This window comes from Microbacterium sp. CFBP 8794 (genome assembly GCF_014841235.1).
Classification (GTDB): Bacteria; Actinomycetota; Actinomycetes; order Actinomycetales; family Microbacteriaceae; genus Microbacterium.
The window spans coordinates 401,259-457,806 of record NZ_JACYTT010000001.1 but is presented as its reverse complement, the minus strand read 5'-3'; the positions used below and the strand labels follow the sequence as shown (position 1 = coordinate 457,806).

Genomic DNA, 56,548 nt, shown 5'->3' with positions numbered 1-56,548 from the left:
AGCGAGCGTCGCCAGGGCCTCGGCGGAACGACCCTGTGCGACGAGCATGTCGGAGCGCATGCAGACGAGGAAATGCCGCGTCATCGTGTGGCTGTGCCGGGCGCCCTGCTCTGTCAGCAGGGTCTGGATCGCCGCCAGGCCGCCGTCCGTGTCGCTGCGCAGCATCCGGGCCATCGCTTCGACGGATCGTGCCGAATGAGCCCAGTACGGGTCATCGGGCTGAGCGGCCGTCATCGCGGCCGACACGGCATGCAGGCGGTCGACCTGGAGATGGGCGGAGGCGATGAGCGTCTCCGCCAGAAACTCGACGTACGCGGTGTCCGCCCGTGCCCAGCCCTGCGCGGCGAACACCTCTCGCGCGCTCGCGAGAGACACCCGGGCGGATTCGTACTCGCCGTTGAGCGCCTGGCCGAGTGCGACGACGGTGAGCGCACGGTAGCGCAGCGCCTCGGTATCGGCGAAGAGCAGGGCTTCGGCCCCGAAACGCGCGCCCATCTGCGGCCACCCGACGGCGTTGCAGTACTCGCCGACGCTCGCGTGGAGCTGGGAGCGTATGCCGTCGGCCAACTCGGCGGGGCGGGTGAGTCTCACCCCCTCGAAGTAGCGGCGGACCAAGGCGGCACCGTCGGTGAGGTTGTCGCGGCGTGCGCGCGCGGCGAAGAGGGCGATCACCGCTCGGGCGGCCGGGTCGGTCCACGTCGGGGGGACGGGGGGAGCGGCGCTGGCGGCGAGGAGCGACAGATGCCGCTGGTGCGGGGGCCCGTGCCCGGGGGCGAGGCGAACGACGGTGGAGACGGCGGCCGCGCGCAGGGCGGCTCGCGCATCGATCGAGGTGCGGCTACGGGGCATGGACCCTCCACATTCGGGCCGATCGAACGGGGGCGGTTCGTCGGACACGAACCGGAGCCCGTTCTCGTAGGCACATCATAGGGGTACGAAATTCAGTATTTTCCAGGTGAATTCGAGCGTCGCATCATCCGCGGGGTGAAGCCCCCGGACTTCGCCCGCCTGCGCCTCGCGATTCACCCGCCCGGAGACCCGAGCCCTGCCGCGGGCTCGAAGGACGAGGTCGTCCAAGGGCCGACCCGTGCGCCATCATCGGCCCGCGAAAGCCCCGAGCCCGCGACACACCCCCGGCGAAAGGGACGAAATCCGTCAAAATCCGCGTATTTCCGCGGTTCGGTTGATACTGTCGAGGCGGTCTCCCGACCACCGAGGAGGATTCCTCCTCGTCCGAGTAACGAGAGACGGCGCTCGTCGCCGCCTGGAGGACACACCACATGGCCGACAAGTCCATCACCAAGACCGAGCTCGTCGCGAGCATCGCCAGCGCGACCGGCCAGAGCCAGTCCGCCGTGTCGGGCGTGCTCGACTCCCTCTTCTCCACCGTTTCCGAGGCGGTCGCCAAGGGCAGCAAGGTCTCGATCCCCGGCTGGATCGCCTTCGAGCAGGTCGCCACGTCGGCTCGCACGGGCCGCAACCCTCAGACGGGCGAAGAGATCGCCATCCCCGCCGGCAAGCGCGTCAAGGTCACCGCGGGCTCGAAGCTGAAGGCCGCCGTCAAGTAAGACGACCTCGAACCTTCACAGGGGGGATGCCATCGGCATCCCCCCTGTGCTGTGTGTACGCGACGTAGTCTGGAGGGGTGAATCCCCGCCTTCTCCGCGTCGCGGGACCCGTCATCCTGATCGCGGTCTCGCTGATCGCCGTCGTGGCGGGACTGGCGTACGGCGGCGGGGCCGCCGAGGTGCAGCTCGCCGACCCCGGTCCGGTCGTGCGGTGGGGGCTCCCGATCGCGACCGTGCTGGTCAACCTCTCGGCGGCCACCCTGGTCGGCTCCCTCGTGCTGGCGCTGTTCGCCCTGCCCGCGGGGGAGCGGCCGTTCGAGATCGCCCTCGACACCGCGTCGATCGGCGCGGCGGTCTTCACCATCGCCGCCGCCACCACCGGGTACCTGACGTTCCTGAACGTCCTGAACGCCAAGCCCACCCTCGACGCCGTCTTCGGTCAGCAGCTCGGCCGTTTCCTGGTCGAGAGTCCGCTGGGTCAGGCGTGGCTCATCACGACCATCGCCGGTGCCGTGCTGACCGTGCTGACCTTCGCCGTGCGGTCGTGGATCCCCACCCTGCTCGTCGCGATCCTGGCTCTGGCATCTCTCATCCCGATGGGGACTCAGGGGCACGCGGGCACCGAGGCCAGTCACAACGCCGCGGTGATCTCGCTCGTGCTGCACATCATCGCCGCGGCCGTGTGGCTGGGCGGTCTCGTCCTGCTCGTGGTCGTGCGCCCGGCGATGTCGCGCCGGCAGCTGCAGGCGGTGCTGCTGCGCTATTCGTCGATCGCGCTGGTGGCCTTCGTCGTCGTGGCCGTCTCGGGCACCGTCCGCGCCTCGATCACGCTCCTCGACGTGTCGAACCTCTTCTCGACCTACGGCTTCCTGGTGCTGGTCAAGGTCGCCGCACTTCTCGCGATGGGCGTCCTCGGCGCGTGGTACCGCCGCCGCCTCATCTCACGCATGGCCGACGAGCCCGGTTCGCGGCGGTTCTGGGGCATCCTCACGCTCGAACTGGTCTTCATGGGTGTCGCCAGCGGTGCGGCCGCCGCGCTGGCGCGCACCGCCCCGCCCGTCGAGGCGCCGCTGGTCGGTCAGACCCCGGCCGAGGTGCTCACCGGTTCGCCGCTGCCGCCCGAGCTCACCCTCGAGCGCTGGTTCACCGCGTGGGACGTCGACCTGCTGTGGGCGTTCGTCGTCGCCTTCGCCCTGTTCTTCTACCTGGCCGGCGTCTGGCGCCTGCACCGCCGCGGCGACGCCTGGCCCATCCACCGCACCGTGATGTGGACCCTGGGCATGCTGGGGGTGTTCTGGGTCACCTCGGGACCGATCAACGTGTACCAGGACTACCTGTTCAGCATGCACATGATCGGCCACATGCTGCTGTCGATGGCGATCCCCCTGCTGCTCGTGACGGGGGCGCCGGTGACGCTGGCCGCGCGGGCCATCCGCAAACGCGACGACGGCACCCGCGGTGGTCGCGAGTGGATCCTCTGGGCGGTGCACAACCCGGTCGCGAAGGTGCTCACCAACCCGTACGTCGCGGCGGGGCTGTTCATCGGCTCGCTGTGGGCGTTCTACTACACCGACCTCTTCCGGTGGTCGCTGTACGACCACGTCGGCCACATCTGGATGGTCGCGCACTTCCTCGTCACGGGGTACCTCTTCGTGCTGAGCCTCGTCGGCATCGATCCGGTGCCCTACCGCCTGCCCTATCCGATGCGTCTGCTCGTGCTCATCGCGATCATGGCGATGCACGCGTTCTTCGGCATCGCGATCATGATGAACTCCGGCCTCATGGTCGCCGAGTGGTTCGGTGCGATGGGACGCACCTGGGGGGCGACACCCCTGCAGGACCAGTACGTCGGCGGTGGCGTGGCCTGGTCGGTGGGCGAGATCCCGACGCTCATCCTGGCGATCACCGTCGCGATCCAGTGGAGCCGCAGCGACGAACGGCAGCAGAAGAGCCGCGATCGGCACGTCGACCGGGTCGGAGACCTCGAACTCGACGCGTACAACGAAGAGCTGGCGCGCATGGCCGAGCGCGACGCCCGCGTCGCGGCACGCCAGCGCGGCTGATCCCGCTCAGTCGGACTTCCCGCCCACGAGGATCGAGGCGGTGCCGTCGGGCAGCACCGTGATCGCGCCGTCGACGCGGAAGGGCACGTCCTCTTCGACCGAGCGCACGCTGCCGTCGAAGATCGAGCGGATGTCGACGCGGATGTGCGCCACCGCCTTGGCCGACGGAATGCGCCAGCCGGCGCCGTCGGGCACCACGGTGACGACGGGCTGCTCGACGATCGACCAGTCGGGGGCTCCGTCGATGCGGTTGCGCACGGTGAACCCGAACGGGCACCCGGTGGGCTGCAGCACCTTCTGCTCGGCGCAGGACGAGAGGAAGTCCTCGACGCGCTGCTGCACGACCGCGATGAACTCCTCGGTCGGTTCGGCCTGCACGTCGATCGGGATGCCGGCCAGGGGCGCATCGGCGAGCACAGCCACCCCGGGGGTCGCCGAGATCGCCGTGTCGACGGCGATCGAGTACAGCCCGGGAGAGAAGACCAGCAATGGCACGTCGGCCGTGGGATCGGTGTCGGCCCGGTCGATCGACACCTGGCGCTTGTCGACCTCGAAGCCGTTGACCGAGAAGCGCATCGACCCCTGCACCGACAGGTCCATCACGGCGAGCGGGCTGCGCGCGAAGCGCCAGCGGGGCAGCAGGCTCGACCCGCCGTCGCGCTGCACCGACAGCGTGGTGGTGCCGGCGTACCCGCCCGCCGTGTACGACACGGTCAGGCGGGTGACGTCGCCCTCGACGGATTCGTCGACGATCGCGGCATCCATCAGCGGGGTGAGTGCCTCGGGCCGCAGCAGCGCTTCGGACGCGGTCGCGGGAAGGCCCGCGGCCTCGAGATCGGTGGAGTCGACGGCGACACCCGGAACGGCGAGCGCCTCGGCCGCGCGGCGGTCGTGCAGTAGCTCGAGGTAGTGCATGACGAAGGCCCGGGGACTGTAGAACTCCCGGTACAGCGACGCGGCTCCCCCGCCCAGCGCGGCGAGCAGCAGGATGCCGATGACGATGATCGCCGGGATCTCGAACCGCCCGCGCGGGCGCGCGCCGGTGACGCCCCTGGGCGTCGCGGGGCCCCCGCCGGCGTTGTCCACGCCCCCAGTCTAGGAAGCCCACCTGCGCAGATGCCGCGCGCCGCCCCGCGGCGTCACGCGGGCCCACCGGGAGGGGCGGAGTCGCGCCCGCGTCGGGCGTCTCAGTCGGCGACGAGCGAGTGCACGACGGCGACCGCGGCCAGCTGCCCGGCGGCGATGGCCGCGGCGAGCGAGAACATCGGCCCGGGCAGGTGCTCGGCCTGCGCGTGGTCTCCGACCGCGTACACACCGGGCATGCTGGTGCGCCCGAAGGCGTCGGTGCGCACGGCCCCCGCCTCGGTCACGGCGAGATCGAGCTGGGCGGCGAAGGGGGCGTTCGGGCGCCAGGTGGGAGCGATGAACGCGCCGGCCACGTCGAGGTGCCCGCCCTCGACGAGCAGCAGGCGGAGCCCGTCGGCCGTGCCGTCGACCCGCTCGACGCGTGCCGGGTCGACCAAGTGCACCTCGGATGCCACGGGCTCGAGCATGCGGGCCAGCACCGCCGCGTGCGGCGAGGCGTTGACGACCGCGACGGGACGACCGGCGAACTCGTGTCCGTGGCAGAAGGGGCAGTTGGCGATGCGGTCGCCCCACTGCTCGGCGAGGCCGGGGATCGCGGGGAGATCGTCGGTCACGCCGGTGGCGAGGATCACCGCGTGCGCGCGCAGGGGCTCGTCGTCGACGGTGACCGTCAGCTCGTCGCCCTGTTGCGCCACGGTGGAGGCGACGGCATCCCGGATCTCGACCGTCGCGTACGCGCCGATCTCGGCACGACCGAGTCGACGCAGCTCCGACGGGTCGCGGCCGTCGTTGGTGAGCAGGTTGTGGGTGTGGCTCACGGTGGCGTTGCGGTACGTGCCGGAGTCGAGCAGCAGGGTGCGTCGGTGCATTCGACCCAGGGTGAGGGCGGCCTGCAGCCCGGCGGGGCCGCCGCCGATGATGATCGCGTCGTACATGAGGGTTCCTTCCGCTTGCGTTCTCGTCCATCGTGTGACTTCATGTCGACATGAAGTCAAGCGGGGAGTCGATCGGCGAGGCAGCGGCGCGATTCGGGCTCGAGACGCACGTGCTGCGCTACTGGGAAGACGAGGGGCTGCTGCGCCCGGGTCGGGATGCCGCGGGGCGCCGGCGCTTCGACGAGGGCGACAGCGTGCGCATCGCCGTGATCCTGCGCAACAAGGCCGCGGGGCTCTCGCTCGAGCAGATCCAGGTGCTGCTCGACGAGGACGCGCCCGACCGCCACCGGGTGCTCGAGGAGCACGTGGCCGAGCTCGATCGGCGCGCGGCCGACATCGCCCAGGCCCGCGCGATGACCGAGCACGCCCTGCGCTGCCGCGCGCACGACATCACCGAGTGCCCGCGGTTCCGCAGCCACGTCGCCGACGTGCTCTCGGGCGAGGCGCGCTGGCTGCTGGTGCGCACCGAGCCGTCGTGCGAGACGCCTGCCCGCTCCCGGTCCGACGACGCGTCCACACCCCGCCGCCCGGCGACGGCGGTGCGAACTAGCATGAACCGGTGACCACGCCGCCCCTCTCCGCCGAACAGCAGGCGCTGTTCCGGCTGATCGAGGACACCCGTGAGCACGTCTTCGTCACGGGCCGGGCGGGTACGGGCAAGTCGACGCTGCTGCAGCACCTGGCGTGGAACACGAAGAAGCAGATCGCCGTGTGCGCACCGACGGGGGTCGCGGCCCTGAACGTCGAGGGCCAGACGATCCACTCGCTGTTCCGCCTGCCCATCGGTCTCATCGCGAACGGCGACATCGACCAGAACGACGCCACCCGCAAGATCCTCAACGCGATCGACACCCTGGTGATCGACGAGATCTCGATGGTCAACGCCGACCTGATGGATGCCATCGACCGCTCCCTGCGTCAGGCCCGGGGTCGTCGCGCCGAGCCGTTCGGCGGCACGCAGGTCGTGATGTTCGGAGACCCGTACCAGCTCGCCCCGGTGCCGCCGCGCGGCGACGAGGCGCGCTACATCGACGACCACTACCGCTCGTTCTGGTTCTTCGACGCCAAGGTGTGGTCGGGGGAGTCGGTCAGCGACGGTCTCATCGACATCGGCCGGCACGGCGCCGAACTGCACGTCAACGAGCTCGTCGAGATCCACCGGCAGTCCGACCCCGGGTTCAAGACCCTGCTCAACGCGGTGCGCTACGGACGGGTGACGGCCGAGATGGCCGAGGTGCTCAACACCGCCGGGGCGCGCACCCCTCCTCACCCCGCCGACGGCGAGCACCCGATCATCACGCTCGCCACCCGTAACGACCGGGTGAACACGATCAACCGGCGCCACCTCGACGAGCTCATCGGGCGCACGCAGACGGCGGCCGCCGAGATCTCGGGCGACTTCGGCCGCGGCGAGGCGAACTACCCCGCCGAGATGGAGCTGACGCTCAAGGTCGGCGCGCAGGTGATGTTCCTGCGCAACGACGGAGCGCAGTTCGGCGAGGCGCCCCGCTGGGTCAACGGCACGATCGGCACCGTCACGCGCATCGCGGGCGACAGCGTGCGCGTCGAGGTCGACGGCACCGAGCACGACGTGGAGCCCGCGGTCTGGGAGAGGTACCGCTACGCCTACGACCCGGGCACGAAGAACCTCTCGCGCGAGATCGTCGCGGAGTTCACGCAGTTCCCGCTGCGGTTGGCGTGGGCCGTGACGATCCACAAGTCGCAGGGCAAGACCTACGACCGCGCCGTCGTCGACCTCGGCGCCGGCGCCTTCGCCCCCGGGCAGACCTACGTCGCGCTCAGCCGTCTCACCTCGATCGACGGCCTGTACCTGACGCGCCCGCTCCGGCCCAGCGACATCCGGGTCGACGAAGACGTGCGCCGCTTCATGAAGCAGGCGTGGCTCGGCCGCCAACAGGCGGCGGCTCAGGCGACCTGAGCCGCCTTTGCGCGAGCGAGGTCGGCGAACAGCTCGGTGTTGAAGCGGTAGGCGACGAGCACCTCGGCGATGACGCGCTCCTTCTCGTCGTCGTCCCAGGGGGCGGCGTCGAGCTGCTCGCGATAGACGTTCTTGAACGCCTTCGGGTCGGCGATGTCGCCGAAGAGGAAGAAGCCGATGCCGTTGGTGTCGAAGCCGAAGCGGCGCTGCATGAGCCGGCCGATGAAGAGCCCGCCCGACAGGTCGCCCAGGTACCGCGTGTAGTGGTGCGCGACGAAGCCGCCGGGCCAGGTGGCCGCCACGCGCCGGGTGCGCGACACGTACGCCTGCGTGGTGGGCAGCGGCGAGACGAGGTCGCGCCAGTCGGCGCCGAGCAGGAACGCGAGGTCGGCCTCGAGGGCGGGGAGGCGCGTGAGCTTGTCGCTGAGGAACACCGATGCCACGGGGTCGCGCCGCAGAGCGCCCGCCGACTCTTCGAGGGCCGAGTAGATGAACCAGTGCTGGGCGACGAGGGCGACGTAGTCGTCGCGGGTGCCGCTGCCGGTGAGCAGCTCGGTCATGAACCCGTCGCACTCGCTCGTGGAGTGCGCACTGCTGGAACGTTCGCGCAGCGCGGTGGAGAACGGGATGACGGCGTTCATGACGTCATCATACGCAAAGAGTTAGGCTGGCCTAACCCCTGTTTTCGACGGAGTTCGCGGCATCCGCCACGCAGCCGCCCCCAGATGTGATGCAGACGTGACGAGTCCAGGATGCAAGGGGCGGTGACGTTCAGGCGGCGTGTGTTTGAATCTTTCGAGCGGGCCCTTCGCCGCGCTCGGATTCCTGGGGGTAACACATGCGGGGATGGCGTCGTTCCGCGGCCATCGCGATCGCGGGCGCCAGCGCGCTCGCCGTGGTTCTGAGTGGCTGCACGCCTCAGGCGTCGGTGGCCCTCGACGTTCCCGCGCAGGTCGACGCCCCCCTTCCCGAGGCCACCGTCTCGGAGCTGCAGGACGCCGTCACCACCGCGATGGCCGCCACGGGTTCGACGGGCGCCATCGTGGGCGTCTGGGCGCCCTGGAGCGGCACCTGGGTGTCGGGCTTGGGAACGCAGGGCCCCGGCGGCGCAGAGGTCACCACCGACCTGACCTTCCGCGCGGCCGACGTGACCGGCGCCATGACCTGCGACGCCGTGTACCGACTGGCCGCCGACGGGACGCTGAGCCTCAGCGACCCGATCACGCAGTGGGTCAGCAACCTGCCCGGGTACGAGGACATCACGCTGCGTCAGCTGTGCGACGGCACCTCGGGACTCGCGTCGTACACCTCGGTGCTCGAGGGCATGGTGCTCAACAACCCCGACCGCGCGTGGAACCCGCGCGAGCTCATGGCCTACGGCATCGCCAGCCCCCGCGTGAACGCCCCGGGCGCCTCGTTCGCCGACTCCGCCACGAACTACCTGCTGGCGGGCCTCGCGGTCGAGCGGGCCACGGGAGAGTCGCTCTCGCAGGTCATCTCGGAGCGGGTCGCCGAGCCGCTCGGTCTCGACGCGACCGCGCTGCCGTCCTCGGCCCCCGCGAACCCCGCCGCGTCGTCGCTGCAGGGCTACTGGTCGCAGCCCAGCCCCGAGGGCGTGTGGAACTGCACCGACCCGCGCGAGTTCACCGAGATGTCGGCGAGCTACGGGGGTGCCGCCGCGGGTGCCGTGACCGACATCACCGACCTGGGGCACTACGCCCAGGCCCTCGCCTCGGGTGCCCTGCTCCCCGACGGCGACGACCGTTTCGCCTCGCCCGTCCCCGTCGGGGGCGACCAGCCGACGTGGTTCACGGCGTCGGGGGGAGCCTTCCAGGCCGGCTCGCTCATCGGACAGTACGGATGGATGCCGGGCTACATGGTCGGCGCGTTCGCCGACCCCCGCACGGGCATGTCGATCGCCGTGGTGCTGAACAACTCCGGCGGCAACAAGATGACGTCGGCGTGGTTGGCGTGGGAGCTGGCGGCCATCGCGTCGAAGGCGCCCGCGGCGCAGGGGCAGACCGCCCCCGAGGCGGGCCTGCCGTGGACCTCGCAGCAGATGCGCGACGGCATCCTGGCCAACGCCATCTGCCCGCAGCCCGCCGCGTGATCCCGCGATGATCGCTCGCGGCGGCCAAGGGTCGGCCGCGTCGCTCGTGCTGGTGGGCCTGGCCTGCCAAGAGGTGGGCGCCTCGTTCGCGGTCATGCTCTTCCCGCAGACCGGACCGCTCGGCATCGTCATGCTGCGCCTGCTGTTCTCGGCCGTCCTGCTACTGCTCATCGCGCGGCCCCGCCTGCGGGGGCACGACGCGGCGGCGTGGCGCTCGGTCGTCGGCTTCGGCGTCGTGCTCGCGAGCATGAACGGGCTGTTCTATCTGGCGCTGGAGCGGCTGCCGCTCGGCGTCACCGTCACGATCGAGGTGCTCGGTCCGCTGACCCTGTCGATCCTCACCTCGGCGGGCCTGGCCCGGTGGCTGTGGGCCGGGCTCGCCCTGGCCGGGGTGGTGGCGCTCGGCGCGGGCGGGTGGGACCGCCTCGACGCACTCGGAGTCGTCTTCGCCCTGGGGGCGGCGGTGAGCTGGGCGCTGTACATCCTCGCGTCGGCGCGCGTCGGCCGGGAGTTCCCCCGCCTCGACGGCCTCGCCCTCGCCATGACCGTCGGCGCCGTGATCGCCCTGCCGTTCGGGGTGTGGCAGGCGGGGTCCGCGCTTCTGCGCATCGATCTGCTCGCGGTGGGAGCGGCGGTGGCGCTGCTGTCGTCGACCATCCCCTACGCGCTGGAGCTCATCGCGCTCAGGCGGCTCCCCGCCTCGGCGTTCGCGATCCTGATGAGCCTGGGGCCGGCGACGGCATCGATCGCCGGGTTCCTCCTGCTCGGGCAGCACCTCTCGTGGCTCGAGCTCGTCGGCATCGGGCTCGTCATCGCGGCCAGCATCGGCGCCGTGCGGGCGGCGACACGACGCGCGGCCGGGGCACGGCATCCGGGACCCGGTGCCGCCGCAGCGCTCGGCGAGCCCCTCGGCTGAGGGATGCCACGCCCGGCCCGGTCGTGAGCACGGCGCCTGCGCGCCGTCGGGCGGATCTCGCTCGCGAACCGTAGCGGAAGGACCCGGAGAAAGAGCGACCGGGGTCGTTCTTTTCACGCTATGGTTCACCCGTGGATCGCCTCAAACTCCTCTCCTTCGTCGGTTGGCTCATGATCGTCGCGGGGGTGGTCAACCTCGTGCTGGCCATCGTCGACATCTCGTCGGGTGCGAGCGTCGCCAATAACGGCCTCGCCGCGGCCATGGGCATCGTGCTGACGATCGCCGGGTCGATGCAGGTGGCGAACAAGGGGCGCGCGCGGCGCTGAACCCGCTCGGCCCGCGCAGGGCTCGCTGTCACCCCACGGACACCTGGCGGGGGTAGAACGGAACCATGCCCATCATCGACAGCGCCGTGTACGTCGGCGGTCACCGCATCGAGAATCCCTCGAGTCTCGACCAGACCTTCGAGTACATGGAAGCCCACGGCGGGATGGCCTGGATCGGCCTGCTGCGGCCCTCGCCCGAAGAGCTCGAGCGGGTCGCCGCCGAGTTCTCGCTGCACCCCCTCGCCGTCGAAGACGCCCTGACCGGCCACCAGCGCGCGAAGCTCGAGCGGTACGGCGGCAATCTCTTCGCCGTGCTGCGCCCGGCGCGCTACATCGACGCGACCGAGACGATCGAATTCGGCGAGCTGCACGTGTTCATCGGGCCCGACTACGTCGTGACGGTGCGTCACGCCGAGGTCCCCGACCTCGCGCACGTGCGCCACCGCCTCGAGAAGCAGCCCGACCTGCTGGCGCGGGGCCCCGAAGCGGTGCTCTACGCGATCCTCGACGAGGTGGTCGACCAGTACGACCCCGTGGCGCGGGGCCTGCAGAACGACGTCGACGAGATCGAGGACCAGCTGTTCGGGGCGGGCGGCGCCGAACTGACCCAGCGCATCTACGAGCTCGCCCGCGAGGTGATCCACTTCCAGCGCGCGACCGAACCCCTGCGCGACATGCTCGAGGCGCTGCTGCGCGGATCCGAGAAGTACGGCGTCGACATCGAGCTGCAGCGATCACTGCGCGACGTGCTCGACCACGTGCTGCGCCAGTGCGACAAGCTCACGGCGCTGCGCGCCATCCTCGACAACGCCCTCACGGTGAACGCCACCCTGGTCACCCAGCGCCAGACCGAGACCTCGCTCGAGCAGAACGAGCAGGTGAAGAAGATCTCGGGCTGGGCGGCGATCCTGTTCGGCCCCTCGCTCATCGGCGCGATCTACGGCATGAACTTCAAGAACATGCCCGAGCTCGAGTGGCAGTACGGCTACCCGCTCGCGTTACTGCTGATGGTGGCCGTCTCGGCGGGTCTGTGGCTGACGTTCAAGTGGAAGAAGTGGCTCTGAGCCCGCGGCATCCGTGAGCTCGGGATGCCGCGGCACGCGGCGCGCTTCCTGGACAGACGCTGCGTGAATCGAATGATGGGGAGGTGAACGACTCCACCCCGCGCTCCGGCGATGCCGTCGAGCCGACCCCCACGTCGACCGTGCAGCTCGAGGACGCCGGCTACCACAAGCGGCTCACCGGGCGTCAGGTGCAGATGATCGCCATCGGTGGCGCCATCGGCACCGGCCTCTTCCTCGGTGCGGGCGGACGCCTGGCCCAGGCCGGGCCCGCCATCGTCATCTCGTACGCGGTGTGCGGCCTCTTCGCGTTCTTCATCCTGCGCGCGCTCGGCGAACTGGTGCTGCACCGGCCCACGTCGGGGTCGTTCGTCTCGTACGCCCGCGAGTTCTTCGGCGAGAAGGCCGCATTCGTCTCGGGCTGGTTCTACTGGATCAACTGGGCGACGACGACGATGGTCGACATCACCGCGGCTGCGCTGTACATGAACTTCTTCGGCAAGTACGTGCCGTGGATCGCCGCGGTCCCGCAGTGGGTGTGGGCCCTGGCCGCCCTGGTGACGGTGCTCGCCGTCAACCTCGTGTCGGTGAAGGTGTTCGGCGAGCTGGAGTTCTGGTTCGCGCTCATCAAGGTCACCGCCCTCGTCGCGTTCCTGCTGGTGGGCATCTACTTCGTCGTCTTCGGCACCCCCACCGGCGCACCCGTCGGCTTCTCGCTCATCGCCGACAACGGCGGGTTCTTCCCCAACGGCATCCTGCCCGCGATCATCCTGATGCAGGGCGTGGTGTTCGCCTATGCCTCGATCGAGCTCGTGGGCACCGCCGCCGGCGAGACGAAGAACCCCGAGAAGATCATGCCGCGCGCGATCAACTCGGTCATCTTCCGCGTCGCGATCTTCTACGTCGGCTCGGTGCTGCTGCTCTCGCTCCTGCTGCCGTACACGGCGTACTCCAAGGACGAGAGCCCGTTCGTGACGTTCTTCGCCTCGATCGGGGTGCCCGGGGTCGACGTCATCATGAACCTCGTCGTGCTGACCGCGGCGCTGTCGTCGCTGAACGCGGGGCTCTACTCCACCGGCCGCATCCTGCGTTCGATGGCGGTCGCGGGCTCGGCCCCGAAGTTCGCGGCGCGCATGAACAAGGCCGGCGTCCCGTACGGCGGGATCGCGATCACCGCGGTCGTCGCGCTGCTGGGCGTCGTGATCAACTACGTCAACCCCAGCGACGCCTTCGAGACCGTCCTGAACGTCGCCGCCGTCGGCATCCTGGTCACCTGGGCGACCATCATCGTCTGCCAGATGAAGTTCAAGCGCCTGACCGACCGCGGGGAGCTCGTGCGACCCGCGTTCCGGCTGTTCTGGGCGCCCTACACGGGCTACCTCACGCTCGTGTTCCTCGCGGTGGTGATGGTGCTGGTGTTCATCGACTCACCCGCCACGCTGCTCGTGGCGATCGGGGCGAGCATCCTCATCACGATCGGCTGGTTCGCGTGCCGCAAACGCATCGCCGAGCTCGCCGCCGAGCGCGAGGGCCACACCGGCGCGGTGCCCCTGGTTCCGAGCCCCTTCCCGAAGCGCTGAGCTCGCCCCCTCCGGGCGCGCGCGCCCTCTTCGGTCGTGCCCCCTCTCGCCGCCACCCCGGCGTTGAGTGTCCAGGACACGCCGCATCGGGGCGGCGTGGGGCGGCGTGTTCTGGACACTCAACAGGCTTGTAGGGGGGGTGAGCGCCGAGTCGAGAGGGGGCTCAGGCGTCGAACGGCCAGCCGCAGTACGCCTCGGCCAGGTAGGCGCGGCCGTGCTCCGATTCCACGACGGTGCGCAGCTCGCCGAGCTGGCGGCGGCGGTCGAAGTCGGTGGCATCCGGAGCCACGTGCAGCAGGCTCGTCATCCACCACGAGAAGTGCTGGGCCTTCCAGATGCGGCGGCTCGCGGTCTCGGGGTACGCGTCGAGCAGGCGCGCGTCGCGGTCGACCAGCAGGGCCCCGAGGGCGGCGGCGAGCAGGCGCACGTCGGCGATCGCGAGGTTCATGCCCTTCGCGCCCGTGGGCGGCACGGTATGGGCGGCATCGCCGACGAGGGCGACGCGGCCGCGACGCAGCTCGTGCGCCACGAAACTGCGGAAGCGCAGCACGTCGCGCTGGAAGATCGGGCCCTGCTTCAGCGTCGTTCCGGGAACGCGCTTCTGCAGCTCGTCCCACAGCTGCTCCTCGGAGTACGCCGCGGTGTCGGTGTGCGGGTCGCACTGGAAGTACATGCGCTGCACGGTGTCGGAGCGCTGGCTGACGAGCGCGAAACCGTCGGGGGAGTTGCTGTAGATCAGCTCCTCGCTGCTGGGCGGCGCCTCGCACAGGATGCCGAACCAGGCGAACGGGTACTCGCGGAAGTAGCCGCCCTGGCTCGAGCCGGTGACGCTCGCGCGGGCGACGCTGCGGGAGCCGTCGGAGCCGACGACGAAGTCCGCCTCGATCTCGAACGGGGCGCCCTCGGCATCGGTCGCGATCACGCGGGGCCGGTCGGTGTCGGCGTCGTCGATGCGCTCGGCCGTGACGCCGAAGCGCAGGTCTTGACCGGCCTCGAGGCGCGCGGCGATCAGATCTTTGAGTACCTCGTGCTGCGGGTACAGCCAGACGGCGCGACCGACGGTGTCGGCGAAGTCGATGCGGTGCCCCTCGCCCTCGAAGCGCAGTTCGATCCCGTCGTGGCGGTTCCCGACGGTGCGGGCGCGCGAGGCGGGACCGATCGTGTCGAGCAGTTCGACCGTGCCCTGCTCGAGGATGCCGGCGCGGATGGTGCTCTCGATCTCGTCGCGGGAGCGCTGGTCGATGACGATCGACTCGATGCCGGACTGGGCCAGCAGGTGCGAGAGCAGCAGCCCCGCGGGGCCGGCGCCGACGATGGCCACACGGGTGCGGACGGTGGTGTTCATGGGCGTCTCCTTCGACGGTGCTGACTCGATGGTGCCCCTCACCCCCGCCCGCCCACCCGCACTCTCCCATTCATCGGGACGCGGCAGAGCAGCGCGCTCGCGCGCGGCCGTCAGCGGCGATAGCCCAACGCGCGCTCCGTGTCGCGGGCGGCGCGGTGCAGCTCGACGAGCGCGAACTGCGTCTCGGCATCGCGGGGGAGCACCACCGACAGCGCTGCGATCACGGCCCCGGTCTCGTCGCGCACGGGCACGGCGACGCCGGTCGACACCGCGTCGACGTATCCCGGGGCGACCACCCGCCCCAGGGTGCGGATCTCGGCGAGCGTGCGTCGGAGTGCGGCCGGATCGACGATCGTTTCGGGGGTTACCGCCTCGAGGGGGCCCGCCAGCACGCGTTCCTGCAGGTCGTGCGGAGCGAAGGCCAGCAGTGCCAGCCCCGACGACGACGCGTGCACCGGCAGGCGGCCGGCGACGCGGGTGATGTTGGCGCCGGATTCGGGCGCGCTCAAACGCTCGAGGAACAGGGCCTCGTCGTGCTCGAGGATCGCGAGCTGCGTGTGCTCGCGCACCCTCTGCTGCACGCGCTCCATGTACGGCAGGGCGGCCTGCCGCAGGCGCAACGCGTGCGACGACCGCGTCGCCAGCTCCCAGAGCCGCATGCCCACGCGCACGCGGCGCTCGTCGTCGCGCTCGAGGAGTCCGGCATCCACGAGTTCGTTCACGATGCGGTGCGCGGACGAGCTCGGCAGGTCGGCGCGACGACCGATGTCGGCCGTCGTCTGGGCGGTGCGCGTGGGGGTGAAGGTCTCGAGGATGCGCACGAGTCGGTCGGTGACCGAATCGCCCGAGGAGGAGTTCGCCATGGGCTCAGGATGCCATGACTCCCATTCAGCGGGAACGCTCTGGCGCGTCCGTGGCCGGTGCCGGACGATGGACATGTCGAAGGAGACCCCATGTCGCACCCCGCCGCCGCCCCCGAGACGCTGCTCGCCGCCCCCGACCAGGCGACGCAGAGTCAGATCGTCGACGAGATCCGCGCCCGTCACGCCGAGCTCGACGCCCTCGACGCCGCCGGTGAGCGCCTCGGCGCGACCGCGCACGACTTCCCCGCGTACCGCTCGAGCGTGCTGCGGCATCCGACCAAGAACCCCCGGCTCGTCGACCCCGAGACGATCGAGCTGTTCTCGCCCGCCTTCGGGCAGCGCGACGTCGCCGCGATCGAATCCGACCTCACGCTGCAGCACGCCGGGGAACCGCTGGGTGAGCGCATGAGCGTGCAGGGGCGCCTGCTCGATTCGTGGGGACGGCCGGTGGCGAACCAGCTCATCGAGATCTGGCAGGCCAACTCGGCCGGGCGCTACATCCACCAGCGCGACCAGCACCCCGCCCCGCTCGATGCGAACTTCACCGGCGCGGGGCGCGCGGTCACGAACGAGAACGGCGAGTACCGCTTCACCACGATCAAGCCCGGCCCCTACCCGTGGAAGAACCACCGCAACGCCTGGCGGCCGGCCCACATCCACTTCTCGGTGTTCGGCTCGTCGTTCACCCAGCGGCTCGTCACGCAGATGTACTTCCCCGGTGACCCGCTGTTCGCGCTCGACCCGATCTACAACAGCATCCACCGGCAGAAGGACCGCGACGCCCTGGTGGGAGTCTACGACCACGACCTCACCTCACCCGAATGGGCGACGGGGTACCGCTTCGACATCGTCGTCGACGGCGCCGATGCGACCTACTTCGAGCAGGAAGGCGACGAGTGATGAGCGCCGTCCCCCCCAAGACCCACCGCGCCACCCCCGGCCAGACCGTGGGGCCGTTCTTCGCGTACGGCCTGGAGTTCCCGAAGCAGCACCAGGTCGCCTTCCCCCACTCACCCGGCGCGATCGTGCTCGGCGGCACGATCCTCGACGGCGCGGGGGCACCCATCCCCGACGCGCTCATCGAGATCTTCGGGGCGGATGCCGACGGCTCGGTGCCGCGGGCGCGGGGCGCGTTGCGCCGCGACGACCACACCTTCACCGGCTTCGGTCGCGCGTTCACCGACGACGAGGGGCACTTCGAGTTCTGGACCCGCGAGCCCGCTGGCATCGGGGGCCGCGCCGCCTTCTACGCGGCGATCGTGTTCGCGCGGGGGTTGCCCGACAAGCTGCACACCCGCATCTACGTGCCCGGTGACGCCGCCGCGCTCGCCGCCGACCCGCTGCTGACCTCTCTGACGCCGCAGGAGCGCGCTACTGTCGTCGCGACGCGCACCGCCGACGGCGGCCTGCGGCACGACATCCGGCTGCAGGGCGAGAATGAGACGGTCTTCCTTGCCTTCTGAGCCCCCCACGGTGGTCGACGTCGGTTTGCTCTCGCCGGTGACGGTGGGGCACGACCTGCTCGTGTCGGACGGGTTCGTGCTGGACGCGCTCGTTCGCGCGGAGTGCGCTCTGGTCACCGCCTACGCCGAGCTCGGCGTCGCGCCGCGGCAGGTGGCGATCGAGGTCGACCACGTCTTCGGGCTCGACGAGAGGGGCGGCTCGCCCGCGCGGGATCTCCCCGCGCGCAATGTCGATGTCGGCGCGCTGGTCGCGGCGTCGGTCGCCGGGGGGAACCCCGTGATCCCGCTCGTCGGCATGCTCAAGGAACAGGTGCCGGCCGACTGCCGGCCGTGGATCCACCGCGGCGCCACCAGCCAGGACATCCTCGACACCGCGCTGATGATCGTCGCGCGCCGCGCCATGGAGCAGGTGCGCTCGTCGCTGCGCATCGCGGGGGAGCGGGCCCGGGAGCTCGCCGTCACGCACGCCGACGACGTCGCGGCCGCTCGCACCCTCACCCAGCACGCCGTTCCCACGACGGTCGGCGCTCGGGCCGCGACGTGGGCGCGGGGCATCGAGCGGGCGCTCGCGCGCATCGATGCGCTCGCGTACCCCGCACAGCTCGCCGGCGCCGGCGGCACCCTGGCCTCGTTCGTCGAGATCACGGGCTCGCACGAGAACGCGGCGGCGCTGCCCGCGGCGTTCGCCCGGGCCGCCGGCCTCGACGCCCCCGATGCTCCCTGGCACGTCACCCGCTGGCCGATCACCGAGCTCGGCGATGCCCTGGCGCAGGTTCTGGACGCGCTCGGCAAGCTGGCCACCGACGTCGCGACCCTCGGTCGCACCGAGATCGGCGAGGTGTCGGAGGGCGTGGGCGGCGGATCGTCGGCCATGCCGCAGAAGCAGAACCCCGCCGAGGCGGTGCTGATCCGCTCCGCCGCCCTGCGCGCTCCGCAGCTGGGGGCGACGCTGCACCTCGCGGCCTCCCTGGCCATCGACGAACGCCCCGACGGCGCTTGGCACGCGGAGTGGCCGACGCTGCGCGAGCTGCTGCGTCTGGCGCTGGGGGCGACGCGGCACGCGGCGTCGCTCGCGTCTCACCTGCGGGTCGATGTGGCGGCGGCGCGGCGCAACGCCGGGCTGACCGGCGGTCGACTCGTGAGCGAGCGGCTGCGCGGAGTGCTGGTGCCGCTCATCGGCGCGCCGCGGTTCACCGAGCTGCTCGCCGGCGACGGCGACCTGGCGGAGCGCCTGCGCGCGCTGCCCGAGGCGGCGGGACTCGACGTGGACGCCGTGCTCGACCCGTCGGCGTACGTCGGCCTGGCGCCGTGGCTGGCGCGGGGCGGGGCCGACCGCGAGGCAGGCGGCGGCCGCGCAGAACGCGCGGCATCAGACGCATACGAACATGGCCGGGACGAACACGGGCCGGACGAACACGGCCTGCACGAACACGGGGTGGACGAATGAGTGCGGTGTCGCTGATCTCGCTGACCGAGCCGGTCGGCTCGCCCGACGCGCCGCTCGTGGTGCTGGGGCCGTCGCTCGGCACCTCGACCATCCTCTGGGACGACGTCGTGCCGCTGCTCGCCGACGACTACCGCGTCGCCGCGTGGGACCTTCCCGGCCACGGCGCGGGGCCCGTCGCGCGCGCGGCGTTCACGGTCGCCGACCTCGCCGATGCCGTGGCCGCGGCCGTACCCGACGACACCTTCCTCTACGCCGGCGTCTCGCTCGGGGGAGCCACCGGACTCGAACTCGCGCTGCGGCACGGCGATCGTCTTCGCGCCGCCGCGATCGTGGCATCCGGAGCCCAGCTCGGCGACCCCGGCGCCTGGGCCGAGCGCGCCGCGCAGGCACGGGCGCAGAGCACGTCGAGCCTCATCGTCGCCTCGGCCCGACGCTGGTTCGCCCCTGACTCGATCGCGCGGCGCCCCGAGCCGACCGGCCGGCTGCTGCACGCGCTGCAGGACGCCGACGACGACAGCTACGCCCGCTGCTGCGAAGCGCTCGCCGCCTACGACGTGCGCTCGGATCTCGGTCGGATCGACGTGCCCGTGCTCGCCGCGTGGGGGGAGTTCGACGCCGTCGCCCCCGAGGCCAAGGCCGTCGAGATCGCCGCGGGTGTGCGCAACGGTCGGGTCGAGCGCATCGACGGCGCCGGGCACCTGCCCGCTGCCGAGCAACCCGAGGCCGTGGCCGCCCTGCTGCGCTCGTTCTTCGCCTCCACCTCTCGAAAGGCCGCCTGATGCCCACCGACCAGGAACGCCACGACCAGGGGATGGCCGTGCGCCGCGCGGTGCTCTCGGACGCGCACGTCGACCGCGCGACCGCGGCGACGACCGACCTCACCGCCGACTGGCAGGACTTCATCACGCGCGTCGCGTGGGGCGACATCTGGTCGCGTCCGGGTCTGGACCGCCGGTCGCGCTCGATCGCGGTGCTCAGTTCGCTCATCGCGCACGGGCATCACGAGGAGCTCGCGATGCACCTGCGGGCGGCGCTGCGCAACGGCCTGACGATCGACGAGATCCGCGAGGTCATCCTGCAGTCGGCGATCTACTCGGGCGTGCCGGCCGCGAACACGGCGTTCCGCATCGCGTCGCAGGTCTTCGCCGAAGACGCGACTCACGCGCCGGAGTGATCGAGGGCGTCGTCGTAGGCGTCGATCAGCCGGTCGAGGAAGCGCTGCACGGTTGCGCGCTCCGCGGCGTCCATGGCCTGCACCACCGTCTCGACGCCCTCGATGAGGGGCGTGACGAGCTCGCGCGCCCTGTCGCGTAAGCCGTCGACGGGGGTGACCACGAGCTTGCGGCCGTCGTGGGGGTGGCGTTCGCGGCGGATGTGCCCGGCGTTCTCGAGGCGGTGCAGCACCAGCGTCATCGCGGCGGTCGAGATGCCGAGGCGTCGGGCCAACTCGGTGGGGGTGGCGGGTCCCGTCGAGATGAGGTGGTCCATCGCCTCGAGCCCGGGTGCATCGACGGCGAGGGCGGCGGCGACGTGCTTCTCGAACTGCTGCTGGCGCAGGGTGACGCGCTGCACGCGCGCCCGCAGATCGTCGTCGCCCAGCGGGGCGTCGCTTCGGCGCGCACGCTCGCGCTCACGGCGGTCGTCGTGCGCAGCGGGAGGGTCGTCGAGCGGGTCCACTCGTCCAGGATAGTCGTGTAGATTGCCAATCTCATTGATTATCAACGGAACGGGTGAAGAATGGCGGCGACCTCCGACCGACGCGTGCTGATCTGCGGGGCGAGCATCGCCGGCCCGGCGCTCGCGTACTGGCTGAACCGATACGGCTACGAGACGGTGATCGTCGAACGCGCCGATGCGCTGCGCACCGGCGGGCAGAACGTCGACGTGCGCGGAGCCGGACGTGAGGTGGTGCGGCGGATGGATCTGGAGTCCGACGTGCGGGCGGCGACCACCGGCGAGGTCGGCACGCGGTTCGTCGACGGCGACGGACGCACGGTCGCGGAGTTCCCCGCCGGCCGCGGCGACTCCGACGGCGCCACCGCCGAGCTCGAGATCCTGCGCGGCGACCTCGCGGAACTGCTCGTGGAACGCACGACCGGACGCACGGAGTACCGCTTCGGCGACCGGGTCACCGGGCTGGAGCAGGATGCCGACGGTGTCACGGTGCGCTTCGAGCGAGCGCCCGAGGAGACTTTCGCCCTCGTCGTGGCCGCCGACGGAATCGGCTCGCGAACCCGCGGGCTCGTCTTCGGCGAGGAGCCGCGGATCCGCTCGCTGGGGCTCGAGACGACGTACGGGACGATCCCGCGCACCGCCGAAGACGACGACTGGTGGCGCTGGTACTCCGCGCCGGGCGGCCGGTCGATCACGCTGCGCCCCGATCCGCACGGCACGATCCGCGCGACGCTGTCGGTGGTCACCGATCGTGCGCGCCCGAGGAGCGAGCGCGGAGATGTGGACGCCCAGCGCCGCCGCCTGCGCGCCGTCTTCGCCGACGCCGGCTGGGAGGCGGAGCGCGTGCTCGACGCCTTCGACCGCGCCGACGAGCTGTACACCGACGCGATCGGTCAGGTGCGGGCTCCCCGCTGGTCGAGTGGTCGGGTCGCACTCGTGGGGGATGCCGCGTACTGCGCCTCACCGGTCAGCGGAATGGGGACGAGCCTCGCCCTCGTGGGTGCATACGTGCTGGCGGGCGAACTGGCCGCCCATGTCGACCACCGCGACGCATTCGGCGGGTACGAGCGCCTGATGCGCCCCTACGTCGCGCAGGCGCAGAACCTGCCCCCGGGGACGCCGCGGCTGGCCAACCCGACCTCGCGGGTCGGCGTGGGGGCATTCCGGACCGCGCTGCGGGTGGCATCCACTCCCCTCGCGAAGCGTCTCACGGGGGGACTCTTCACGCCGCCGGCCGACGCCATCGACCTGCCGGACTACGCGCACCTGGGGTGACGTGTCGGTGAGGTCGCGTCACGGGCCGCGCGATCGTGATGCGCCGCATCACAACGGCTTATGTCGGAATAAAGCATAAGGCGGGTAGCGTCGAAGTCACCCCACAGAGAGTGAGCGACGATGCTTCTCGAAAGAGACCTCATCCAGTCCGTCGGATTCCGAAACGTCCGCGAGGGTGACGAGATCACCGGCTTCCAGTTCCGCGTCCGGATGCCGTCGTACCGCGGCATGGCGGCGTCACTGATCGACGGGATCGGCGTGAGCATTCCGGGGCTGGTCGACGTGGCATCCGAGGTACCGCTGTGGACCCTGCAGGGCCGGCAGTACACGCTGGCCGAACTGTGGGACGGCGACGGGGTGCGCTGGCCCCTCGAAGACGCCGCGATCATCACCGTCCCGCTGCCCGGCGGTCTCCCCGACGGCGTGCACGAGCTCTCGATCGATCTGCGCCTGCGCGCCTCGTACATTCCGCTCGAGCACCAGCCGAGCCGCTACCGGGTGACCAAGCACGTCACGCTGGCGCCCGAGGCATCCGGCGCCCCCTTCCGCTACGGCGTCTCGCTCTACAGCTACATGGGCGACTACGGCACGGTCATGGACCTCGAGACCGCCCTCGCCTCGATCGCCGACCTGGGGGCCACCGGCGTCGAGATCCTCGGCGAAGCGCACGTGCCGAACTACCCGCACCCCTCCGACGAGTGGGTCGACGAGTGGTTCGCCCTGCTCGAGAGGTACGGCCTCGAGCCCACCAATCTCGGTTCCTGGATCGACACGCGGCTGCACTCCAGCGGGCCGAACGCCCGCGACATGACGGTGGACGAGGGCGCGGCGGCGCTGCAGCGCGACCTGCGGCTCGCCAAGCGCCTGGGCTTCCGCTTCGTGCGGCCCAAGATCGGCGTCGTGTCGAGCGACCTGATCCCGCACCCCATCTGGACCGAGGTCGTCGAAGCATCGCTGCCGCTGGCCGAGGAGCTCGACGTCATCATCTGCCCCGAGATCCACTCGCCGACCCCCATCAAGCACGAGGTCGTCGACGACTACATCGCCCTCATCCGCCGCACCGGCACGAAGCACTTCGGCCTGCTGCTCGACACCGGTATCTTCCAGGACCGACCGATCCCGCTCGCACCCGGCGAGCTGCCCGGCCAACGCCCGGCGTTCCTCGACGGCATCCACGTCGACCCCGCCGACGTGTTCGACGTGATCGAGAACGTGGTGTTCATCCAGGCGAAGTTCCACGACATCGACGAGCAGCTCGACGACCAGCAGATCCCGTGGGAACCCGTGCTCAAGGCACTCAAGGACGCCGGCTACACCGGGTACCTCTCCAGCGAATACGAAGGGGTGCGGGAGCCCTGGCGTTCGATCGAGCAGGTGCGCCGCCAGCACTCGCTCATGCGGCAGATCGCCGACCGGATCTAAGGACACCCCATGCCGAACGGACTGATTCACGACGACAGCCTGCGCACGCACCCTGACGGGTTCGCACTGCGCTTGACCATCCCCTGGTACCGCAGCCTCTGGCTCTCGTCGGTGACTTCGCTCGAGCTCACCGTCGATGGCGAGCGGGTGGATGCCGACGACCTCCGCGTGGCGTTCGGCGACACCGTCTTCGGGCTCGACGAGCTGCCCGAGCAGAGCGAACGGCTCTGGTTCCTGCAGGAGCACCCGCTGCTGATCGCCCGCCGCGCCGACCCGGTCGCGCTCGGCGAGACCCACGACGTCGTACTGCACGGCGAGCTGCGCCTGCCGTACATGCAGATCGCGCCCGGCCAGGACGGCGGGCCCGGGATGTACGTGCCGAACGTCGTGCACGACGTGAAGACGCTCACCGTCGTCGACGCGGATGCCGGGGTCCCCGCGCTCGTGTCGGACGTGACGCCGCCGCCCCCGGCGAGCGACGACGACCCGTTCCAGCTGGGCCTGACCCTGTACTCGGCCAGCGCCGAGTTCCGCGCGGGGTACTTCGACTTCGACGGTCTGCTCGACCGGGTCGCGGAGCTGGGGATCGGTCCCGGCATCGAGATCGTGGCATCCCAGATGGTGCCGACCTACCCCGTGGTCGGTGACGACTTCGAGCGAGCGTGGCGGGCGGCGTTCGACCGGCACGGCTTCGTCGCGAGCTCGTTCGGCGCGAACCTCGACATGGGTCGGCGACGCGATCGCGACATGACCCCCGACGAGGAGTTCGCGTTCTCGAAGCTCATGTTCGAGGGCGCGAAGAAGCTCGGCTTCCCGCTCGTGCGCATCCAGAGCGCCCAGCCCGCGCTGCTGCGCCGGCTGCTGCCCATCGCCGAGGAGCTCGAGCTGAAGCTCGCGTACGAGATCCACGCGCCCATGGGGCCCAACGCCGAGCCGATCCTGCGCGTGCGCGAGACCTACGCCGAGCTCGACTCGCCCCTGCTCGGCTTCGTCGCCGACTTCTCATCGACCATGCACGCGATGTCGCCGACGCTGCTGCGCGCCGTGCGCCGCGCCGGTCTCGACGACGAGGCGGTGGCGAAGCTGCAGGAGATCTGGGCGACCGATGCCGCGATGCGCGAGCGTCAGCAGGAGTTCCTCGGCTACCTCCGCGGCCGCGACTTCGACCCCGGTCGCCTGGGGTCGTTCGCGCACCTGGCCTTCAACATGCACGGGCACGTCGATCCGCGCGAGTGGGCCGACATCATGCCGCAGATCCTGCACGTGCACGCGAAGTTCTACGACATCGACGAGCAGGGCCAGGAGCCCGCGATCGACTACCCCGAGCTCGTGCGCGTGTTCGTCGAGGGCGGCTACCGCGGCTTCTGGTCGAGCGAATGGGAGGGTCATGCCTTCGCCGAACTGGGCGAGGTCGACCCGCTGCTGCTCGTGCGGCGCCAGCACGACCTCATCCGCGCGTCGATGAGGGCGGTGACGGCGGCCGTCTGACGGCACCGCGGGGTGCGGCGCGCGTGGGGGCTCGCCGCACCCCGACCGTGGGGGCGACGCCGGCCGCGCGACCGGGCGTCGGTTACGCGGGCGCGTGGCCGGCGGCGATGACGCGGCCCGCTTCGGTGAACAGGCCGCGCATCCACTCGTGCTCGGGGTCGCGCGTGTGCGAGGGATGCCACCACAGCGCGCTCACGAGAGGCGTCGCCTCGAACGGCAGGGGGACGACGCGGATCCCGCCGATGCGCAGCAGGTGCGGGGCGAGGGCCGACTGCACCAGGCCGACCCGGCGGGTACCGCTGACGAAGTGGCCGACCGACAGGAAGCTCTCGAGCACCACCTCGATGTGCGGCTCGACGCCGAGCTGCTGCACCTGGCGGGCGGCCGAGGTGAAGGCCGATCGCGACTGGAACGTGAGCACCCACGGCATGTCGGCGAGGTTCTGCATCGTCAGGACGTCGCCCACGTCGTCGTTGTCGTCGGCGACGACGGCGAGCCAATCGTCCTGCCAGAGGTCGAGATACGGCAGGCCCGAGACGGGGCCGTGCGGGATGACCATGGCGTCGGCCGAGCGCAAGCGGTTCGCCGCGTCCTCGACGATGCCGGGGTTGTGCAGCATGTAGCGGAACCGCACGCCGGGGGCCTGTTCGGCGGCGAGCTGCGAGACGATCGTGCCGACGGTGACGAAGCCGTAGTCCGACCCGTAGATGGAGAATTCGCGGGTGGACTCCGCGGGCGACCACGATGCCTGGCTCTCGAACACCCGCCGCGCGGCCTCGAGTGCCGTGGTCGTGTGCTCGGTGAGGCGCACGGCGAACGGGGTCAGCTCGTACGTGTTGCCGCGGCGGGCCAGGATCTGGTCGTCGAAGTGGGTGCGCAGGCGCGACAGCGAGGCGCTGAGGGCCGGTTGGCTCAGGTGCAGCCGTTCGGCGGCGCGGGTGACACTGCGCTCCGTGAGGAGGGCGTCGAGCGCGACCAAGAGGTTCAGGTCGAGGCGCGAGAGCGTTGCATGATCGGTCACCACGTCGTGATCCTTCGCTGGGGAGCTGTCCCTGCACTGTATCAATGGCGTCTATGCGGGGCCAGAGCTCATGCCTGACGGCGATGCGGTCGCGGCCTCATCGCCTTATGCGCCGCATCGCGAAGACTTATGTGCGTTTTCGGCGCATCCCACTGATACTGGGACACACAGCACAGGTGCTCCCATCGAAGGGTCCGCCGACAACGTCGTCAGAAAGGCTGTCATGACTCAGCAACGTCGCCTCACGCGCATCGCAGGTCTTCTCGTTGTTCCCGCCACCGCCGCCCTCGTTCTCGCCGGCTGCTCCGGCTCCGGCTCGGGCTCGGGCGACGGGAACGCCGACTCGTTCACCTTCACCTTCGCCACCTCGAACAACCTCGAGAGCCCCTACGAGGCGCTCGCGAAGGCGTACATGGAGGCGAACCCCGACATCACCATCACCACCAACCCCACCCCGAACGACAAGTACGGCGAGACCATCCGCACGCAGTTCCAGGCCGGTAACGCCTCCGACGTCGTGCAGACCACCCCCGGCTCGGGTGACGCCCGCGGTCTCGTCCCCCTCGCCGAGGCCGGCTTCCTCGAGCCGCTGGGCGACACCGCCACCTCGCTCGTCCCCTCCGGCAGCGAACCGCTGTTCGAGATCGACGGCAAGACCTACGGGCAGCCCATGGACTTCACCATCGGCGCCGTCGTCGCGAGCATGGGCACCGCCGCCCAGAACGGCATCGACGAGTGGCCGACCACGATGGACCAGTTCTACGCGGAGTGCGAGACGCTCACCGGGCAGGGGAAGTCCATGCTCGCCCTCGCCGGCGCGGCCGGCCCCAACGCCGGTCTGACCGCGCAGGGCATCGCCGCCACGCGCGTCTACGAGGTCGAACCCGACTTCAACACCGAGCGTGCCGCGGGCGACACGACCTTCGCCGAGAGCACCGGGTGGAAGGACGCGCTGCAGACCATCATCGACCTGAAGGACCGCGGATGCTTCCAGCCCGGTGCCGAGGGCGGTGGCTTCGACGCCATCACCAACGGACTCGCGCAGGGCACCTCGATCGGCAGCTTCATCCCGTCGGGCTCCGCGGTCGAGATCGCGTCGGCGGCTCCCGCCGAGGCGAACTTCAAGGTGCAGCCGTTCCCGGCCGCCAAGGGAGAGAAGCCGTTCGTGCTCGCCAGCTCGAACTACACGATCTCGATCAACGCGAAGTCCGAGAAGAAGGATGCCGCGGCGGCCTTCGTCGAGTGGCTGTCCACGCCGGAAGCGCAGGAGAAGTACTACGAGGTGTCGGGCCTGCTGCCGATCTCGGAGTACAAGAACCTCGACCTCAGCGACACCATCTACTCCCCGATCGTCGACATCCTCGCCGAGGGGTCCTACACGACACTCCCCAACAACGTGTGGCCCAACCCGGCCGTATACGAGGCGCTGCAGGTGGGCGTGCAGGGACTGCTGACCGGTCAGACGCAGATCGATCAGGTGCTGCAGAACATGGACAACGCCTGGGGCGAGTGAGCCCGTTGGATGCCGACGACGAGACGATGACGAGAAGGACATGAGCACAACACTCCGAAGCGGACAACAGGTCGCTACCGAGACCGAGCGCGTGGTCCTTCCCCGGCGCGGGGGGCGCGGTCGCCGCGTTCCCCCGCCCCGCCGGTCGGGTCAGCTGAAGTTCGGCTACTGGTGGTGGGCACTGCCCGGCATCGTCTTCGTCCTCGGCATCCATTACCTCGCCACGGGGATCGGCGGCTTCTTCGCCTTCACGAACTGGACGGGGATCGGGGCCTTCGAGATCGTCGGTCTCGACAACTTCGTGCGGATCTTCCAGGACCCGACGAAGATCGGCGCCCTCGGGAACACCCTGTTCCTGGCCTTCGGCTCGGTCATCATCAGCAACATCCTGGGGCTGGGCATCGCGGTGGGCCTGAACCGAGGACTCAAGTCGCGGTACATCCTGCGCACGCTCTTCTTCATGCCGGTGGTGCTCAGCCCCCTCGCCACCTCGTACATCTGGAAGTTCATCTTCGACTTCAACGGCCCGCTGAACGTGATCCTGCGGGGAGCGGGGCTCGACTCCGTCGCCCGCGCCTGGATCGCCGACCCCACCTGGGCGATCTGGACCGTCCTGGTCGTGCTGGTGTGGCAGAACATCGGCTTCGCCATGGTGATCTACATGGCGGGACTGGCGGCCGTGCCGGTCGAGATCGAAGAGGCGGCGGCCATCGACGGCACCACCGTCTGGCAGCGCTTCTGGCACATCACGCTGCCCTCCATCCGCCCGGCGGTCGCCATCGCGACCACGCTCGGTCTCGTCAACGGTCTGCGCGTGTTCGATCAGATCATGGCCCTCACCGGCGGCGGACCTGCCGGGGCCACCGAGAATCTGGCCACGCAGGTCTACAAGCAGTCGTTCGCCCTGGGCAACTTCGGCTACGGCGCCGCCCTGGCGCTCCTGCTGACCGTGATCATCCTCGTCTTCGCCGTCATCCAGCAGCGCGCCACCGCCGAGCGCCCCGAGGAGAACTGACATGTTCCGCTACACCAAGCTCACCGCGTTGCGCGAGGTCGGCTTCTGGCTGGTCGCCCTGGTCTTCCTCCTGCCGTTCTACTTCCTCGTCACGACGGCGCTGAAGTCCGACCGCGAGGTCATCACGTCGTCGACGCTCGCCCCGCCCTCGGCCCCGGACTTCGGCAACTTCGCCAAGGTCCTCACGGCCACCGGCAACGCGAACGTCATCCAGGGCCTGCTCAACAGCGTGATCATCACGGCCGGCAGCATCTTCCTCATGGTGCTGCTGGGCTCGCTCACCGGCTACGTGATCGCTCGCAGCACGCGGCGCTGGAGCCGCGGCGTCTACTACCTGTTCCTCGTCGCCATCATCCTGCCCACGCAACTGGGGACGGTCCCGCTGTACATCGGGGCGCGCTCGATCGGCCTGACCGGTTCGGTGTGGGGGATGATCCTGCTCTACAGCGGCATGCTGCTGCCGCTCGCGATCTTCCTCTACGCCGGGTTCTTCCGCGGCCTCGGCACCGAGTACGAGGAGGCCGCGACCATCGACGGCGCGAGCCGCACGCAGATCTTCTTCCAGGTCGTGCTTCCGCTGATGTCACCCGCGACCGGAACGGTGGCGATCCTCGCCGGCCTCATCGTGTGGAACGACTTCTTTACCTCGCTGATCTTCCTCGGGGGATCGGCGAACCAGACCCTGCCGGTCGCCATGTACTACTACATCGGTTCGCTGGTCTCGGCATGGAACCAGATCTTCGCGATCGTCATCGTCTCGATGATCCCGATCCTCGCCTTCTACCTCTTCGCCCAGAAGCGCTTCATCCAGGGCTTCGCCGGCGGCTTGAAGGGCTGACGCCTTCTCCACGCGGGCTGAGCCCGCCCACAGCGATGCCGCGAAGCGCGGCATCCGTCGATCGTCGCGCCCGCGCCCCCCGAAAGGACACCCCGTGTACCAACTCGCCCCCAACATCGAGCTCCTCTTCACCGAGGCCGGCGACTACCACGACCGCGTGCGCGCGGCGGCGGCGGCGGGCTTCGACGCCGTGGAGATGTGGGGTCCGACCGGAGTCGACGCCCCCTCGACCCCCAAGGACCTGCCGGCGCTGAAGGCCGCGCTCGAAGAGACCGGTGTGCAGCTGACCGCTCAGCTCGCCGAGCCCCGCACGCAGTTCATGATCCCGCCGTGGGACCACTCCGAGTTCTTCCGCAAGCTCGACGAGGGCGTCGAGATCGCCCGCGACCTGGGCTGCCCGCGCATGGTCGTGGGAAGCGGAACCGGCTTCGGCGGGTGGAAGCGCCAGGTGCAGCTCGACAAGCTCGTCGAGATCTACCAGAAGGCCATCGCCCAGATCGACGGATCGGGCATCGGCCTGGTACTCGAGCCGGTGAACGTGCGCGTCGACCACCCGGGGTCGCTGCTGGACCGCACATCGGAGGCCGTGTACGTCGCCCGCGGTGTCGCTTCGCCGCACTTCGGCGTGCTGTACGACATCTACCACTCGGCCGTCGAGGGCGAGGACATGCGGGCCGAGCTCGAGAACGCCGGCGACCTCGTGCACTACGTGCAGCTCGCCGATGCTCCCGGCCGCGGCGAGCCCGGCACCGGCGAGCTCGACTGGACCGAGCGTTTCGGCCTGCTCCGCGCCAGCGGTTACGACGGCCCGGTGGGCCTGGAGTACTACCCGACCACCGCGTCGGAGGCCTCGGTCGCCCACGTCGTCGAGATCGCGCGCTCGGCATGAGCGCCCGGCAGTACCCCGGTTCGGTCGACGTCGTCATCGTCGGCAGCGGTCCGACGGGAGCCGCGTACGCGCGGATCCTGTCGGAGCAGGCGCCGGGTGCGACCATCGCGATGTTCGAGGTCGGTCCGACCGTGTCGAACCCTCCCGGTGCGCACGTGAAGAACATCGCCGACCCCGCGGAGCGCGCCCGCGCGCAGGCGGCGTCGGAGGGCCCGGGGGAGCGCGGAGCCAAGGTCGCCAACCCCGGCGCGGCGAAGGCCGGGGTGCGCGGCGCACGGCCCGGAACCTACCTGCTCGACGACGGCTACGCGTTCGACGGTGAGGACGGCATGCCGGTCGCGGCGATGTCGAGCAACGTCGGCGGCATGTCGGCGCACTGGACGGGCGCCTGCCCGCGCCCGAACGACAGCGAGCGCATCGACTTCCTGCCCGACCTCGACGAGCTGCTCACCGAGGGCGAGCGGCTGCTCGGGGTGCGCACCGACGCGTTCGATGGGGCGCCCTTCGGTGCGATCGTGCGCGAGCGCCTCTCCGCGGCGGTCGACGAGGGCCGCGTGGAGGCCACGAGAGTGCAGCGGATGCCGCTGGCCGCGCATCGCCGCGACGACGGCCGCCTGGTGTGGTCGGGGTCCGACGTGGTGCTCGGCGACGTCACGCGCGAGAACCCCGGGTTCACGCTGATCGACGAGTCGCTCGTGACCTCGGTCGTGGTGACGGCGGGGCGGGCGGCGGGCGTGGTCGTGCGCGACCTGCGTTCGGGCGAGGAGCACGAGGTCGCGGCGCGATTCGTCGTGGTCGCCGCCGACGCCCTCCGCTCGCCGCAGCTGCTGTGGGCCTCGGGCGTGCGTCCCGACGCCCTCGGTCGCTACCTCAACGACCAGGCGCAGATCGTCTTCGCGGCCCGCCTGCGCGACATGCCGCCGCTGGGCGCCGACGCGCCCGCGACGGGACTCGCCGAGTACAGCGGTGTCAGCTGGGTGCCCTTCATCGACGGCTCGCCCTTTCACGGGCAGATCATGCAGCTCGACGCCTCGCCGATCCCCCTCGCCGAAGACGATCCGGTCGTGCCGGGCTCGATCGTGGGGTTGGGGTTGTTCTGCGCGAAGGACCTGCAGGCCGACGACCGGGTGGCGTTCGACGACGCGTACGTCGACGGCTACGGGATGCCGGCCCCGCGCATCCACTACCGGCTCACCGCCCGCGACCACGAGGTCATCGAGCGGGCGCGGCACGAGATCGTGCGCCTGGGCGAGGCCGTCGGCGATCCCCTCGACAGTCGACCGTTCACGCTGCCCCCCGGATCGTCGCTGCACTACCAGGGGTCGACGCGGATGGGCGTCGCCGACGACGGCACGAGCGTGTGCGACACCGACAGTCAGGTGTGGGGCGTGCCGGGGCTCTTCGTGGCGGGAAACGGCGTCATCCCGACGTCGACGGCGTGCAATCCGACGCTCACCTCGGTGGCGTTGGCGGTGCGCGGGGCGCGGAGGATCGCGGCATCCCTCACCTGATCTCCTTGCTTATGCAGGAAACAGACATTAGAATGTAGAAATCAAGACAAAGAGGTCTGCGGCTTCGGTCGCACCGACGAGGAGGTCATCGTGATCCCGGATCGCATCATCGAGCAGGGGACGCTCACCGCCCGGAACGGGCGCGCGTCGGTGGAGGTGCGCCTGCCCTGGTACCGGGCGCTGCCGGCATCCTGCATCTCGGGAGCCACACTGACCGTCGACGGCGTCGAGGCGCCCGCCGACTCCCTGCGGTGGAGCATGAACGGCGAGGAGTTCACCTTCGCCGAGATGAAGACGAACACCGAGCAGTGGTGGTTCCCCACCGACTCCGCCGTCCTGTCGGGGGATGTCCCCGCGGATGCCGGAGAGCACGAGGTGCGCGTCGATCTCGAGCTCTACATCCCCTACATCATCATCGCCGACGACCAGGTGCTCCACATCGAGGAGCACGACACCAAGACGATGACCGCTCGCCAGGTCGAGGAGGCCCGCGCATGACCGCTCAGCAGAAGGGCACCCCCATCCAGGGCGTCACCCTCTACAGCTTCACCCGCGCCTTCCACGGCCGCGAGTACGACCTCGACCAGCTGATCCGCAAGACCGCGGCCGAAGGCTTCGGCCCGGGACTGGAGATCATCGGTTTCTCGAGCTTCCGCGGCTTCCCCGAGATCGACGACCGGTTCGCCGGCCGCTTCAACGACCTCATCGACGAGGTGGGGCTCGTGCGCACCTCGCTCGCGGTCAACGCCGACATCGGCCTGCGGCCCGACGCGCTCATGAACCAGGACGAGCTCCTCGCCTACATGCGCAAGCAGATCGCGGCGGCAGCGAAGCTCGGCTTCCCCATCGCCCGCGTGCAGATCTCGATCACCCCCGACTCGATGGAGGCCCTCGCCCCCATCGCCGAGGAGTACGGCGTCACGCTCGCCCTCGAGGTGCACGCCGACCAGTACGCCTCGCACCCGCGCATCCTCGCGCTCCGCGACCGCTACGAGAAGGTCGGGTCGCCCTTCCTCGGCTTCACGATGGACTGGGGTGCCACGGTCAGCGGCTTCGCCCCCTCGCTCATCGAGGCGTACCGCCGCCGCGGGGCCTCGGAGGAGCTTCTCTCGGCCGTCGTCGCCCTGTGGGACGAGTACTACGAGCAGGGCCCGCCGGCCGACCAGGCCGAGCACGGCCAGCGCTTCGGCCGCTTCATCGGACTCGGTCACCAGTACGGCCGCCCCGACCTCGGCATCGACTTCGGCATCAACGGCACCGGGCTCTTCGGCCCGGCGCGCGTCGACGACTGGCTCGAGATCATGCCGTGGGTGAAGCACGTGCACGGCAAGTTCTTCGGCATCGACGAGAACGGCCAGGAACCCTCGGTCCCCGTCGCCGACCTCATCACCCTGCTGGTGGACAACGGATACAGCGGCGCCGTCTCGAGCGAGTACGAGGGCTGGCACTGGAACCACTGGCAGAGCCCGTTCGAGATCATCCGGGGTGAGCAGCTCGTGCAGCGGACGGCGGCCGAAGCGGCCGGTTCGCGCATGATCACGGATGCCGCCGAGGCGCGCCGCGCCCTCGACGCGCACCTCTCGCACGCCGTGCGGGCCTGACCCCTCCTTCGCGCACCCTCGCGCATCCCCTCTCCGCGCCCCCGCGCGCACCCGACTTCGCGCACGCACGTGCGCATCCCGAAAGGACCCCTCACATGAGTGACGGCATCGCCGGAACCGGCATCAAGCTCGGCACCACGCTCTACTCGATGACCAGCGAGTTCGCCGCGGGGCAGTACACCCCCGAGACCCTCATCAAAGAGGTGCACGACCAGGGCATCGGCCCGGGCGTCGAGTTCAACTTCGCGCAGCTGCTGCGCTCGTACCCCGACGTCGACGCCGACTTCGTGAAGCTCTGGTTCGACTCGCTCGAGAAGTACGGCCTCGAAGCCAGCGCCGTCGGAACGAACCTCGACATGGGCCGCCGCAAGAGCCGCGACATGACGCTCGACGAGGAGCACGACTTCCTCGCCCGTCAGCTGAAGGCCGCGCACACCCTCGGCTTCAAGAAGATCGTCATCCGCTCGCACGGCAAGGAGCTGCTGCGGAGCCTGCTCCCCCTCGCCGAGAAGTACGACCAGAAGCTCGGGTACGAGATCCACGCACCGTCGGGGCCCAACGACCCCAAGGTGCTCGAGATGCGCGAGATGTACGAGGAGCTGCAGTCGGACCGCCTCGGCTTCACCGCCGACTTCTCGTCGACCATGCACTCGCTGTCGCCGACGCTGCTGCGCACCCTCGGGCAGATGGGCATGGACGAGAAGCACTTCTCGGTCATGGACGAGATCTGGCACGACCCCACGCCCATGCACGTGCGCAACCAGAAGTTCGAGGACTACCTCTCGGGCGAGGGCGTCGACTTCCTGCGCTTCGGACCCTTCACGCGTCTGGCCTTCAACATGCACGGTCTCGTCGCTCCGGAGGAGTGGCTCGACATCATGCCGCAGATCTTCCACGTGCACGCGAAGTTCTACGACATCGGCGCCGACGGCGAAGAGCCGGCCATGGACATCCCGCGCATCGTGAAGCAGTTCGTGCTCGGCGGGTACGAGGGCTACCTCTCGAGCGAGTGGGAAGGCCACGCGTTCAGCGACCTCGGCGAGAGCGACCCGATCGACCTCGTCAAGAAGCAGCACACGCTCATGCGCACGGCCATCGAAGACACCGTCGCGGAGCAGTCAGCCGCACATCAGCTCGCCTGAACCGTCGCGCACACGAAGGAGTGAGCATGTCGAACACCGCCACCGAAGCATCCGTCGCCGATCTGATCGCCGAGGTCGCACGCCTGCGCGACCAGGTCGAGGCCGCCCACGCCCTGGCGCAACGCGCCGAGGACCGCGGGCAGGTCGAGAACCTGTTCAACCGGTACATGTACCTGCACAACGCGTTCGAGGACGAGCAGATCATCCCGCTGTGGGTGAAGGAGGGCACCGAGGGCATTCGGGCGCGGTACACCAACGCCGGCCAGTACACGACCTGGCAGAGCGTCACCGACTACCACCGCGGACGCCCGCACCCCGAGGGCAAGCTCATCCTGCACTCGACGAACACCCCGGTCATCGAGGTGGCCGCCGACGGCGAGACCGCCAAGGGCGTCTGGATGATGGCGGGCACCGAGTCGGGCCTGACCGACCCGACCGTCGCCGAAGCGTTCCCCGACATGTACTCGCCCACCGAGGTGCTCGGCAAGAAGGTCTGGGCGCACTGGGTGTGGTGCAAGTACGCCATCGACTTCCGCAAGCAGGACGGCGAGTGGAAGTTCTGGACCTTCCGCTGCTACGAGCTCGCCCGCGCCCCCTTCGAAGAGAACTGGGTCAGCTTCGGCCTGAAGAACCAGGGCGCGTTCGACCTCGATCTCATGTACTTCGGCGACGACGGCAAGCCCGTGTTCATGCCGCCGGCCGATGAGCCGGTGCGCGACACCAACCACCCCTACAGCCCCGAAACCACGCAGAAGCTCGAGCCGGTGCCGCCCGTCGCGCACGCGAGCTTCACCGACACGTTCGCCTAGGAGACACCATGGCCACCCACAACTCCCTCTTCGCCGAGAAAGACGTCCGACGCACCGACGACGGCCTCGCCGTCTCGGTGCAGCTGCCCTGGTACCGCAGCCTCTGGCTGTCGGCCGTCGACAACGTCGGCGTCACGGTGAACGGCGTCGCCGTCGCCGCCGACGACCTGCGCTTCTCGCTCGAGAGCCGCGAATATCGGATCGAAGAACTGCCCGAGCAGTCCGAGACTCTCTGGTTCGTCGCCGACCGCCCCGACGTGCTCATCCACCTCGACACCCCGCCGGCGGCGGGCGAGACCGTCACCGTCGAGGTCGTCCTGACCATGCGTCTGCTCTACATGCAGATCATGCCGGGCGCCGACGGCGGCCCCGGCCGCTACGTCACCAACCGCGTCCCTGTCGAGCGCGAACTGGTCCTGGCATGACGAACGCCCAGCCCCTCCGCGTGGCCATGATCGGCTACGGCTTCATGGGCGCCGCCCACTCCGTCGGGTGGCGCCAGGCGCCGCGTATGTTCGACCTGCCGCGCGCGGTCGAGATGACCGTGGTCGTCGGACGCAACGCGGATGCCGTGGCCTCGGCCGCCGCGAAATGGGGCTGGGCCGAGTCGGCCACCGACTGGCGCGAGGTCATCGCGCGCGACGACATCGACATCGTCGACATCGTCACGCCCGGGGAATCCCACGCCGAGATCGCGATCGCCGCCCTCGAGGCCGGTAAGCATGTGCTCTGCGAGAAGCCGCTGGCCAACACCGTGGCCGAAGCCGAAGCGATGGCCGAGGCGGCCGGGCGCGCCCGGGCTCGTGGCGTCCGGTCGATGGTGGGCTTCACCTACCGCCGGGTTCCCGCCGTCACACTGCTGCGCGACATGATCGCCGAGGGAGCCGTCGGCACCGTGCAGCAGGTGCGCGCGGCATACCGCCAGGACTGGCTCGTCGATCCCGAGACGCCGCTCGCCTGGCGTCTGCAGAAGGAGCACGCCGGCTCCGGGGCGCTCGGCGACATCGGCGCGCACATCATCGACATGACGCAGTTCGTGACCGACCTCGGGGTGGAGAGGGTCTCGGGCACGATCGACACGATCGTGGCCGAACGCCCCCTGCCCACCGACGGGTCCATGGGACTGTCGAAGGGGGCGGGGGGCATCGAGAGAGGCGCCGTCACCGTCGACGACGTCGCCCTCTTCACCGGACGCCTCACGAACGGCGCACTCGTCTCGTTCGAAGCGACGCGCTTCGCGACCGGGCGCAAGAACGCCCTGACCATCGAGGTGTCGGGTGATCGCGGCGCGCTCGCGTTCGACCTCGAAGACCTCAACAGCCTGCGGTTCTACGACCGCACCGCCCCCGAGGGGCGCCAGGGCTTCACCCAGGTGCTCGTCACCGAGCCGCAGCACCCCTACGTCTCGGCGTGGTGGCCCGCCGGCCACATGCTCGGCTACGAGCACGGCTTCAGCCACCAGGTCGTCGACCTCGTCGAGGCGATCGCCGCCGGCACCGACCCCCACCCCTCGTTCGACGACGGCCTGCGCGTGCAGCGCGTGCTCGACGCCGTCGAGCGCAGCAGTGCCGCCGACTCCGCGTGGACGCGCGTCGGCTCGCCCGTTCCCGCTCTCTGAAAGGACCGCCGCCATGGCCCGCCCCATCACCCTGTTCACCGGCCAGTGGGCCGACCTGCCCTTCGAAGAGGTCGCCCGCCTGGCGGGCGAGTGGGGCTACGACGGCCTCGAGATCGCCTGCTGGGGCGACCACATCGACGTCTCGCGCTGGGACGACGCCGACTACGTGCAGTCCCGCCTCGACATCCTCGAGAAGAACGGCCTGAAGGTCTGGACGATCTCCAACCACCTCGTCGGCCAGGCCGTCTGCGACGATCCCATCGACGAGCGGCACCACGACATCGTGCCCTCCCGCGTCTGGGGCGACGGGGACGCCGAGGGCGTGCGGCAGCGTGCGGCGGAAGACCTCAAGAACACGGCGCGGTTCGCCGCGAAGCTCGGGGTCACGACGGTCACCGGCTTCACCGGGTCGAGCATCTGGAAGTACGTGGCGATGTTCCCGCCCGCCTCCGACGCCATGATCGAGCGCGGCTACGAGGACTTCGCCGCGCGCTGGCATCCGATCCTCGACGTGTTCGAAGAGGTCGGCGTGCGCTTCGCGCTCGAGGTGCACCCCTCCGAGATCGCCTACGACTACTGGACCGCGAAGAAGACCCTCGAGGCCATCGGCCACCGCCCGAGCTTCGGCTTCAACTTCGACCCGTCGCACTTCGTCTGGCAGCAGCTCGACTCGGTCGCGTTCGTGCTCGACTTCGCCGACCACATCTTCCACGTGCACTGCAAGGAATCCACGACCAGCCTCGACGGTCGCAACGGCGTTCTCGGCTCGCACCTCTCGTGGGACAACCCGCGCCGCGGGTGGACCTTCGTCTCGACCGGGCACGGCGACGTGCCGTGGGAGCCGCTCTTCCGCGCGCTCAACGCCATCGGCTACGACGGACCCACGAGCGTGGAGTGGGAGGACGCCGGAATGGACCGCCTCGTCGGCGGCCCCGAGGCGCTCGCCTTCGTGCGCAAGCTCGGCGAGATCACCCCGCCGCACCAGCTGTTCGACGCCGCGTTCTCCTCGAGAGGCTGACCCGTGACCGACACCCTGAAGGTCCTGATCCTCTCGGGTCACATGACGATCGAGCACGACAACGCGCACCGCAGCTTCCGCCTGCACAACCAGTGGATCACCACGCTCCTCGAAGACACCGGGCGCTTCACCGTCCGCGTCGTGGAGGATCCCCGCGGCCTTCCCGCGAGCGTCATCGACAAGTACGACGTGCTCATCGTCATCTTCGAGGGCCGCGACGGCTACCACGACATCGCCACCGGGTTCGGCGGCGAGACGGATGCCGCGATCCTGCGCTTCGTGCACGACGAGGGCAAGGGCATCGTGTGGTTCCACGGTTCCGCCGCTCAAGAGGACCGCTGGGGGTACCCCGAGGAGTACAACGTCATGCGCGGAGCCAAGCTCAGCGCGTGGGAGACGGGCCTACGCCCCCGCCCGTGGGGCGAGGCGCAGCTGCGCACGACCGAGCCGCGGCATCCGATCACCGAGGGCATCAACGCGACCTGGACCGTCACCGGCGACGACATCCTCGTCGGGGTGCAGATGTACGACGGTGCCCAGGTGCTGCTCACGACCTTCGACGACCTCGAAGCGTACGAGAAGGCGCCCGTGTGGCCGATGTCGCACTACCCGGTCGACATCCCCGAGGGCGGCATCGCGGCGCTCCCCGGTATCAACACCGAGCAGCCCCTCGCCTGGATCAACGAGTACGGCGCGGGTCGGTCGTTCACCATCACGATCGGCCACGACATCGACACGTTCCGTCGCATCGAGTTCATCCGCATGTTCCCGCGGGGTGTCGAGTGGGCGGCGACCGGCGAGGTCACGCTGACCGGGCCCGACCGTCGCGGCGACCGCCGCATCAACCCGTGGCCGTACTACCACGGCGAGGGGTGATGCTCGGCGTCGGCATCCTCGGCGCGGGCGGGATCGCCGAACGCGCGATGGTCGAGCCGGCCCGGGGCGTCGACGGGGTCGAGGTCGTGGCGATCGGCGCGCGCGATCCCGAGCGGGCGCGGGCCTTCGCCGACCGTCTCGACCTGCCCGCGTGGGGCGACTACGACGCCGTCCTGGCCGACCCCCGCGTCGACCTCGTCTACCTGGCGCTGCCGCCCGTCGTGCACGCCGAGTGGGCGACGCGGGCGCTGGCCGCCGGTAAACACGTGCTGTGCGAGAAGCCGCTCTCGGCGAACGGCACCACGGCCGCGGCGATCGCCGATGCGGCGGATGCCGCCGGGCGCCGCGCCTTCGTCGGGTTCCACTACCGCCTGCACGGGTTCATCGCCGACCTTCTCGACACGATCGGTTCGGGCGTGCTCGGCGAGGTGAAGCTGGTGGAGATCGACTTCAGCATTCCGCACTTCGTCGTGCAGCCCGGGAACATCCGCCTCGACGGCGACCTGGCCGGCGGAGCGGTCATGGACGTGGGCTGTTACGCCGTCGACCTGCTGCGCGCGGCGTGGGGCGAGCCCGAGGTGGTGTCGGCCACGGCGCAGATCTCCGACGCCGATCCGCGGATCGACCTGCAGACCGATGCCGAGCTGCGCCTGCCCGGTGGCATCCCCGCCCTGCTGCGCGCCTCGTTCCTCGGCGACGACGCGGGGGCGATGTGGGTGCGGGTCGATGGCAGCGCCGCATCGCTCTGGGCGACGAGCGTGATCGTGCCGCAGTGGGGGGCGACCCTCACGGTGACCTCGACCGACGGTTCCGTGCTGCGCTCGGTCGCCGCGGACCCCGACGAGAACAGCTACGCGCGCCAGCTCGAGCACCTCGTCACGGTGCTGGGTGACGGGTCGCCGAGCATCCTCGACGCCCGCCGCGGCGTGGGGACGATGCGGGTGGTCGACGAGATCTACCGAGCCGCCGGACTGCAGCCGCGCTGACGGGGCGCCATGAGTCGCCGCGATCTGTCGCTCGCGCGCCCACCTGAGCGACAGATCGTGGCGACTCGCCGGAGCTCAGGCGGGAGCGAGCACCGTGCGAGCGAGGGCCAGGTGCCGTTCGGTCATCTCCCACGGGTCGTCGTCGAGCCACTCCTGACCGCCCCACTCGCTGCAGAGCGTGCCGGCGAAGCCCGTGGCGCGCAGCGCCCGCCCCACCTCGCGGATCGGCGTCGACACGCGCCCGTCGGCGTCGTCGAGATCCCAGAACTTCAGGTGCAGCGCCCCGAGCAGGGGCAGAACGGATGCCAGGTCGGCCACGTTCGAGCGACCGAAGCGCACCAGCAGGTTCATGTAGAGCATGTGCACCGGTCCCGGCACCCCGCCGGAGCGGAGCACGTCGATCACCGCGCCGTGGGTGGCGGGGTCGCGCCACTCGTCGCGCAGGCGCCGCACGAGATCCGCGGGGAGGCCGCCGCGCTTGAGCTTCTCGAGGTAGGTGACCGGCAGGGCCGGCATGAGCATGCTGATGTCGAGCAGCAACCGCACGCGCGGGGTGTCGAGTTCGGCGATGCGGTCGTACGCGGTGGCCGTGCCCGGATCGGTCGGGGTCTGATGCCCCTGCGCCTCTTCGTACAGCACGAGATCGAGCTCGTCGAGCAGGGGCACGAGGTCCGCGAGCAGCGATCCGGCCTGTCCGATGGGCAGGCGCACGCCCGCGGCTCCCGCGCTCGCCGCGGCGCGCAGCTGCGGTTCGAGGAACGCCCGGCGTTCGGCATCCGTGCGCCGTCGTCCGCGCGCGAACTCGTCGATGCTCACGCCCACGATGCTCACACGCCCTCCGGCGGCGGCGAGCCGGTCGTGGAACGCCGTCGTCTCGGCGGCGGGCGGGTCGGGGAACCCACGCCACATCTGGCCCAGCTCGATCTCGATGGCCGTCGCGATGCCGCGCTCCACGAGCGTGAGGGCGAGGTCGGGGGCCGAGCGCTCGGCGCGCACGACCTCGGGGGTGACGTTGAAGGCGCTCGCCGCCAGCGTCCACTCCGCAGGAATCGTCACGACAGCCCCTCCGCATCGCGCGCCGCATCGCCCGCCGCGTCGCGCCCCACATCGGGGGTCACATCGCGCGCCACATCGCCCGACACATCGCGCGACACGCTCGACGCCGTCGCGTCCCTCTCGAGCTCCCTCGTGAAGACGAACGGCAGACGCAGGGGATCGCCCGGCCCGCCGGGCAGGTACGGGATCTGGAGCCGGAACGACACCGACACCTCGTGGATGCCGGGGGTCGTGGCATCCGGGATTCCCAATACGACGCGATCCTGCAGGTACCACCACCCTTCTTCGTCGGCGAGGTCGGCCGCGGCGAGGCGGCGATCGCCGAGCACGATGACGGGATCGTATCGACGGCCTCCGACATGCACGACGGGGTCGAGCAGGCTCGCGAGCGGCAGGGAACGGATCCACGGCAGGGACAGCCGTACCTCGGTGCCGGCGGAGACGCCGGGCACGTCGCCGGAGCGTTCGGGAGACGAGCGCAGAGCGTCGTCGCGCAGAGCGGAAAGGGTCATGGCGGGCACGTCCTCGTGTCGCGGCGCACCCCGTGGCGCGCTTCCGCTCACAACCTAACGACTAATGTCGAAAAAAGGAAGAAGTTAGTCGACCGTGCCGTGCACCGCGGCGACCGTCGGGCGTCCCTCGCCGAACCATCGGGGAAGGCTGATCTCGAACAGCTGCTCCTGCGCGAGATCGACGCCCCCGCGGAGCGGCTCGCGGCTGTCGTTCTCACTCACCTTGATCGTCAGGTCGCGCGTCGCCAGCGGCAGCGAGAGCTCGTAGACGCGGTGGCGCACCTCGGCGAGGAAGAGCTCGCCGGCCGAGGCGAGAGCACCCCCCATCACGATGACGCTCGGGTTGAACATGTTGACCAGGGCGGCCACGGCCTCGCCGATCTGACGCGCCCCGGCCTGCACGAGCGAGATGGCGAGGGCATCACCCCGCTCGGCCGAGAGGGCGATGTCTTCGGGGGCGAGGTCTTTGCCGGATGCCGAGATCGCGGCCAGAGCGCCGGTGGCGCCCCCCGCGATCGCGGCGCGGGCGTCGCGCACGAGCGCCCACCCGCCGGCCACGGCCTCGAGGCACCCGGTCTTGCCGCAGCGGCAGGTCTGCTCGGCGCCGGGCACGCGCACGTGGCCGACGTCGCCGGCCGCGCCGTTGGCGCCGCGGTGCAGACGCCCGTGCGACACGAGCCCCGCGCCGATGCCGGTGCCCACCTTGCAGTAGATGAGGTCGACGCCCTCGTCGCGGCGCCGTGCGCGTTCGCCGGCGGCCAGCAGGTTGACGTCGTTGTCGACCCACACGGGGGCGTCGTAGCGCTGCTCGAAGGCGCCGCGCACGTCGAAGCCGTTCCAGCCGGGCATGATCGGCGGGGCCACGGGGCGTCCGGTCTCGAAGTCGACGGGTCCGGGCAGGCCCACCACGAGGGCCCAGACGGGAGAGCCGTCGTCGCCGGCGAGCAACTCATCGACCATGGCGGTGGCGGTGGCGAGCGTCTCGTCGGGGCCGCGGGCGATGTCCCAGACGCGGTGCGCCTCGTCGATGATCTCGCCGTCGAGGTCGGTCACTCCCACGTGGATGTGGAGCCCGCCGAGGGCGCACACGACGATGCGGCCCCGCTCGGCGCGGAAGCGCAGGGTGCGGGGAGCGCGGCCGCCCGAGGACGGGGCGTACTCGGCGTCTTCGAGGAAGCCCATCTCGACGGCGCGGTCGACGCGCTGTGCGACGACGCCGCGGCCGAGTCCGGTGACGCGACCGATCTCGGGCCGGGTGACGGCTTCGCCGAGGCGGACCATGTTGACGATGCGCAGCAGGCTCGTGACCTCATCGGTCTGCGCGCCGAAGCGGAGGGTGGACACGTTGGCCATGCGTTGATCTTCACACAAGCCCGCCCCGCGACTGCCGGTTTGGCCCCATCTATGGTTCATTAGTCTCTGACTTCAGCGTTTTTTGTGCTGAAGTGGACGCGAGGGAGCGGACATGGCGTGGGGCGTAGGCATCATCGGGGCGGGGCCGGGGGTCGCCGCGCTGCACGCCCCGACCCTGGCGCGCACGGCCGGTGACTTCCGGCTCGTCCACGTCAGCGACGCGGGCAGCGGCCGGGCGGCGGCGATCGCCGAGCGGTTCGGCGCCCGCTCCTCGTCGGGTCTCGACGCCCTGCTGGCCGATCCCGACGTCGACGTCGTGGCCATCTGCAGCCCGCCCGCGCAGCACGCCGCGCACGTGCGGGCGAGCCTGGCCGCCGGTCGCCGCGCCCTCTTCTGCGAGAAACCCCTGGCGACCTCCCTCGACGAGGCGGAGCAGATCGTCGCCGCCTGCGCCGCGGCGGGCGCCCTGCTCGTCGTCGGCACGAACCACCTGTTCGACCCCGCGTGGGTACGTGCGACTCACCACCTGGATGCCATCGACCGGCGCATCGCGGCGGTCACCGTCACCCTGTGCCTCTCGCCCAACGACCGCTATCACGCGCTCGTCATGGGCGAGCCGCTGCCCGCCCCGCCCGGATCGGCGAGGCCCCCGCTGGATCTGTCCGACCCCGCGCAGAGCGCCGCGATCGTGCGCCAGCTCATCGTCGGACTCGCCGTGCACGACCTGCCCCTCGTGCGCGACCTCGTTCCGGATGCCACCGAGGTGGCGTGGGCGCGCCCGATCGCGCCGATCGGCTTCGATCTCGGGCTCCGCTCGGCCGATGCGGTGGTGCGCTTCACCGTGCTGATGGTTCCCGAGGGGGCGGATTCGCTCTGGCGCGTGAGCATCGCGACGGCCGGTGACCGCATCGACGTCGACTTCCCGCCGCCCTTCGTGCACGCGGGGAGTGCCCGCATCGCGGTGCGCGACGCACGCGGTGTCGAGACCGTGTATCCCCTCGACCGGCGCGACGGCTACGACGCCGAATGGGGGGCCCTCGCGGCTCTGCTCCGCGGCGACACGGCCATGGAGTACGACGAGCTCCGCGCCGACGCGGCCTTCGTGCTCGCCGTCGCCGACGCGGCCGCGGCGGTGATCCGAGGCGGGGGCGCCCCGGGCTCGGTCGTCGCGCCCGCCCCGAGCGCCGGCCCGACCGTCCCCGCACCCGCACCCGCACCCGCACCCGCACCCGCCGGGAGCGCGTCATGACCGCCGTCGCCGTCTCGACCGATCTTCCCGCCTACCGGGCGGCCATCGCCGAGCTGGCGCCGCGTGCCCGGCTCGCCGATCCGACCGACGCGGGGCCCGTACGCGTGATCGACGGTCGAGGAGCGTGGTGGGACCGCGTGTCCGACGCCCGTGATGCGGCCGGGATCGTGCTCGATGAGCCCCGTCCGGCATCCGAGGCCGTGCACCGTGCACTGCGCGACCTGCCCGTTCCTGTCGTGGTGGTGCGTCGACGTCTGCGCGCCGACGTGACGGCCGATGCGGAACCGCCCCTCGCCCCGCTGCACGTCACCCTCGACGCGTGGGGGCCGCCGGCCGATGCCGCCACCCTTCTTCGCGACGCCGTCGGGTGGGCGCGGGTGCTGGGCGGGGGCCCGCTCGAGGTCGTGGCCCGCGCGGTGACCCCGCTCGCCGCCACCCTCGCGCTCCGCGGCGCCGCGGGGGGTGCGAGCGTCACCCGCGCGGTCGCGGGCGGGGGTCGCGGTGGTCCGTCGGGGGCGGGTGGCGCGGTGACGGCGCTCGCGCTGGGCCAGCGGAGGGTCGAGGTGCGGGTGGATGCCGCGACGATGACGACGCAGGTCGCCCACGACGACGAACGAGGACGCAGGATCGTCTCGTCGCGGCGGGAATCGGCCGAGCGGTTGGGGCTCCGTCGGGTGATCGAGGCGGTCGCCACCGGGGCGGTCCTCGCCGATCTCGACGACCTGCGACACGACGACGTTCTCGCGACGGGCTGATCAGTCAGGCCGATGTCCGGCATCCACAGAATCGGGTTCCCTGATACCGACTTCGGTCGGATAGTGGAAGAAGAGTCGGAACGACCCGATTCACCGAAAGGATCGAAGATGATCAAGCTTCTCTCTCATCTGTCGTTCGTCGCGATCACGACTCCTGATGTCGAGGCCTCGGTGGACTTCTACGTCAACCAGGTGGGGCTGACCGAGGTCGCCCGCGAAGACGGCCGTGTGTACCTCCGCTGCTGGGGCGACTACTACGCCTACTCCGTCGTCGTCGCCCAGGGCGACGAGCCGGCTCTCGAGACCATGGCCTGGCGCACCTCGTCGGCCGAGGCACTCGAAGAGGCCGCGAAGCGCGTGCAGGCCGCCGGCATCGAGGGCGAGTGGTTCGAGGGACGCGGCATCGGGCGCGCGTTCCGCTTCACCGGTCCGCAGGGGCACAACATGACCCTGCACTGGGACGTCGAGCGTCACCGTGCCGAGCCGCACACCGCCTCGATCTACCCCGACCGTCCCGAGAAGCGCAGCCCGATCGCCGGTGCCCCGCGCCAGCTCGACCACGTCACAGTCGCGGCCAAGGACGTCGACGCGTTCGTGCAGTGGTACGTCGACACGCTCGGCTTCCGCTTCATGGCGCGCACCGTGCTCGACGAGGCGCCCATCTCGGTGTTCTCGGTGCTCACCACGAACGAGAAGTCGCACGACCTCGGCGTCGTGCTCGACGGATCGAGCCGTGCCGGTCGCGTGAACCACTACGCCTTCTGGGTCGACACCCGCGAAGAGCTCCTCATCGCCGCCGACACGCTCATGGAGAACGGCGTGCCGATCGAATACGGTCCGAACATTCACGGCATCGGCGAGCAGACGTTCCTCTACTACCGCGAGCCGTCGAGCCTGCGTATCGAGCTGAACACGGGCGGCTACCGCAACTACGTGCCCGACTGGGAGGCCAACACCTGGAAGCCCTCGCTCGGCTCGAACAACATGTACCGCAACGGCGCCATGCCGATGTCGATGACCGAGTCGTTCCCGCCCGCCGACGGCCCCAGCGCCACCGAAGAGGGTGTGCCCGACGAGATCAAGGACGCACTGCTGAACCCCTACGCCCAGCAGGGCCGGGGCTGACTGACGATCCCGGTCGGGGAAAGTGAGAATGACATGACGACCGCACCTTACGCACTCGCCCGCTATCGCGACGGGGATGCCGTGCGCGTCGGCCTCGTGGCCGGCGACCGCATCCGCCCGCTCGACGCAGCCGTGCTGGGCGGCGGTCTGAACGTCTTCCTCGCCGACCCCGACTGGGACCGCATCGCCGCCTTCGCGGACGCGCCGGGGGAGTGGCGACCCATCACCGACGTCACCCTCACCGCCCCCGTCGAGCCGCGGCAGGTGCTGCAGACCGGCGCCAACTACCGCGAGCACGTCATCGAGCTCGTGGCCGCAGGCCTGACGCAGAACACCGACCGCACGCCCGACGAGGCCCGGGCGTTCGCCGCCGACATGATGGACGAGCGCGCCCGCAGCGGCGAGCCGTACTTCTTCATCGGCCTGACCGCCTGCGTCGTCGGCGACGACGTTCCCCTCGTCCTGCCCGCGTACAGCGAGGTGCACGACTGGGAGCTGGAGCTGGCCGTCGTCATCGGCCGCGAGGCGTTCCGCGTCTCGCGCGAAGACGCCCTCGACCACGTCGCCGGGTACACGATCGTGAACGACGTGACCACGCGCGACCTCGTGTTCCGCAAGGACATGAAAGAGATCGGCACCGATTGGTACCGGGCGAAGAACGCGCCCGGGTTCCTGCCGACGGGCCCGCTGCTCGTCCCCGCGCACTTCGTCGACCCCGCCGACACCCCCGTGCGCCTCGAACTGAACGGTCAGGTGATGCAGGATGCCTCGACGTCCGACCTGCTGTTCGACGTGCCGGCGCTCGTCTCGGCGGCGTCGCAGACCCACCCGCTCCTGCCCGGCGACCTGCTGCTGACCGGCAGCCCCGCCGGCAACGGACAGCACTGGAAGCGCTTCCTGCGCGACGGCGACGTGATGACGGGAACCATCGGCGCGCTCGGCACCCAGGTCGTGCGGTGCGTGGCGGAGGACGCGGAATGACGCCGTCCGAGAACCCGGCCGACCTCGACCGCCAGAACCCCGAGTCCGAGATCGCGGCGCGCGCCGAGGCTTACCGCAATTGGGGGCGGTGGGGCGATGACGACGTGCTCGGCACCCTGAACTTCATCGACGCCGAGAAACGCCGGGCGGCCGCCGCACTGGTGCGCGACGGCGTCTCGATCTCGCTGTCGCAACCCTTCGACACCGACGGCCCGCAGAAGGGCTGGCGCCGACGCACCAATCCGGTGCACACGATGACCGACACGGGAACCGACGCCGAGCGCGGTAACCAGGGCTTCCCCCACGGCATCGGCGGAGCCGACGACGTCATCTCGATGCCCCTGCAGTGCTCGACCCAGTGGGACGGCCTCGGCCACATCTTCGACCACGGCTTCGCATGGAACGGCCGCCGCGCGGGCGACGTCGTCACCAGCGACGGCGACCTGGTCACCGGAATCGAGCACGCGGCCGACGTCATCGTCTCGCGCGGTGTGCTGCTCGACCTCGGCCGCCACCTCGCGCCCGAGACCGGCGAGCTCGCCGACGGTCACGCCATCACCGCCGACGACCTCGACGCGTGCGCGGCGGCCGAGGGGGTGCGGATCGGTCGCGGCGACATCGTGCTCGTGCGCACCGGCCACTACACGCGCGCCCGTCGTGACGGCTGGGGCGACTACGCCGGTGGCCCCGCCCCCGGGCTCTCGCTCACCACCGCCGGCTGGCTGCACCGCACCGAGATCGCCGCGATCGCGACCGACACCTGGGGCTTCGAGGTGCGACCGAACGAGTTCGACGTGCCGGCGTTCCAGCCACTGCACCAGGTCGTCATCCCGAACATGGGCCTGACGATCGGCGAGATGTGGAACCTCGACGCGCTCGCCGAACACTGCGCCTCCGCGGGACGCTGGGAGTTCCTGCTCTCGGCGCCGCCGCTGCCGATCACCGGGGCCGTCGGGTCGCCCGTGAACCCCGTCGCCCTGCTGTAATCCCCCACCCCGTCCCAGAACAGAGAGGTTCTGACATGACCGCCGTTCAGAAAGTCGCGATCGCCGGAGCCGGCGTCGCAGGCCTGGCCACCGCCATCTTCCTCAGCAAGGCCGGCGTCGAGGTCGACCTCTACGACGCCCAGCCCGCGCTGTCCACGCGCGGATCGGGCATCACGCTGCAGGGCAACGCCCTGCGCGTCTTCGACGAGCTCGGCGTGTGGGACGAGATCGCCGCAGCCGGAAAGGCGTTCGAGGGCCTCAACCTGCGCGCCCCCGGCCCCGGCGCCCCCGTCGTCGCCGCCCTCCCCGACCTGAAGACCGGTGGTCCCGACTACCCCTCCACGATGGGCATGTCGCGCCCCGACCTCGCCCGCATCCTGCTGTCCGCGGCCGAGAAGAACGGGGCGCGCGTGCACTTCGGTCAGCGCGTGACACGCGTCTCGCAGACCGACGACGGCGTCGCGATCGAGGTCGACGGCGAGCCCGCGGGCACGTTCGACCTGCTCGTCGGGGCCGACGGCCTGCACTCCGCGGTGCGCGAGATGATCGGCATCCACGTCGCGCCCGAGCAGACCGGCATGGGCATCTGGCGCACCTTCGTGTCGCTCCCGCCCGACGTCGACCGCAGCGAGCTGTACTACGGCGGACCGATGTACATCGCCGGGTACACCCCCACCGGCGACGACACGATGTACGCCTTCCTCGTCGAGGCGGCTCAAGACCGCTCCGGCGCCACGCCCGAAGAGGCCCGCCGCATCATGGTCGAGCAGTCCCGCGCGTACGACGGCCCGTGGAACCACATCCGCGCCGACATCGAGGCCGGCGCCGACGCCAACTACACGTGGTTCACTCGCCACCTCGTCGAGGCGCCGTGGAACCGCGGTCGCGCCGTCGTCATCGGCGACGCCGCGCACAGCTGCCCTCCCACGATCGCCCAGGGCGCCGCCCAGGGCCTCGAAGACGCGGCCGTGCTGAGCGAGCTCCTCGTGAACCGGGATGCCGTCGACCAGGCGCTGTGGGACGAGTTCCACGCCCGCCGCGTCGAACGGGCCAAGGCCATCGTCGACGCCTCGGTGCAGCTCGGGCAGTGGCAGCTCGACGGCGTCCGCGACGCCGACATGGGCGGTCTGATGTTCGGCGTCGCGCAGCTCACGGCGGCCCGCGCGTGAGCCTCACGAGCGACGGCGCCGCGAACGGCGAGATCACCGACGTCCACGCGCACCTGCTCATGCCCGGCCTGCACGCCGAGGTCGAGCGTCGCGTGCCCGACGAGGTGCAGGCCGCGGCCGACCTCGAGCGGCGGCGCAACGGCGTCGAGAGCCTGCAGGCCTCGGGCCGAATGATCGGCGAGCGCTTCCCGCGCCTCACCGACGTGGGCGCCCGTCTGGCCGCGATGGACGCGCAGGGCGTCGACCGGCAGTGGGTCAGCCCCTCGCCGAACCACTTCTACCCGTGGGCGAACGAGGGTCTCGCGACCTGGGCGAGCGGTGAGGCGAACCGCCTGATCGCCGAGCACGTCGCCGCCGCCCCCGACCGCCTCGTCGGCCTCGGCGTCGTGCCGCTGCAGCACCCGCACCTCGTCGTCGACGCGCTCGACGACGCCGTGCTCGGTCGCGGTCTCGCGGGTGTGGAGATCTCGTCGTTCGCGGGCGACGTCGAGCTCAGCGACCCGCGTCTGGAGCCTTTCTGGGCGCGAGCGGCGGAACTGCGGGCCGTGGTGTTCCTGCACCCGTTCGGCTGCTCGCTCGACGAGCGCCTCGACCGCTTCTACCTCTCCAACACCGTCGGGCAGCCGACCGAGAACGCCGTCGCGCTGTCGCACCTGATCTTCGCGGGCGTGCTGGATCGGCATCCGGGACTCCGACTCGTCGCCGCGCACGGCGGGGGGTATCTCCCCACCGCGATCGGGCGCTCCGACCGCGCGTGGCGGGTGCGCCCCGAGGCGCACGGCTGCGCGCACGCGCCGTCGACGTACCTCTCGCGGATCTGGTTCGACACCGTCGTGCACGACGAGCGGGCGCTGCGCTGGCTCGTCGAGGTGGCGGGGGCCGACCGCGTGCTCCTCGGCAGCGACTTCCCCTTCGACATGGGTCTCGACGAGCCCGTCGCGTTCGTGCGCGGGGCGGGACTGCCCGACGAGGCCGTCCGCGCCGTCCTGGGTGAGAACGCCGCCGACCTGCTGCGCACCCGGGTGCACGCGTGAGGATCGCGCGCTGGGCCGACGGCGCCGATGTCGGGGAGGGTTTCATCGACGCCGACACCGTCGTCCCGTTTCCCGACGGCCTGCGGGTCGCCGAGGTGCTCGCTCAGGGTCTGAGCGCGCTCCCGGCGCTGTTCGCCCGGCGTGACACCGACACCGCGCGCCCCCTGGCCGAGGTGCGCCTGCTCGCCCCGTTGGTGCCGGCGTCGATCCGCGACTTCGTGGCTTTCGAGGAGCACGTCGAGGGCGTGAGCGCCTCGGTCGACGGAAAGAGCGAGGTCGTGCCCGAGTGGTACGAGGCCCCGACGTTCTACTTCACCAATCCGCACACCGTCCGCGCGACGGGCGACGTCGTGGCGATCCCCGAGACGCAGCGCCTCGACGTGGAGCTCGAACTCGCCGTCGTCATCGGTGCAGCGCCCGGCTCCACCGGTGAGAACGTGGATGCCGCGACAGCCGCCTCCCACATCTTCGGCTACACCGTCATGAACGACTGGTCGGCGCGAGACTTGCAGTCGCGCGAGATGAAGGTGCGCCTGGGACCCGCGAAGGGCAAGGACTTCGCGATGACGCTCGGGCCTTGGATCGTCACGGCCGACGAGCTGGAGCCGTACCTCGACGCCGACGGATTCCTCGCCGTCCGCGCGGAGCTGTTCGTCAACGGGGAGCTCGTCGGGCACGACCTCGTGTCGAACATGGGGTGGCCCTTCCCCGAGCTCGTGGCCTACGCGGCGCGCAACTCCGTCGTCGTCCCCGGTGACGTGCTCGGCTCGGGAACGGTGGGAGGCGGCGGATGCCTCGGCGAGCTCTGGGGGCGTCGCGGGGCGCTCGATCCCCGTCCGCTCGAACCGGGCGACGAGGTGCGCCTGGTCATCGAGGGCGTCGGCGAGGTCGTCAACGTCGTCGGCCCGCGCGTGGCGGCGCCGCCCGTCGCGCGGGCGCGGTCGCGGGCGCGGTCGCGATGAGCACCCCGTCTCTCGATCGGGCGGCCTCTTCTCGCGCCGTGTGCCGCCCCGTTGAGCACCCTGAAAACGCCGTGCGCCGCCCCGGTGCCGCCAGACGCCCGCGGGGCGCCACGCCGCGGGTGCCCCGCGAGATCCACGTCTCGATGACGACGACCGAGGTCTCCGTCGCCGAGGCGCTGATGCCCCGCGTGGAGTACGCCACGTCGGGTCGCCCAGCCGATCGACGGTCCGGTCGCTGAATAAGGAGCCCAACCCGACGATCCAGCAGACGGCGGCGAGGGGGCCTGCGGGCGGCGGAGGCACTGACGACCGCCTGCTCTATGGTGACGATTGACGGTGGTCGGTGTCGCTCCGGTTGTATTCGTCATCGACGACGCTTAATCGGATGTGTTGAGTGTGTCGATGTACCTCTCGATGCTGTCTCGGTCCGCTTCGGTGAGGTGGTCGTCGGTGTACTCGATCACGATCCAATTCGACCGATACGTGTCCGCTGCCGACGTCGCAAAAGCGGCGCCGGCGTCCGTGGTCGTGAACTTCCGGTACTTGGCGTGGTCCGCGCGGTAGCCCTGGATGCATCCGTCAACGTCGCGACATAATTCCTCCGTCGCCTCCGTGTAGCCGTGCAGGGCGGGATCATCGACGCTGGCGTAATCAAAGCTCCCGAGGTCGATGTCCTGACGAGTGTCGCGTGTCAGGATCACGAAGAGTGCGATGGCGAGCATCGCGCTGATCGCGGCAGCAGCGATAGCTCCGCTCACGATCAGCACGACGCGCCTCGTCATGGTTCGGGTCACTACCAGTTGCACTTCGAGGGGTATGCGCCCCCGTCTGTGCGCCACCATGGTCGGTTGGCGCGGAAGCCTTCGAGGTCCCAGGAGGGCCCGCCGCTGGCCGGAGTATAGGCGCCCAGAACGTGGCACTGGTACTGCTGGTAGTGGGTCGCTCTGCTGCTCAATATCCGCACCCGTCCGACGGCCTCGTTCCACCCTGCGCCGTTGAGGATGAGCTGTCCCTGCCCCCATCCGAGGACGCCGATTTGAATAGATCTGCCCCAGCCGGATGTCACCAGCTTGATATTCCAAGCGCCGCGTTCCCAGTTCGCGTACTCGACCCTGCTCAACAGTTGCTGTCCCATCCAGGGGTCGGCCACGACAGGATATGCGACCGTGTCGACGGTGTGATCGACGATCTGCCGAAGCGTTGACCCGTGGATCTCCGTAGTGCGTGGCAACTGCGCGGCCGTTCGCGTCGACCGCCCACGCAGGCGCAATGCCGATGACGAGCTTTTCTTCTTCCATGGCGATGACGACACCAGATTCGTTGTCGAGCGTGAGGGTGGTCCCATCGGGAAGGGTCAGGTCGTAGTCGTAGTGCGTCGGGGCAGACTCGTCGTTGATGATCGTTGTGACCTGAACCGATCCGTCATCCTTCAGAACGGGAACGGTCGTGACACCGTCTGCGCCGTCGAAGCTGATCACCGCGTCATCGATGCGTTCGCCCTGCACCGTCGCCTTCGTGTCCGGCATCCCGATCGCTACGTTGCCGATTGTGATCGGTTCGTCGGACGTGCCCGGAATGACCGTTGTGCTGCCTTCTGTGTTGAGAGACAGGCTGCCGTCGTTGCCCGTTGTGATCTCATTGGGGTCAGCCAGGTCATTGAGGACTTCCCGCTCTGGAGCGTCGGTGCTGGCGGCCACCTCCGTCACTGACAGAAGCGTATCCAACGGCTCGGGCGCCTCCCCATCCTCAGCGTTTGCGACCGCGGGCAGTCCTGTGAACATGACGACCGCGACGGTCGCGGTCGCCGCAGTGCAGATCCAACGATTTTTTCTCATAGTCCCCCTGGAACGTCAGAGCTAGTACCGGAGACCCCGGGCTTGGGGAACGTATCGTCAACGTGCGCCGCCGGAACTCGGCCCGAAGTTGCGTTCGCGGGGTGTTCCTAAGCAAGCGACCTGAACGCCGCGGTCACGTCCCGGTCCATCGGGCGACGGAGTTCATCCTCCGATTCACCATGATCTTCAGCGGGAAGAGGATGGCCCTCGTCTGCCGTGATGCCGGTGCCTCTCGGCCGGGGAGGTCGATGGGGTGACCGGCATCGTGTCCTTCCGGCTGCGGATCGCGGCCCTCGTCATCGGCGCCGAGATTGGCGTCAACTGGCAACAGGCGGTGTCGGGACAGGCTCTGCCGGGTGCGGCGACGATACCCTCTTGGGTCTCTCATTAATGTTGAAAACCGACATAAGTCGGGTATGGTGGAACAGACGTCGGGACCCATCGGGTCCGTTCGCCCGGTGAGGGAGCCGGAGCGGCACATACGGTCGCGTCGATCGCCCGGTCGTACGGGCGCCCCGCGAATGACTCTCTCTCCCGCCCGCGTACGCATCCTCGTCGCGGCCCTGCTCACGGTGTCGTTCCTCGGCGCCCTCGACCACACCGTCGTCTCGACCTCGCTCGCCACGATCGCCGGCGACCTCGGCGCCCTGGAGCACATGAGCTGGATCATGGTCGGCTACACGCTGGCCGCGACCGCCATGCTCCCCGTGCTCGGCAAGCTCGGCGACATCGTCGGGCCGCGCCGCGTGTTCCTCGTGTCGATCGTGACCTTCCTCGTCGCCTCGCTCATCTGCGGCTTCGCGCCCGACCTGGGCTGGCTCATCGCCGCGCGCGTCCTGCAGGGGCTCGGCTCGGCGGGCATCCAGCTGATGTCGCAGACGATCATCGCCCGCGTCACCAGCCCGCGGCAGCGCCCCCGCTACATGGCCATCATCGGGGCGGCCTTCCCCGTCGCGATCGTCGTCGGGCCCGTCGTCGGCGGTCTCATCACCGACTACTGGGGATGGTCGTGGGTGTTCTGGATCAACATCCCCGTCGGTCTCGTCGCCCTCGCCCTCGCCCTGATCGCCCTCCCGCGCCTTCCCGGCGGCGCCCACCCGCGCTTCGACATCCCCGGCTCCGTCGTGTTCACCGGCTCGCTGCTCGCGCTCGTGCTGGCCGTGACCTGGATCGGCGACGAGGGCCTTCGCCCCGCGGCGATCATCTGCGCGGTCGTGGCGGTCGTCGGCATCCTGGCCCTCGTCGCGATCGAGCGGCGCGCGGCCGAGCCGATCCTGCCGCCCCGGATCCTGCGCAACCGCACGATCCTGGCCTGCCTCGGCCTCTCGCTCATCATCGGCGCCGGTCTGTTCGCGGTCGTCGCGTACGTGCCCACGTACATCCAGATGGCGTACCGCACGACGGCGACCGTGTCGGGTCTCGTCCCCATCGCGACCGTGCTCGGCATGCTCGTCAGCAACCTGCTCACCGGGTGGCTCGTCAGCCGCTCCGGCCGCTACCGCGCCTACCCGGTCATCGGCACCGCGCTCGGAGCCGCCGGCCTCGGCGTCATGGCCGCGCTCCCCGTGGGAGCGCCGCTGTGGGTTCCGATGATCGTCATGGCGACCGTCGGCATCGGAACCGGCTCCTTCATGAACCTCATCTTCGCCGTCGTCCAGAGCGCCGCGCGGCGCGACGACCTCGGCGCCGTCACCGCCACGACCAACATCGTGCGCCAGGTCGGCTCAGCCGTCGGCACCGCGGTCATCGGGGGCGTGGTCGGCTTCGGCGTCGCGGCGAACCTCCCCTCGGGGGTGGATGCCAACACCCTGACCCCCGCGGCGGTCCGCGCCGCGCCCGCCGACCTGCAGGACCAGGTCGCCGCGATCTACCACGACGTCTTCGCCCCCGTCTTCCTCGGCCTCGCGGTCGTCTACGCCTGCGGCATCGTCATCGCGCTGCTGCTTCCCCCGGGACGTCTGTCGGATGAGACGCCCACCCCGGCGGCCCCCGCCGCCACCCGTCAACCCGCCTGATCCCCGCCCGTCTCAAAGGAGAGAACATGTCCGACACCCCCACCATCGCCGTCGTCGGCAGCGGGCCCATCGGTGCCGCCTACGCCCGCGTCCTGCTCGAGAACCTCCCCACCGCCCGCGTGATCATGTTCGAGGCCGGCCCCCAGGTCACCGAACGCCCCGGCGAGAGCGTGCGCAACATCGTCGACCCCGACGAGAAGGCCCGCGCCCGCGAGCGCTCGCAGGGCCCGCAGGCCGGGGACTTCCGCGAGTCGCTGGGCCTGCCCGCCGGTGCCGTCGTCGAGGGCATGTTCACCGCCCGCCAGGGCACCCACCTGCTCGACTTCGGCGGCGAGGGCTCGGCGCACGCGCCGACCTTCCCCGCCGCGGCCGCCGCCACCAACGTCGGCGGCCAGGGCTCGCACTGGACCTGCGCGATCCCGCGCCCCGCCTTCAGCGAGAAGCTCGACTTCATCGCCGACGACGAATGGGAAGACCTCATCACCACCGCCGAGGACCTCCTGCACCACCAGAGCGCCGCCTTCTCGGACTCGCCCGTCGGCGCGGCCATCCGCACCCTGCTCGACCGGGAATTCGCCGCCGAACTGCCCGAGGGCTACGGCGTCAGCACCCTCCCCGTCGCCGGTGACCCGCAGCCCGACGGCTCCATGCGCTGGGCCGGCGCCGACATGGTGCTCGGACCCCTCATCGAGCCGGGAACCGACACCGCCGCCCGCTTCGACCTGCGCGACCTCACCCTCGTGCGTCGCATCGAGCACGATGGCACCCACGTGCGCGGACTCGTCGTCGAGGACCTCCGCACCCGGGAGGAATCCTTCGTCGACGCGGATGCCGTGATCGTCGCCGCCGACGCCTTCCGCTCGCCGCAGCTGCTGTGGGCCTCGGGCATCCGTCCCGCGCCGCTGGGCCGCTACCTCACCGAGCACCACGTGGTCATCAGCACCGTGTCCCTCGACCAGGAGCGCATGAGCGCCCTCGTCTCGGACGACGAGCTCGAGGCGGAACTCGCCCGCCGCGCCACGAACCCCGCCGACCCGGTCGCCGCGGTGAACCGCATCCCCTTCTCGGAGCCTGCCCACCCGTACTCGGCGCAGATCATGTACGCCGAGAACCCTCCCTTCCCCCTCGATCCGGCCCACCCCCAGGCGGGCAACCGTTGGGGATACGTCAACATGGGCTTCGGCGTGCGCAAGTTCCCCCGCGTCGAAGACGGCGCCACCTTCAGCGACGACGAGCTCGACTACCGCGGTCTGCCCAACTTCACGATCGAGTACGCCCTCACCGAACGCGAGGAAGCCGAGATCGCCGAGGCCACGCAGCGCCTCCGCCGCGCCGGCTCGGCGCTGGGCACCTTCATCGCGGAACCCCGCCTGCTCCCCAACGGCTCGAGCCTGCACTACATGGGCACGATGCGCGCCGGCACCGACGAGGCCACCTCGGTCGCCGATCCGTACTCCCGCGTGTGGGGCTTCGACAACCTCCTCGTCGGCGGCAACGGTCTGATCCCGACCGCCAACACGATGAACCCCACCCTGACGAGCGTCGCCATCGCCGTGCGCGGCGCCCGCCACCTCGCCGACGAACTGCGCGCGGATGCGGGCGGCGCCGACGAGGAGCGCCCCGGAGGAGCCACAGTCTGAGCGCCGGGGCCGGGACGATCGACATCCCGGTCCCGGCGCTCAGGATCGCCCCGGTGGTGCAGGCGAACACGCTCGCGCGGGCGCACCGATCCCCCGGTGTTCACCCGTCCCCGGGGCTCTTCGCTCGGTCTCGGCGCAGCGGGTGGGGGTGGCGCGCCGCGTCGAGGGCCGGGAACGAAAGCCACGGCGGGCGGGTAGGGGAGGGGCTCGTCGACGTACGTCCGCCCGGTGGGCGAGGTCCATTCGAGCACCCCGCCCGCACGCTGCCGCACCTTCCAGGCGGTGAACTGCTTCTGGGTGTGGTGACGCTGACACAGGTGGGCGAGGTTGCCCGTCTCGGTACGGCCACCCAGAGCGTGATCGTGCGTGTGGTCGACTTCGCACCGGATCGCGGGAGCGGTGCACCCGGGCCAGCGGCAGTGGCGGTCTCTCGCCCTCAGGTAACGGTCGATGGCGGCCGTGCGCTGATAGGTGTCGA

General features: G+C 70.5%; 54 protein-coding genes and 1 pseudogene (2 of these 55 only partly in view). 42 read left to right on the top strand and 13 right to left on the bottom strand.

The features are described from left to right. Positions 1-849, bottom strand: partial view of a helix-turn-helix transcriptional regulator gene (locus IFU19_RS02060; protein ID WP_191916064.1) — the 5' portion only. Its footprint begins 636 nt before the window's first position; the window shows 849 of its 1,485 coding nt (coding positions 1-849); it begins with the start codon at positions 847-849; its stop codon lies off the left edge, out of view. Positions 850-1,280: 431 nt separating this feature from the next. On the opposite strand from IFU19_RS02060, the gene IFU19_RS02055 reads away from it, so the two are divergent. Together IFU19_RS02055 and IFU19_RS02050 are read left to right on the top strand one after the other, a co-directional pair. Then, positions 1,281-1,568 (top strand): HU family DNA-binding protein, encoded by a 288-nt coding sequence (locus IFU19_RS02055; protein WP_055832516.1) that lies wholly within the window; start codon positions 1,281-1,283, stop codon positions 1,566-1,568. A gap of 77 nt (positions 1,569-1,645) precedes the next feature. Next, positions 1,646-3,631 (top strand): cytochrome c oxidase assembly protein, encoded by a 1,986-nt coding sequence (locus IFU19_RS02050; RefSeq protein WP_192012787.1) that lies wholly within the window; start codon positions 1,646-1,648, stop codon positions 3,629-3,631. Between the two features lie 6 nt (positions 3,632-3,637). Here the strand turns inward: IFU19_RS02050 and IFU19_RS02045 are convergent, their stop codons facing one another. Next, positions 3,638-4,717: a hypothetical protein gene (locus IFU19_RS02045; RefSeq protein WP_192012786.1), complete on the bottom strand. Its 1,080-nt coding sequence runs from the start codon at positions 4,715-4,717 to the stop codon at positions 3,638-3,640. Positions 4,718-4,818: 101 nt separating this feature from the next. Continuing rightward, the gene (locus tag IFU19_RS02040; protein ID WP_192012785.1) at positions 4,819-5,652 is read right to left on the bottom strand and encodes an NAD(P)/FAD-dependent oxidoreductase; all 834 of its coding nucleotides are present in this window, start codon (positions 5,650-5,652) and stop codon (positions 4,819-4,821) included. A gap of 50 nt (positions 5,653-5,702) precedes the next feature. Here IFU19_RS02040 and IFU19_RS02035 point away from each other — a divergent pair, with 50 nt between their 5' ends. Both IFU19_RS02035 and IFU19_RS02030 read left to right on the top strand, forming a co-directional pair. Beyond that, positions 5,703-6,215 carry a MerR family transcriptional regulator gene (locus IFU19_RS02035; protein WP_082516413.1) on the top strand — a complete coding sequence of 171 codons (513 nt, stop codon included), beginning with the start codon at positions 5,703-5,705 and terminating at the stop codon, positions 6,213-6,215. After that, on the top strand, positions 6,212-7,591 hold the full coding sequence (locus IFU19_RS02030; RefSeq protein WP_055934963.1) for an ATP-dependent DNA helicase: 1,380 nt from the start codon (positions 6,212-6,214) through the stop codon (positions 7,589-7,591). The genes IFU19_RS02035 and IFU19_RS02030 overlap by 4 nt, the downstream gene beginning before the upstream one ends. Here IFU19_RS02030 and IFU19_RS02025 read toward each other — a convergent pair. Continuing rightward, positions 7,579-8,232, bottom strand: coding sequence for a biliverdin-producing heme oxygenase (locus IFU19_RS02025; RefSeq protein WP_192012784.1), 654 nt, complete (start codon positions 8,230-8,232; stop codon positions 7,579-7,581). The genes IFU19_RS02030 and IFU19_RS02025 overlap by 13 nt on opposite strands. A gap of 197 nt (positions 8,233-8,429) precedes the next feature. On the opposite strand from IFU19_RS02025, the gene IFU19_RS02020 reads away from it, so the two are divergent. The 5 genes from IFU19_RS02020 to IFU19_RS02000 all read left to right on the top strand — a co-directional run bounded on the left by IFU19_RS02020 (position 8,430) and on the right by IFU19_RS02000 (position 13,584). Next, positions 8,430-9,701 carry a serine hydrolase domain-containing protein gene (locus IFU19_RS02020; RefSeq protein WP_055934958.1) on the top strand — a complete coding sequence of 424 codons (1,272 nt, stop codon included), beginning with the start codon at positions 8,430-8,432 and terminating at the stop codon, positions 9,699-9,701. Positions 9,702-9,708: 7 nt separating this feature from the next. Then, on the top strand, positions 9,709-10,617 hold the full coding sequence (locus IFU19_RS02015) for an EamA family transporter (RefSeq protein WP_192012783.1): 909 nt from the start codon (positions 9,709-9,711) through the stop codon (positions 10,615-10,617). Between the two features lie 131 nt (positions 10,618-10,748). Next, positions 10,749-10,943 (top strand): hypothetical protein, encoded by a 195-nt coding sequence (locus tag IFU19_RS02010; RefSeq protein ID WP_055832532.1) that lies wholly within the window; start codon positions 10,749-10,751, stop codon positions 10,941-10,943. Between the two features lie 65 nt (positions 10,944-11,008). Then, positions 11,009-12,007 carry a magnesium and cobalt transport protein CorA gene (locus IFU19_RS02005; RefSeq protein WP_070408988.1) on the top strand — a complete coding sequence of 333 codons (999 nt, stop codon included), beginning with the start codon at positions 11,009-11,011 and terminating at the stop codon, positions 12,005-12,007. Between the two features lie 140 nt (positions 12,008-12,147). Further along, a complete protein-coding gene (locus IFU19_RS02000; protein WP_070409936.1) occupies positions 12,148-13,584 on the top strand; it encodes an amino acid permease in 1,437 nt (478 codons plus the stop codon). 163 nt (positions 13,585-13,747) lie between these two features. Here the strand turns inward: IFU19_RS02000 and IFU19_RS01995 are convergent, their stop codons facing one another. Together IFU19_RS01995 and IFU19_RS01990 are read right to left on the bottom strand one after the other, a co-directional pair. Next, positions 13,748-14,929, bottom strand: a complete 1,182-nt coding sequence (locus IFU19_RS01995) for a 4-hydroxybenzoate 3-monooxygenase (protein ID WP_192012782.1) — start codon at positions 14,927-14,929, stop codon at positions 13,748-13,750. Positions 14,930-15,039: 110 nt separating this feature from the next. Next, positions 15,040-15,792, bottom strand: a complete 753-nt coding sequence (locus IFU19_RS01990) for an IclR family transcriptional regulator (protein ID WP_192012781.1) — start codon at positions 15,790-15,792, stop codon at positions 15,040-15,042. A 90-nt stretch (positions 15,793-15,882) separates the two neighbouring features. Here IFU19_RS01990 and pcaH point away from each other — a divergent pair, with 90 nt between their 5' ends. From pcaH to pcaC, 5 genes are read left to right on the top strand one after another with little or no spacing between them, the layout of a single operon-like run. After that, positions 15,883-16,692: a protocatechuate 3,4-dioxygenase subunit beta gene (gene pcaH, locus IFU19_RS01985; protein WP_192012780.1), complete on the top strand. Its 810-nt coding sequence runs from the start codon at positions 15,883-15,885 to the stop codon at positions 16,690-16,692. Beyond that, a complete protein-coding gene (pcaG, locus tag IFU19_RS01980) occupies positions 16,692-17,255 on the top strand; it encodes a protocatechuate 3,4-dioxygenase subunit alpha (RefSeq protein ID WP_192012779.1) in 564 nt (187 codons plus the stop codon). The genes pcaH and pcaG overlap by 1 nt, the downstream gene beginning before the upstream one ends. Beyond that, positions 17,245-18,702, top strand: coding sequence for a lyase family protein (locus IFU19_RS01975; protein WP_192012778.1), 1,458 nt, complete (start codon positions 17,245-17,247; stop codon positions 18,700-18,702). Before pcaG ends, IFU19_RS01975 begins: the two co-directional genes overlap by 11 nt. Beyond that, positions 18,699-19,481, top strand: a complete 783-nt coding sequence (locus tag IFU19_RS01970) for an alpha/beta fold hydrolase (protein ID WP_192012777.1) — start codon at positions 18,699-18,701, stop codon at positions 19,479-19,481. Before IFU19_RS01975 ends, IFU19_RS01970 begins: the two co-directional genes overlap by 4 nt. Then, positions 19,481-19,876, top strand: a complete 396-nt coding sequence (gene pcaC, locus IFU19_RS01965; protein ID WP_055832545.1) for a 4-carboxymuconolactone decarboxylase — start codon at positions 19,481-19,483, stop codon at positions 19,874-19,876. Before IFU19_RS01970 ends, pcaC begins: the two co-directional genes overlap by 1 nt. Here pcaC and IFU19_RS16960 read toward each other — a convergent pair. Then, on the bottom strand, positions 19,861-20,379 hold the full coding sequence (locus IFU19_RS16960; RefSeq protein ID WP_192012776.1) for a MarR family transcriptional regulator: 519 nt from the start codon (positions 20,377-20,379) through the stop codon (positions 19,861-19,863). The two genes, pcaC and IFU19_RS16960, sit on opposite strands and share 16 nt — an antisense overlap. Before the next feature lie 60 nt (positions 20,380-20,439). On the opposite strand from IFU19_RS16960, the gene IFU19_RS01955 reads away from it, so the two are divergent. The 3 genes from IFU19_RS01955 to IFU19_RS01945 all read left to right on the top strand — a co-directional run bounded on the left by IFU19_RS01955 (position 20,440) and on the right by IFU19_RS01945 (position 24,561). Continuing rightward, positions 20,440-21,651: an FAD-dependent monooxygenase gene (locus IFU19_RS01955; RefSeq protein ID WP_192012775.1), complete on the top strand. Its 1,212-nt coding sequence runs from the start codon at positions 20,440-20,442 to the stop codon at positions 21,649-21,651. A gap of 120 nt (positions 21,652-21,771) precedes the next feature. Then, entirely contained in the window at positions 21,772-23,073 is a 1,302-nt protein-coding gene (locus tag IFU19_RS01950) for a C-glycoside deglycosidase beta subunit domain-containing protein (RefSeq protein ID WP_055832551.1), read from the top strand. Positions 23,074-23,082: 9 nt separating this feature from the next. Then, entirely contained in the window at positions 23,083-24,561 is a 1,479-nt protein-coding gene (locus IFU19_RS01945; RefSeq protein WP_191916077.1) for a C-glycoside deglycosidase beta subunit domain-containing protein, read from the top strand. A gap of 82 nt (positions 24,562-24,643) precedes the next feature. Here IFU19_RS01945 and IFU19_RS01940 read toward each other — a convergent pair whose 3' ends face one another. After that, positions 24,644-25,582 carry a LysR family transcriptional regulator gene (locus IFU19_RS01940; protein WP_055833182.1) on the bottom strand — a complete coding sequence of 313 codons (939 nt, stop codon included), beginning with the start codon at positions 25,580-25,582 and terminating at the stop codon, positions 24,644-24,646. 223 nt (positions 25,583-25,805) lie between these two features. On the opposite strand from IFU19_RS01940, the gene IFU19_RS01935 reads away from it, so the two are divergent. The 14 genes from IFU19_RS01935 (at position 25,806) to IFU19_RS01870 (ending at position 39,398) form a co-directional block, all read left to right on the top strand. Then, entirely contained in the window at positions 25,806-27,095 is a 1,290-nt protein-coding gene (locus IFU19_RS01935; RefSeq protein ID WP_191925272.1) for an ABC transporter substrate-binding protein, read from the top strand. Positions 27,096-27,135: 40 nt separating this feature from the next. Then, entirely contained in the window at positions 27,136-28,110 is a 975-nt protein-coding gene (locus tag IFU19_RS01930) for a carbohydrate ABC transporter permease (protein ID WP_055832557.1), read from the top strand. Position 28,111: 1 nt separating this feature from the next. Beyond that, a complete protein-coding gene (locus IFU19_RS01925; protein WP_055832560.1) occupies positions 28,112-28,948 on the top strand; it encodes a carbohydrate ABC transporter permease in 837 nt (278 codons plus the stop codon). Between the two features lie 94 nt (positions 28,949-29,042). Further along, complete coding sequence (locus IFU19_RS01920) at positions 29,043-29,837, top strand: TIM barrel protein (RefSeq protein ID WP_070408998.1); 795 nt, start codon at positions 29,043-29,045, stop codon at positions 29,835-29,837. After that, the gene (locus tag IFU19_RS01915) at positions 29,834-31,348 is read left to right on the top strand and encodes a GMC oxidoreductase (RefSeq protein WP_192012774.1); all 1,515 of its coding nucleotides are present in this window, start codon (positions 29,834-29,836) and stop codon (positions 31,346-31,348) included. The genes IFU19_RS01920 and IFU19_RS01915 overlap by 4 nt, the downstream gene beginning before the upstream one ends. A 90-nt stretch (positions 31,349-31,438) precedes the next feature. After that, the gene (locus tag IFU19_RS01910; RefSeq protein ID WP_055832566.1) at positions 31,439-31,846 is read left to right on the top strand and encodes a C-glycoside deglycosidase beta subunit domain-containing protein; all 408 of its coding nucleotides are present in this window, start codon (positions 31,439-31,441) and stop codon (positions 31,844-31,846) included. After that, complete coding sequence (locus IFU19_RS01905) at positions 31,843-32,949, top strand: sugar phosphate isomerase/epimerase family protein (RefSeq protein ID WP_192012773.1); 1,107 nt, start codon at positions 31,843-31,845, stop codon at positions 32,947-32,949. The genes IFU19_RS01910 and IFU19_RS01905 overlap by 4 nt, the downstream gene beginning before the upstream one ends. Positions 32,950-33,044: 95 nt before the next feature. Further along, positions 33,045-34,091, top strand: a complete 1,047-nt coding sequence (locus IFU19_RS01900; RefSeq protein WP_192012772.1) for a sugar phosphate isomerase/epimerase family protein — start codon at positions 33,045-33,047, stop codon at positions 34,089-34,091. 26 nt (positions 34,092-34,117) lie between these two features. Beyond that, positions 34,118-34,900, top strand: a complete 783-nt coding sequence (locus IFU19_RS01895) for a nuclear transport factor 2 family protein (RefSeq protein WP_055832574.1) — start codon at positions 34,118-34,120, stop codon at positions 34,898-34,900. An 8-nt stretch (positions 34,901-34,908) separates the two neighbouring features. Further along, entirely contained in the window at positions 34,909-35,325 is a 417-nt protein-coding gene (locus IFU19_RS01890; protein WP_191916081.1) for a C-glycoside deglycosidase beta subunit domain-containing protein, read from the top strand. Further along, positions 35,322-36,518 carry a Gfo/Idh/MocA family protein gene (locus IFU19_RS01885; protein ID WP_235561547.1) on the top strand — a complete coding sequence of 399 codons (1,197 nt, stop codon included), beginning with the start codon at positions 35,322-35,324 and terminating at the stop codon, positions 36,516-36,518. The genes IFU19_RS01890 and IFU19_RS01885 overlap by 4 nt, the downstream gene beginning before the upstream one ends. A 13-nt stretch (positions 36,519-36,531) precedes the next feature. After that, positions 36,532-37,536, top strand: coding sequence for a sugar phosphate isomerase/epimerase family protein (locus IFU19_RS01880; RefSeq protein WP_192012771.1), 1,005 nt, complete (start codon positions 36,532-36,534; stop codon positions 37,534-37,536). A gap of 3 nt (positions 37,537-37,539) precedes the next feature. Continuing rightward, a complete protein-coding gene (locus IFU19_RS01875) occupies positions 37,540-38,412 on the top strand; it encodes a ThuA domain-containing protein (protein WP_192012770.1) in 873 nt (290 codons plus the stop codon). Continuing rightward, positions 38,412-39,398, top strand: a complete 987-nt coding sequence (locus tag IFU19_RS01870; RefSeq protein ID WP_192012958.1) for a Gfo/Idh/MocA family protein — start codon at positions 38,412-38,414, stop codon at positions 39,396-39,398. Before IFU19_RS01875 ends, IFU19_RS01870 begins: the two co-directional genes overlap by 1 nt. 75 nt (positions 39,399-39,473) lie before the next feature. On the opposite strand, the gene IFU19_RS01865 is transcribed toward IFU19_RS01870, so the two are convergent. The 3 genes from IFU19_RS01865 to IFU19_RS01855 all read right to left on the bottom strand — a co-directional run bounded on the left by IFU19_RS01865 (position 39,474) and on the right by IFU19_RS01855 (position 42,319). Then, on the bottom strand, positions 39,474-40,454 hold the full coding sequence (locus IFU19_RS01865; protein WP_192012769.1) for a restriction endonuclease subunit R: 981 nt from the start codon (positions 40,452-40,454) through the stop codon (positions 39,474-39,476). After that, positions 40,451-40,966 carry a hypothetical protein gene (locus IFU19_RS01860; RefSeq protein WP_192012768.1) on the bottom strand — a complete coding sequence of 172 codons (516 nt, stop codon included), beginning with the start codon at positions 40,964-40,966 and terminating at the stop codon, positions 40,451-40,453. Before IFU19_RS01860 ends, IFU19_RS01865 begins: the two co-directional genes overlap by 4 nt. 84 nt (positions 40,967-41,050) lie before the next feature. Then, positions 41,051-42,319, bottom strand: a complete 1,269-nt coding sequence (locus tag IFU19_RS01855) for an ROK family protein (protein WP_055832589.1) — start codon at positions 42,317-42,319, stop codon at positions 41,051-41,053. 112 nt (positions 42,320-42,431) lie between these two features. Here IFU19_RS01855 and IFU19_RS01850 point away from each other — a divergent pair, with 112 nt between their 5' ends. The 8 genes from IFU19_RS01850 (at position 42,432) to IFU19_RS01815 (ending at position 50,580) form a co-directional block, all read left to right on the top strand. Further along, positions 42,432-43,568 carry a Gfo/Idh/MocA family protein gene (locus IFU19_RS01850; RefSeq protein WP_192012767.1) on the top strand — a complete coding sequence of 379 codons (1,137 nt, stop codon included), beginning with the start codon at positions 42,432-42,434 and terminating at the stop codon, positions 43,566-43,568. Continuing rightward, a complete protein-coding gene (locus IFU19_RS01845; RefSeq protein ID WP_192012766.1) occupies positions 43,565-44,323 on the top strand; it encodes a hypothetical protein in 759 nt (252 codons plus the stop codon). Before IFU19_RS01850 ends, IFU19_RS01845 begins: the two co-directional genes overlap by 4 nt. A 108-nt stretch (positions 44,324-44,431) precedes the next feature. Continuing rightward, positions 44,432-45,448 (top strand): VOC family protein, encoded by a 1,017-nt coding sequence (locus tag IFU19_RS01840; protein ID WP_055832593.1) that lies wholly within the window; start codon positions 44,432-44,434, stop codon positions 45,446-45,448. A 33-nt stretch (positions 45,449-45,481) separates the two neighbouring features. Beyond that, the gene (locus tag IFU19_RS01835) at positions 45,482-46,429 is read left to right on the top strand and encodes a fumarylacetoacetate hydrolase family protein (protein ID WP_192012765.1); all 948 of its coding nucleotides are present in this window, start codon (positions 45,482-45,484) and stop codon (positions 46,427-46,429) included. After that, a complete protein-coding gene (locus IFU19_RS01830; RefSeq protein ID WP_191925286.1) occupies positions 46,426-47,415 on the top strand; it encodes a cyclase family protein in 990 nt (329 codons plus the stop codon). The genes IFU19_RS01835 and IFU19_RS01830 overlap by 4 nt, the downstream gene beginning before the upstream one ends. 35 nt (positions 47,416-47,450) lie before the next feature. Continuing rightward, on the top strand, positions 47,451-48,584 hold the full coding sequence (locus IFU19_RS01825) for an FAD-dependent monooxygenase (protein ID WP_192012764.1): 1,134 nt from the start codon (positions 47,451-47,453) through the stop codon (positions 48,582-48,584). After that, a complete protein-coding gene (locus tag IFU19_RS01820; protein ID WP_192012763.1) occupies positions 48,581-49,618 on the top strand; it encodes an amidohydrolase family protein in 1,038 nt (345 codons plus the stop codon). Before IFU19_RS01825 ends, IFU19_RS01820 begins: the two co-directional genes overlap by 4 nt. Continuing rightward, a complete protein-coding gene (locus IFU19_RS01815; protein ID WP_191916092.1) occupies positions 49,615-50,580 on the top strand; it encodes a fumarylacetoacetate hydrolase family protein in 966 nt (321 codons plus the stop codon). The genes IFU19_RS01820 and IFU19_RS01815 overlap by 4 nt, the downstream gene beginning before the upstream one ends. Positions 50,581-50,957: 377 nt before the next feature. Here the strand turns inward: IFU19_RS01815 and IFU19_RS01810 are convergent, their stop codons facing one another. Next, positions 50,958-52,286 carry a hypothetical protein gene (locus tag IFU19_RS01810; protein ID WP_207301766.1) on the bottom strand — a complete coding sequence of 443 codons (1,329 nt, stop codon included), beginning with the start codon at positions 52,284-52,286 and terminating at the stop codon, positions 50,958-50,960. A gap of 382 nt (positions 52,287-52,668) precedes the next feature. Between IFU19_RS01810 and IFU19_RS01805 the strand changes: the two genes are divergently transcribed. From IFU19_RS01805 to IFU19_RS01795, 3 genes are all read left to right on the top strand, one after another. Beyond that, the gene (locus IFU19_RS01805) at positions 52,669-52,806 is read left to right on the top strand and encodes a hypothetical protein (RefSeq protein ID WP_192012761.1); all 138 of its coding nucleotides are present in this window, start codon (positions 52,669-52,671) and stop codon (positions 52,804-52,806) included. 130 nt (positions 52,807-52,936) lie between these two features. Next, positions 52,937-54,430 (top strand): MDR family MFS transporter, encoded by a 1,494-nt coding sequence (locus IFU19_RS01800; protein WP_192012760.1) that lies wholly within the window; start codon positions 52,937-52,939, stop codon positions 54,428-54,430. Positions 54,431-54,456: 26 nt separating this feature from the next. Then, positions 54,457-56,070 (top strand): GMC oxidoreductase, encoded by a 1,614-nt coding sequence (locus tag IFU19_RS01795; protein ID WP_192012759.1) that lies wholly within the window; start codon positions 54,457-54,459, stop codon positions 56,068-56,070. A 437-nt stretch (positions 56,071-56,507) separates the two neighbouring features. On the opposite strand, the pseudogene IFU19_RS01790 reads toward IFU19_RS01795, so the two are convergent. Beyond that, positions 56,508-56,548: pseudogene (locus IFU19_RS01790) on the bottom strand (DUF222 domain-containing protein); its annotated part runs 976 nt beyond the window's last position; the annotation flags it as partial.

Excerpts from the sequence above, each read along its gene's own strand:
- IFU19_RS01855 (WP_055832589.1), bottom strand. The coding sequence starts at position 42,319 with ATGGCCAACGTGTCCACCCTCCGCTTCGGCGCGCAGACCGATGAGGTC.
- pcaC (WP_055832545.1), top strand. The coding sequence starts at position 19,481 with ATGCCCACCGACCAGGAACGCCACGACCAGGGGATGGCCGTGCGCCGC.
- IFU19_RS01850 (WP_192012767.1), top strand. The coding sequence starts at position 42,432 with ATGGCGTGGGGCGTAGGCATCATCGGGGCGGGGCCGGGGGTCGCCGCG.
- IFU19_RS02035 (WP_082516413.1), top strand. The coding sequence starts at position 5,703 with ATGAAGTCAAGCGGGGAGTCGATCGGCGAGGCAGCGGCGCGATTCGGG.
- IFU19_RS01840 (WP_055832593.1), top strand. The coding sequence starts at position 44,432 with ATGATCAAGCTTCTCTCTCATCTGTCGTTCGTCGCGATCACGACTCCT.
- IFU19_RS01915 (WP_192012774.1), top strand. The coding sequence starts at position 29,834 with ATGAGCGCCCGGCAGTACCCCGGTTCGGTCGACGTCGTCATCGTCGGC.
- IFU19_RS01885 (WP_235561547.1), top strand. The coding sequence starts at position 35,322 with ATGACGAACGCCCAGCCCCTCCGCGTGGCCATGATCGGCTACGGCTTC.
- IFU19_RS02055 (WP_055832516.1), top strand. The coding sequence starts at position 1,281 with ATGGCCGACAAGTCCATCACCAAGACCGAGCTCGTCGCGAGCATCGCC.
- IFU19_RS01990 (WP_192012781.1), bottom strand. The coding sequence starts at position 15,792 with ATGGCGAACTCCTCCTCGGGCGATTCGGTCACCGACCGACTCGTGCGC.
- IFU19_RS01870 (WP_192012958.1), top strand. The coding sequence starts at position 38,412 with ATGCTCGGCGTCGGCATCCTCGGCGCGGGCGGGATCGCCGAACGCGCG.
- pcaH (WP_192012780.1), top strand. The coding sequence starts at position 15,883 with ATGTCGCACCCCGCCGCCGCCCCCGAGACGCTGCTCGCCGCCCCCGAC.
- IFU19_RS01950 (WP_055832551.1), top strand. The coding sequence starts at position 21,772 with ATGCTTCTCGAAAGAGACCTCATCCAGTCCGTCGGATTCCGAAACGTC.
- IFU19_RS01945 (WP_191916077.1), top strand. The coding sequence starts at position 23,083 with ATGCCGAACGGACTGATTCACGACGACAGCCTGCGCACGCACCCTGAC.
- IFU19_RS01970 (WP_192012777.1), top strand. The coding sequence starts at position 18,699 with ATGAGTGCGGTGTCGCTGATCTCGCTGACCGAGCCGGTCGGCTCGCCC.
- IFU19_RS01835 (WP_192012765.1), top strand. The coding sequence starts at position 45,482 with ATGACGACCGCACCTTACGCACTCGCCCGCTATCGCGACGGGGATGCC.
- IFU19_RS02015 (WP_192012783.1), top strand. The coding sequence starts at position 9,709 with ATGATCGCTCGCGGCGGCCAAGGGTCGGCCGCGTCGCTCGTGCTGGTG.
- IFU19_RS02005 (WP_070408988.1), top strand. The coding sequence starts at position 11,009 with ATGCCCATCATCGACAGCGCCGTGTACGTCGGCGGTCACCGCATCGAG.
- IFU19_RS01890 (WP_191916081.1), top strand. The coding sequence starts at position 34,909 with ATGGCCACCCACAACTCCCTCTTCGCCGAGAAAGACGTCCGACGCACC.
- IFU19_RS01925 (WP_055832560.1), top strand. The coding sequence starts at position 28,112 with ATGTTCCGCTACACCAAGCTCACCGCGTTGCGCGAGGTCGGCTTCTGG.
- IFU19_RS02025 (WP_192012784.1), bottom strand. The coding sequence starts at position 8,232 with ATGAACGCCGTCATCCCGTTCTCCACCGCGCTGCGCGAACGTTCCAGC.
- IFU19_RS01895 (WP_055832574.1), top strand. The coding sequence starts at position 34,118 with ATGTCGAACACCGCCACCGAAGCATCCGTCGCCGATCTGATCGCCGAG.
- IFU19_RS01795 (WP_192012759.1), top strand. The coding sequence starts at position 54,457 with ATGTCCGACACCCCCACCATCGCCGTCGTCGGCAGCGGGCCCATCGGT.
- IFU19_RS01955 (WP_192012775.1), top strand. The coding sequence starts at position 20,440 with ATGGCGGCGACCTCCGACCGACGCGTGCTGATCTGCGGGGCGAGCATC.
- IFU19_RS01930 (WP_055832557.1), top strand. The coding sequence starts at position 27,136 with ATGAGCACAACACTCCGAAGCGGACAACAGGTCGCTACCGAGACCGAG.
- IFU19_RS01845 (WP_192012766.1), top strand. The coding sequence starts at position 43,565 with ATGACCGCCGTCGCCGTCTCGACCGATCTTCCCGCCTACCGGGCGGCC.
- IFU19_RS01860 (WP_192012768.1), bottom strand. The coding sequence starts at position 40,966 with ATGACCCTTTCCGCTCTGCGCGACGACGCTCTGCGCTCGTCTCCCGAA.
- IFU19_RS01830 (WP_191925286.1), top strand. The coding sequence starts at position 46,426 with ATGACGCCGTCCGAGAACCCGGCCGACCTCGACCGCCAGAACCCCGAG.
- IFU19_RS01880 (WP_192012771.1), top strand. The coding sequence starts at position 36,532 with ATGGCCCGCCCCATCACCCTGTTCACCGGCCAGTGGGCCGACCTGCCC.
- IFU19_RS01800 (WP_192012760.1), top strand. The coding sequence starts at position 52,937 with ATGACTCTCTCTCCCGCCCGCGTACGCATCCTCGTCGCGGCCCTGCTC.
- IFU19_RS01905 (WP_192012773.1), top strand. The coding sequence starts at position 31,843 with ATGACCGCTCAGCAGAAGGGCACCCCCATCCAGGGCGTCACCCTCTAC.
- IFU19_RS02040 (WP_192012785.1), bottom strand. The coding sequence starts at position 5,652 with ATGTACGACGCGATCATCATCGGCGGCGGCCCCGCCGGGCTGCAGGCC.
- pcaG (WP_192012779.1), top strand. The coding sequence starts at position 16,692 with ATGAGCGCCGTCCCCCCCAAGACCCACCGCGCCACCCCCGGCCAGACC.
- IFU19_RS01900 (WP_192012772.1), top strand. The coding sequence starts at position 33,045 with ATGAGTGACGGCATCGCCGGAACCGGCATCAAGCTCGGCACCACGCTC.
- IFU19_RS01935 (WP_191925272.1), top strand. The coding sequence starts at position 25,806 with ATGACTCAGCAACGTCGCCTCACGCGCATCGCAGGTCTTCTCGTTGTT.
- IFU19_RS01995 (WP_192012782.1), bottom strand. The coding sequence starts at position 14,929 with ATGAACACCACCGTCCGCACCCGTGTGGCCATCGTCGGCGCCGGCCCC.
- IFU19_RS02020 (WP_055934958.1), top strand. The coding sequence starts at position 8,430 with ATGCGGGGATGGCGTCGTTCCGCGGCCATCGCGATCGCGGGCGCCAGC.
- IFU19_RS01825 (WP_192012764.1), top strand. The coding sequence starts at position 47,451 with ATGACCGCCGTTCAGAAAGTCGCGATCGCCGGAGCCGGCGTCGCAGGC.